Raw genomic sequence first — 57,671 nt, forward strand, 5'->3', positions numbered from 1 at the left:
CTTCTGGTTCAGCACCAGCACGCGGCCCCCTGCCTGCCGGGCTACCTCGGCGGTTGCATCAGGGCTGTTCGCATCAACTACCAGCAGTTCTACCCCTCCAGCTGGGCCCGCACTGGCACTCAAATAGCGGAGCAAAGCCCCAATACCAGCGGCCTCCTTGTAGGTGGGAATAATAATACTGACTAGTTCCGGCGGCATCCGGGTGCAGGGCGTGGGGTTGAACTGAGGATTGAACTGTAAGCAGAGTAACGAAGCCAGGCGCTCAAGGATGCAGCAAGGCTTCCGATTCGCCCCGCGCCTACCCCGGCTTCACCGAGAGAACCGACTGGTTTGGCACCCTGGTACGCACTCTTCATTCACTCTTCACGCCTGTCGTGCGTATGTTGGGGCATCATTCGTTACGGTTTCTCTTATGCACGTGCTCATTGTCGAAGACGAAAAAAGCCTCCACCAGGAGGTACGTCAGTTCCTGCTGCAGTCCCAATACCTTGTCGATTCGGCGTATACCTACGCCGAGGCTTCCGAGAAGATCTTCGTGAATAGCTATGATTTCGTGCTGCTAGACCTGGGCTTGCCCGATGGCGACGGCCTGGACCTGCTGCGCGAAGCCCGCCAGAACGATGCCCAGGAAGCCTCCTTTATCATCCTGACGGCCCGTGGCGCCCTCGACGACCGAATTCGGGGCCTGGACTTGGGAGCCGACGACTACTTGCCCAAACCATTTTCCTTACTTGAACTTCAAAGCCGCATGCAGGCCATCATGCGGCGCAAGTTTGGGCTGAAGCGCCAAGAGCTGGACTTCGGCAACGGCTTTCAGCTTGATGCGACCGGACGCACCCTGCGTTACCAAGGCCAGGACGTGTCCCTAACCAAGAAGGAGTTCGACTTACTCCACTACCTACTCCTGCACAAGAACCGGGTGCTCACGCGCTTGCAACTGGGGGAGCACCTGTGGGGCAACGTGCTGGAAGACGACTCCGACTCTAACTACATTGACGTACACATCAAGAATATCCGCAAGAAACTGGGGCAATTCGCACCCACCGATTTTCTGGAAACGGTGCGCGGTATAGGGTACCGGGTAACTGAAGCGGGCTAACGGCCATGCGCTTAGAAGCCAAGCTCGCCCTGTTTAATGCCTTGTCGAAGCTGCTGCTCGTGCTGCTGGGGGCCGTCGTGATTCCGCCGGTAGTTAGCCGGGTGGCCGTAGCGCATACCGACGAGCGCCTGCACGAAAAGCAGGCCGAGGTCATGCAGCTCATCCGGCGCAACGGCATATCGGCATTCGTGCAAGGCGAGGCCTACGCCGATTATAACATTCTCAAGCAGGAATATATCAGCTTGGGTCCGCTGTCGGCGGCGGCCCGTTCGGAGGCCAGTCCGCGCATCTTCGACGAGCCCCGGCAGGTAGACAATGATATTGAAGACTTCCGCATTCTGAGCTACCACTTCACCATCAAGGGCCGCCCCTACCGTCTGGAAATCGGCTCGTCCTTGGCCACGGTGGAGCTACTGACGGATACGTTGCGCCGCATGGCCTTGTGGGTCCTCGTCATTGGCGCCGCCATCACCATTTTCACCGACGCCGCCTTTGCCCACTACCTACTGCGGCCTCTGCGCCAGCTCATTACCCGCAAGCTACAAGGGGTTCACCACCCTTCCGCCTTTTCCTACACGCCGCTTGATACGGCTACGACCGATTTTCGCCGCCTCGATAACGACCTGAACACGATGATGCGCAAGATTCAGTCGGCCTTCGAGAAAGAGCGGGAATTTATGTCCAATGTGTCGCACGAGTTGCTAACTCCGGTGAGCATTCTGCAGTCGAGGTTCGAGAATATGTTGCAAGACCCGGAGCTTAGCCACGCTCACTCGCTCAAAATTGTGGAGTCGCAGAAGACGCTGTACCGCCTGCGCAACACGGTAAAAACACTACTTCTAATTGCTAACATTGAAAACGAACAGTACCTGCGCGACGAGGCCGTATCGGTGGCTACGGTGCTGGCCGAAGTAACCAACGAGTTGGAAGACCGCCTGACCCAGCGGGAGCTGAAGCTGCTGGAAGACTTGCGCCCCGACTACGTACTGCCCCAGGCTAACCGCACGCTGCTGTTCACGCTACTGTTCAACTTGGTCAGCAATGCTATCAAGTACAACAAATGGGGCGGCAGCATAACCATTACCGGCCGGCCGGAGGGGAGCGGCTACCGCCTGGCCGTAACGGATACGGGCCCGGGTATTGCGCCTGAGCACCTCCCCCACCTGTTCGACCGGTTTCGGCGGTTTCAGGCGGGGGCAGCGGCCCCGGAAGGCTACGGCCTGGGGCTACCCATTGCCAAAACCATTGCCGAGTTTCACAAGGCTGATTTGACGGTAGAATCTGAGGTAGGCAAGGGCACTACGTTTGCGCTGCGGTTTCCCTAGCAATGCAGCGAGTAAGCACGACTATACGGGAAAAGTTTACGTATATGGTTCATATCTCCCACCTCTTTTTTCCTTGTAGTATGAAAAAGCTGCTCGTTCTGCTAAGCTTCTCCCTTGCCACGATGGGCGCCCAGGCCCAGGCTGTTCAACAAAAGACAACCACTACCAGCACGCAATCCTCGGCGGCAGGCACTACCCGGACCACCGCGCGCACCCACAACGTGGCTACCCCCAGTGGCAACTACCACTCTTCAACCCGCACGCAAACCAAAACGACGCCGGCCCCCGCTACCAAAAAAACGGCCACTCGCCGCACTACTGCTACCCAGCGCGTCAGCCAGTAGTAGATTCACCCGGCCTTCATGCGAGGCAAAGTAGATTTGATAACTACCCTTTCTACTCCTCGCAATGAAAAAGCTGTTGCTTGCGGCACTCGTGTTGGCCGCCTTGGTGGTGTTGCTGTGGCGCGGGCACCAGCCTTCTACGCTACCCCACCCTTTGGCATCGGTGCCCATCATCCGAAAGCATGTTCCGGAGCCTCACAAGCATGTTTCGGAGGTGCCCGGTTTTCCCGAACACCAGCCGCTTCACTCCCATCATTCTCCCCGTTACTAAATACCTCACCACAACAAACCGCCCCGGCTACTACTAGTCGGGGCGGTTTGTTGTGGTGAGATGGAGCCACTTATCCGAGGCCCTCCGCCGACTCACCGGGCTCGGGCGTGGCGCTGCCCACGTGGGGCGCTGGCTTAGCAGCAGGCTCGGCCACGGGAGTACTCCGTAGCTGCCAGGAAGTGTTCATGTCGCGCAGGGCATGATGAGCTGTGAGGTCAAACTGGCAGGGCACAATGGAAATGTAGTTGTTCGCTAGGGCCCACTCATCGGTATCGGTACCATTATCCAGGTTCACAAACTCCCCAATCAACCAGTAGTACGGGCGACGGTGAGGGTCGTGGCGCAGATCAAACTCCTCCTGCCATTTCGCGCGGGCCTGCCGACAGATTTTAGCCCCTACAATGGGCGTTTCGGAATTCTTGGGAATGTTGACGTTCAGAGCCGTACCGGCCGGGATACCGTGCTCCAGGGCCTGACGCGTGAGGTGCTCAATCCAGCCCTCGGTGTGGGAGAAATCCGCGTCGTGGCCGTACTCGCACAAGGAAAAGCCAATGGCTGGCAGTCCTTCGATGGCCGCCTCAATGGCCGCCGACATAGTGCCGGAGTACAACACATTCACGGAAGAGTTGGAGCCATGGTTGATGCCTGACACTACCAAATCGGGGTTGCGGTCCTTCAGTACGTAGTGTTTGGCCAGCTTCACGCAATCGGCGGGGGTGCCGCTGCATTCGTAGGCTTCGATACCGGGAAAGATGGTGCTGGCATCGAGGCGCAGGGGATGGCCAATGGTGATGGCGTGGCCCATACCCGACTGCGGGGAATTGGGCGCTACCACGACTACCTCGCCGATACGAGCCATGACGCGGACGAGGGTAGCAATGCCGGGGGCAGTAATGCCGTCGTCGTTGGAGATAAGAATGAGCGGTTTGCGGGCTTCGGCAGACACGGGCAACTAGGCTAGAGGTGAACAGGAAAGGATGGTAAAGGTACGCAACCTACGTGCCGACGGTCAATTACGATTCGATTACGCGTGGGCGCCTCTTCCGAGCGCCTACCTTAACAACCTGTCTTGTGGCTGCGTATGGAGAGGATGCTGAACCGTTTCTTGCCCTTTTTGCCGGCCCTGGCTGCCACCGTGCTAAGTGCTGCTTTCAGCGCCTGCGACTCCCGCAGCGCCACCGATACCGGCTCGCCACCCTTTGTGCCGGAGAATGGGGCCACGGACCCCGCCGCCGTCGAGCCAGGTGCTGCGGCCGTAGCCAAGGTGCCTGGCGTTCCATCTCCCTTGGCGGGCGCCCCCGTTCCCGACTCTCTTCATCTGCTCAGCCCTGGCCAAGCCGGCCGTTTGCGCCTGGGCATGCGGGAAGAGCAGATTAAAAAGGTAGTGCCCGCCAGCTTGCTACGCGCCACTACCTACACCGATAATGGCAAGCAACTGCCCGCCTACGAGATGCGCGACGCCCAGCAACCAACCGCGCCGCCCACCATTCTTCACCTCATTGGCGACTCTAGCGCTGGGTTTCGCCTGCGCCGCATTCGTATCTACGATTCGCAGTACCGCACGGCCGAGGGCATTGGGGTAGGTTCGCCGTTTGGTGCGGCTCGTCAGAACCTTGGCCTCACGCGGGTGCGCCCCACCCCGGCCGGTTTCGCCGCCGTATCGGGGGAGGTCAAGATGGCCTGGGTAATTGACCCTAACTCTCTGCCAGCCAAGCACCCCGAGGAAATGAACTCAGCTGATATTCCGCCCGCGGCTCGCATTACCGGCGTGTTGCTTTACCAGTAAGGTTTCGCCCCGACTTGTTGGGCAACCGCATATTTCTGGTACTTTGCCAACGCAAGCTGCACACTACAGCCCTGTATTCCTTTCTTGTTCTGCCCGGCCTTTCCCTGCTTTGCCTATGGCTTTGTTTGAAAACCGCTACCGCACGCATGATCTTGGCTTGCTCCTGCTACGCGTGGGCATTGGGTTTATGTTCACCTTGCATGGCTACCCCAAGCTCATCGGCGGAATGGAAACCTGGACCCAGGTTGGAGGTGCCATGAAGGTGATAGGCGTGAGCATAGCCCCAGCTTTCTGGGGGTTTTTGGCGGCCGCAGCCGAAGCCGTGGGCGGGCAACTGCTCGCCATTGGCTTGTTTTTCCGCCTTACCTGTGCGCTGCTCCTGGCCACCATGCTCCTAGCCACTCTTCAGCACCTGAGTACCGGAGACGGCTTTGCGGCTTACTCTCACGCCCTGGAATCGGCCTTTTTATTTTTAGGGTTGCTTTTTACGGGTCCTGGTAAGTATAGCGTCGACCAGTTGATCTTCCCGCCGCGTCGCCGGCTGTATTAGCCTACTTATTCATGGCTTGCGGCGGTCCTGACTGGATAGTTAGTAGGACGCTTCCCCTTTTCTGCCTTTTCTTTGTCATCCTTCGCTTTGCGGGGGATGATTTTTTATTGCGGCTCCTGCGTATGCTCTCCTTCCTGCTTTCTACCCTGCTGCTTGCGGCTCCCGCCTCCTCTCCTGACTGGCGCACCCCCTTCGAGAAAGGCAACGGCAATACCACCACTACCTATGCCGAGTGCATTGCCTACTACCAGCGGCTAGACAAAGCTTACCCAGAAATACGAATGCGGGAAATAGGCGGCACGGATGCCGGCCTACCCCTGCACGAGGTGGTAATAGGGCTAGACAAAACCTTTGAGCCGGCCAAGGTGCGGAGCAAGAACCGCCGCATAATTCTGATTCAGAACGGCATCCACCCGGGCGAACCGGAAGGCATTGACGCTGCCATGGCCCTGGCGCGCGACTACGTGCAGAAACCCGAACTGCGGCAGCAGCTGCGGGATATTACGCTGGTTATTATTCCCATTTACAATGTGGATGGCTCCCTGAACCGCAACAGCACCACGCGCGCCAACCAGAACGGGCCGGAGTCGTACGGTTTCCGCGGCAACGCCCGCCACCTCGACCTGAACCGGGACTACGTGAAGCAGGACTCGCGCAATGCCCGCACGTTTGCCGAGCTGCTCACCCGCTGGCGTCCCGATGTGTTTGTGGATACGCACACCTCCGATGGGGCCGACTACCAGTACGCCATGACTCTTATTGCTACGCAGAAAGATAAGCTGCATCCGGCCCTGAGTCAGTACATGACCCAAACGCTGCTTCCCCAGCTCTACGGTGGCATGCAGCAGCGTGCCACCCCCATGACGCCCTACGTGGACTTTGAGGGCCGCACGCCCGACGCCCGGGGCCTCGTGGGTTTTCTGGAGACGCCCCGCTACTCCTCCGGCTATACGGCGCTGTTCAATACTATCGGCTTCATCACCGAAACCCACATGCTGAAAGCCTACACTCCGCGGGTAAAGGCTCAGTATGACTTCCTCGACTTACTGATTCGCGCCGTAGTGCACGACAAAGCCGCTATCGGCCAGGCCCGTGCTGAAGCCGATAGCCAGCTAGCTGCCCAAACTACGTTTCCGCTGGCCTGGAAGCTAGACACCACAGCGGCCGAAACGGTCACGTTTCTGGGGTATGAGGGCCGCCTTACGCCCAGTGAAATCAGCAATAAGCCCCGCCTCTCCTACGACCGCCAGGCTCCCTACTCGCGCCAGATTCCGTACTACAACACCTTCCGGCCTACCCTGGCGGTGCAGCGCCCCCAGGCCTACCTCATCCCCCAGGCTTGGACGGAAGTAGTAGACCGCCTGCGCCGCGCCGGTACCAGCCTGCGCCGCCTCACCCGCGACACGACCCTGACGGGCGAGGTATATTATGTTCAGGACTACAAAACCGGGCCGCGCCCGTACGAGGGGCATTACCTGCACTCCCAAGTGGAACTACGCACGGTGCAGCAACCCACTGCCTTCCATACTGGCGACTACGTAGCCTGGCTAAACCAGCCTACCGCGCGCTACCTTGTAGAAACTCTAGAACCCCAAGCCACCGACTCGTTTTTCTCCTGGGGCTTCTTTGACAGCATTTTGCAGCAGAAAGAGTACTTCTCTGACTACGTGTTTGAGGACGTAGCTGCCGATCTGCTGCGGAAAGACCCCAGCCTGCGGGCGCGTCTGGAAAAGCTGAAACAGCAAAACGCTGCCTTCGCCGCAAGTGGGGCAGCCCAGCTCGATTGGGTGTACCGCCAGTCGGAGTATTATGAAAAGTCCCATCTGCGCTACCCCATCGTGCGTTGGAGTGGGGGCAAGTTGCCCGATGCGGCAGACAAGTAAAGTGCCGCCTATTTTTGCAGCGAGTTGGCGTAGTTCACAATGTAGGCCAGCTCGCGGGGGTCAGTGTAGTTGAGCTTGTTCTGCTTGACGTACTGCTCAATCTGCCGGTTATGGTTGCGAAAATAGGATAGCAAGTCCTTCTTAGGATTGCGCAGAGGGAGCACGTTCCCGTTGGGCATACCCAGGTAGAAATTGTCTTTAACGTCGGTGTAGTAGCCCATGGTGCGGCCGGCACCGTAGGGCGACCCATACCCATAGCCGCCGTAACCAATGGGCCCGTTGTAATTTACGGGTCGCTCAATCAGGCCTTCACGCCGAAGCAAGATGATGGGCCCACCGCTGAGCTGCTCAAAGAAGCCAGGGGTACGGAAGTCACTGTAGTCGTTGTCGCGGTTCCAGCGGTAGGTCCGGAACACGCGCACCAGGGCCGTATCGGGCCGCTCGCGGCGGCGTGGCACGGGCATGCTGTTAAAGAAAGGACTCCCGTAATAGTACCCCTGCCGCATGGAGTAGAAGTCATCGTAGTAGTACTGTTCTCGGCGCCGGTCGTATCGCTCGCCTTGCACAGCAAAGCTCTGCACATTCACGGCCGGCAAAGTGCGCACGGTATTGTCGGCCATAGTCATAGTGAGCATGTCTTCGGAGCGGTGCAGGGCCAGCGGGCCACTGAGAGTGTCGCCGGTAGACAGTAACACGGATGCTTGGTTGAACTGCTGGGTGAAGCCCGTGCCCGTTCGTTGGGCGTGAGCAGCCAAGGACAGCAGGAGCAAGAAGAATGGGCCGAGAAGCTGTTTCATACCACAGGATACGAAGACCAGCGGATTTCGGTAGCAGCTACGGCAGCGGCACAAACTGCCCCTGCCGGAATACCAGCTTGAACGGCCTAAATGGTTTATTGGCGTATGCATCCGCTTTTTCCGGGCCGCCTGCATCGTTCAACGACAACACATGCCGTGCCGGATCAAACGTCATGGTCACGTTGCCGATAGTCAGCTCATTTTTGTTGCTATGGTCCTTGACGCTGAATACCTGATTATCAAAATCAGGTAGTTGCCCTTCAGTTCCAACACGTACGCCGTGTAGCCCACGCAAATACTGCTGCCTCTCTCATTGCCCAGCAGCAGATACATAGTGCGCCCCGGCGCGCTAAGCGGATATATAGCTTCAGGTAATCAGCCGCATCTATCTCTAATGAAACAAGAAGCCCCAGCTGGAAAATTTCCGGCTGGGGCTTCTGTTGTGCTACTCTCCGCCTACAACTCCGAGGTAGCAGCCTCGACATCGGGGTGCGGGGTGCGGTCTTTGTGGAGGATGGTGTGGCCCAGCTTGTCGCGCTTAGTGGTGAGGTAGCGCTCATTGTGCTCGTTGGGCTCTACTTCAATTGCTACCGACTCCACAATCTCTAAGCCGTAGCCTATTAGGCCCGTGCGCTTGCGGGGGTTGTTGGAAAGCAAGCGCATCTTCGAGATACCCAGGTCTCGGATGATTTGGGCGCCTACCCCGTAGTCGCGCTCATCCATACCAAAGCCCAGCTCCAAGTTGGCTTCTACCGTGTCGCGGCCCTGCTCTTGGAGCTTGTAGGCGCGCAGCTTGTTGAGCAGGCCAATGCCCCGGCCCTCCTGGTTCATGTACACAATCACGCCGCGTCCTTCGCGCTCAATCTGCTGCATGGCGCGGTGGAGCTGAGGGCCACAGTCGCAGCGGCAGGAGCCGAAGATGTCGCCCGTAACGCAGGAGCTATGCACGCGCACCAGCACGGGCTCGGGGCCCGAAATATCGCCTTTCACCAGAGCTAAGTGCTGGGCGTTGGTGCTGCGCTGGGTGTAAGCAATCAGGTCGAAGTCGCCGTAGTCGGTGGGCAGCTTCACGGAAATTTCGCGGGTGATGAGGCTTTCCTTTTCGAGGCGGTACTTAATCAGGTCCTGTACCGAAATCAGCTTAAGGTTCCACTTGGTGGCTACCTCCCGCAGCTCGGGTAAGCGGGCCATTTCCCCATCCTCGCGCAGAATTTCTACGAGCACCCCAGCCGGTTCAAACCCCGCCAAACGAGCAAGGTCGATGGCGGCTTCGGTATGGCCCGCCCGACGAAGCACCCCTTCTTTGCGGGCTTTGAGGGGGAAGATATGGCCTGGTTTGCCCAGCTCGTCCGGCTTGGTTTCGGGGTCGATGAGGGCCAGGATGGTTTTAGAACGGTCGGAGGCAGAAATACCGGTTGTCACGCCATTCTTTAGCAGGTCGATGCTAACGGTGAAGGGCGTAGAGTGCAGAGCCGTGTTGCGGCCTACCATCAGCTCCAGCCCCAGCTCTTCGCAGCGCTGCTCAATAAGCGGTGCGCACACCAGGCCGCGGCCGTGAGTAGCCATGAAATTGATTACCTCAGGCGTGGCGCAGCGGGCCGCGCAGATAAAGTCGCCTTCGTTTTCGCGGTCTTCGTCGTCAACGACTACTACCACCTTGCCGGCGCGAATGTCGGCAATGGCGTCTTCAATGGAATCCAGCATGAATAGCGGATGTAACGGAGTAAAAGGATTTCGCGGGGGTGTTCCGGCGGGAACGAATGCGAAGCTGTTGCTACAACCAGCAACGGTGCCGCGAAGTTACGAACACTGCCGTTGACACTAAGGGATTGGATTAATTTGCTTACCCCGCCTCGCTATTTCCGCCATCTTCTGCGCCCTCTTACTCCTTAGCTAGCTCTGTGGCGCGCTGCTGGGCTGCTTTCATGCCCGAAATAATGGTTTCGCTGAGCCCACCGGCGCGAAAAGCTCCCAGCGCCGCTTCGGTGGTACCGCCCTTGGAAGCCACGGCCCCAATTAGCTCGTCGATTGTCTTATCGGAGTTGTTGAGCAGGTGGAAGGCCCCGAGCATGGTTTGTTTCACCAGCAGCCCCGCTACCGACTCGGTGAAGCCTAGCTCCTTACCGGCCTGCATCATGGCTTGCACGATGTAGTAGAAGTAGGCGGGGCCACTGCCACTTACGGCCGTTACGGCGTCGAGCATGGTTTCATCCTCCAAGAAAATTGACCTACCCGTGGCGTTAATCAGGTTTTCTACTTGGTGCAAGCGGCTCCGCTCTACCTCCGGCGAGGCCGAGAAACCAGTGATACCCATGCCCAGCAGGGCCGGCGTATTGGGCATGGCGCGCAGCACCTGGCGGTGATTTAGCTCCCGCTGCAAGCGCGCAATGGGAATACCCGCCATAATAGACAACACAATTTGCCGGGGACGCAACACACTGCGCAGGCCTTCGGCGGCCCGCCAAAAATCTTGGGGCTTCACGGCCAGCAGCACCATGTCGTACTCGCCTACGGCCACCGTAAGCGTGCCGGTGGGCAGGCCGGGCATTAGGGTAGTGAGGCGCTGGCAATGCACGTCGTCGCGGCCCAGCAGTAGCAAGTCGGCGCGGGCTACTAAGTCGTAGTTCAGAAAGGCTTTTGCAAAGGCCTGGCCCATGTTGCCGCAGCCCAAAATGGCAATACGCAGGTTGGAGGTCATGGCGGGGAATTAGGGGAGTAGAAGTAAGCCCATGAGAAGCATCGGCTGGTTAATATGCAGCAGAATTTGCAAAGCGCAGCCATGGTAGTTTCCCAACTCTTGTCAGGAGACTGTGAAAGTCAGCGTACCTACTGCACTTCACGGGCCACTGGCCGGCTCCGCAGCACCGATGCAGCCACTGCTCCGCAGGCGGGCGGGCCGGGTCTATTTACTTTGCTGAAACCGCTGGGTAGGCTCCCACACCGTAGTGCGCACCCCGCGCAGGTAACGCCATAGTCCTAGTAGCAAGGCCGCATTCATGCTGTAGAAATGGGTGATAAAGCGCAGCAGGCGCGAGTGCGTGTCGCGGCGGCGCAGGGCAGCATCGAGCAAGAGCAGCAGCGGTACTCCGAGCTGGCCGGCCAACATCAGCTGGTAAAACCACCCTGCTCCGAGGGCCACCAGCACCACATTGGCCACTACCATCAGAATCAGCAGCAGGGGCGTCAGCCAGCGCAGCACCTTATGCGACCAATACGCAAAGCTTACCCCGCGCCAGGGCGGCCACAGGAGGCGCCGGAAAGCAAGCAGGTTCTGGAAGTTGCCGGCGGAAATGCGGGCTTTGCGCCGAAATTCTTCCGGTAGCCGGTCCGACACGTCCTCGTAGCAGACGGCTTCGAGCTCATTAATAGCTTGGTAGCCATCTTGCAGCACCGCCATGGAAATGAAAAAGTCATCGACCAAGAAAGCGGCCGGAGCCGGATGGTAGCAGGCCCGGCGCACGGCAAAGCACCCGCCAAACGCTCCAATCATGGCCCCCCACACAACACCCTCCTGGTATTTAATGAGGTTCTCGCGCTCTAGGTAGGCTTTTTCCTGACTGGATATGCCCTCCTGGCGGTGCTCCGGGTTTAGAATGTTACCGCCCACCTGCCCAATGGCAGGGTTACGAAAGTGCTTGACAAGCTGAAACAATGTATCCGAGGCGAAAAACACGTTGGCATCGGTGAGAACAAGTACGGGCGCAGTTGCCTCGCGGGCCAACGCCTCCATAATGCCGGGTTTGCCCGTGCGCTCCCCAAACGGCCGAAACCGCAAGCCCGGATAGTCAGCCGCCAGGCGCTCTACCAGCGTGTTAGTTTGGTCCTGGGAGTTATCAGAGCCAATGTAGAAGGTGAGCTTCTCCAGGGGGTACGTAGTGTTGAACGTAGAGCGGATCTTCTCTTCAATGACTTGCTCCTCATTGTACACAGCCAGTAGCACATCAACGGGGGGCAGGTCGGGGCCGTGCGGGGCGTACACGTGCTGGTTTTGGCGGCGCGCACGGGCCAGACGGGATAGTAGCGCCGGAAACAGCACGTAGGTATGAGCCACCAGCCCCAAGCTACCCCACAACACACCCGTTGCTACTGCCTCCACTACCATCATGCGCGCCCGAGCGTGAGAGTGTTGTACAGTTCCAAAAAGCTCTCTACAATGCGGCGGTTGTCGTAGAGGCGCGCAATAGTGCGGGCCGCTTCCTGCCCCACGGCTTCCTGGTTCAGTTCGCCACGATAGTAGCGCCCAATGCGGTCTACCCATTCCAGGGGCTCATCGCAAAGGATAATATCAAAGTTGTCGCGCACATGAATGCCCTCCGACCCCAACCCGGTACTGATGATGCAGGTACCCATGGCCATGCCTTCAATGATTTTGATGCGCATGCCTCCGCCGCTTAGCAGGGGTACTACCATCACCTCATACTGCTGCATAAACACCGCCGCCGACTCCACAAAGCCGTGGATGCACACGTTGCGCAGCTTGAGGTTACGGAAGCGGGCGGGCATTTCCTTGCCCGCAATGTGCAACTCCAAGTCGGGATACTTTTCGGTTACCTGGGGCCACACTTCAGCCAGAAACCAGTCTAGCCCCTCCTGGTTCGGGAGCCAGTCTAGGGAGCCAATCATGTAGAGCGTACGCGGCTTGGGCCGAATGGCCGAATCAGGTTGAAAGCGGCTTAGGTCAACGCCAGCCGGCACAAATACCACAGGCTCTTTGCAGCCCAGTGCCCGCAAGCGGCGCTGGTCGGGCTCGGTAATAGCGGCTACGGCATCAAATTGCGGTAGGGTTTGCTCCTCAAAGCGCTGCAAGCGGCGGGCCAGGTGCCGCAGATAGAAGCGCTTTAGCACGTTGGTTTCGCGCTCCGCCAGCATCTGCCAGATAGTGTACTCCACATTATGAGCCCGCAGCACAACGGGCAACTGCGGGGCCAAGCGCTTGAGCGCGCTTACGTACCAAGAAGCCAGGCTACCTTCAATCTGCGCAGCATCGAACTGGTTTTCGCGTAGCAGCGTGGCTAGTTGCGCTTCCACGGCGGGGCTCACAAAACGCTCAATATTATACGGCAGCTTGCTAGCGAGCAGGTTGCGCAGGGCTTTTACCGGCGAAAGGCGGGTATCTACATCTACCGTAATTAGGCGTACGTTCGGGCCCAGGTGGTCGAGCACGGTAGCGGGCTGGTAGTGCTTGGGCGTGTTTAGGGCCAGCACTGTTACCTGGTGCCCCGCCCGCGCCAGCCCGGCCGTCACGTCGTACACGGCAATGGCTCCCCCATCGGTTGGCGGATACGGAACACGCGGACAAAGCTGGAGGAGGTGCACGGTAGGAAGCGAGAAAAATCGGAGCGGAAAGTGAGCAAAGCTACGCATCCGGCCCGGAAACCGGCTAGCCCATAGTATTCAAAGTAGTAGGAAGAGTACTTTCCAACGAAGCCTAGCAGTTCGCCAGCTAACGCCAGTGGTTACGTGCGCGGGGTGCTCCCAAGGCGGCTAGGCCCCGTTTCCACCATCCGAAATTGGTCGAGCAGGGTAACAATCTGGGCGTCGGTACCGAGGAACAGGAGTACGTCGCCGGGGCTGGGAACCAGATCGGCCGCGGGGCTCACGGTGAACTCACCGCTCTGGTGCTTCAGGCCAATAACGGTGGCGCCGGTGCGGCTGCGGATGTTCAGCTCCCGGATGCTACGCCCCTGCCATTCGGCCCGCAGCTCCGTGGTGCTCAACTCCTCCAGGCGCAGCTTATTCGGACCCAAACCCGAAATCATATCCAGAAAACGGATTACCTCTGGGCGCATAATGAGATTAGCCATGTGCGAGCCGCCTATTTCATCGGGCATCACTACAGAATCGGCACCGGCGCGGAGCAGCTTGGTTTCTGAGGTTTTGAGGCTAGCCCGCGCAATAATAGTGATGGAAGGGCTCAGCTCACGGGCCGTAAGGGCCACGAACACGTTGTCGGCATCCTTCGGAAGGGCCGTGATGATGGCCCGGGCCCGGCTTACACCCGCGGCCCGTAAGGTGTCGTCAAGGGTAGCATCTCCGAACACGGCCGGAATTGTGGCCCCGGTGTCTTCGCCATCGGCGCGTACTAAGGCTTCGTTCTGCTCCACTACCACCACGTCGGCGCCGCTGGCGCGCAGCTCGTGGTAGGCTTTGCGCCCGTTGCGCCCAAAGCCGCACACAATCACGTGGTTCTCGAAGCGGCGAATTTCCTGGTCGTTTCTGAGCATGGCGAACATATTGCGCAGGCCCCCGTCGAAGATGTAGGTGGTGAGCACCGACAGCAGGTAAGCCAGCATCAAGAGGTTGAAGAAGATATACAACGACACAAACAACCGCCCCGCCGGCGACATGGGGTGCAGTTCCCCAAAGCCGACCGTAGAAACGGTTATCATGGTCATGTAGAAGGCATCTACTAACGTGAATTTTTCAATCCACATGAAGCCAACAATGCCCACGGCAAAGCTCACCGTAGTCAGGGCTAAGGCGCCCACGAAGCGGCTCAGGTTGAAGCGGAGCCAGATGTCGCGCAGGTAGCGCAGGGCGGCTGGTTGGGGCCGGCGAGGGGAGGTCATAGGGTAATCGGGCCTGAGGTGGGCCAAGTCGCAACAAGGTACAGCAAAGGGCGCACGCCTAAAATAGAAGACTGCCACTTCCTGAGGCAGGCCACCCCTACTCTCCTACCCGCACCCTCTTACCCGAAAATCAGATTACATACTAGCCCGCGGAATAACGGTCCCAAGCATGCTGGCCAATTGGTTGTCCATTTGTTTGAGCAACCGAATGGTTTGCAGGTGCTCCATCATCGTTGCATCGTCGAGGGGGTGGCGCAGGGCATCCAGGCGCGTAGCTAACTCCCGCTCCACGTTGATTTTGTTGAGGCGCAGGATAGCGTTGTCGCAGGCGGTTTGCAGCAGGTCAAGCTCCCGGGGCACGTAAATCTGGTGGGTGGTCCAGTTGGGGCTCAACTCGTACTTTTCCGTCGCCAGCTCCGCCACTAGGGCCCGAATATCGGAGCGGCCGTGCTGAATGAGGGTGCGCACTTCCGGCCAGCGCCCCTGCTCCAATTCTTCCTGGCACAGGTGCAGCAAATCAGCATAGAGGCCGGTTTTGAAGGGCGTATCGTCCAGTTGTTGCAGGAGGTACTGCGCTACGCTTACATCGGGAGCCAGGGGTTGGGGCGAGTAGAGCAGTAGCAGCCGCACTACTTCCCGCTCGCACTGTTCCAGCACATCGGGTACCGGCTCCAAGTCTTCCTTCGGGGCCGTGAGGACGTCGCCCCCGGCCAAATCCTCCGGCATGGCCCCGTACATGAGGGCCTCAGCTTCTTCCTCCGGGCTCATGGGCCGCGGGGCCGGGCGTGCGTTGCCGCTGGCGGACGTGCCAGTAGCGGCACTACTACCGCCACCGCTGGCGTTGCTACCGGAAGCTTTGCCCGTAGACGTCCGAACAATCTTGTTGTACTCCGAAATCAGGACCTGCTCATCAATGCCGAACGCCTGGGAGGTTTGCTGCAAAAACACCTGCCGCTTAATTGGGTCGGGCACCTTGCCAATGCTTTGCAGCACGTCGCGGATGGCCTCCGCCTTCTTCACTGGATCTTGGGCTGCTTCGCGGCTTACCAGGTCAGTTTTAAACTGAATGAAATCCTGGCTGGCATTGTCGAGGTGTTCCTTGAAGCGTTGGTCGCCTACTTTGCGGATGTAGCTGTCTGGGTCGTCGCCGTCGGGAAACAGGACGACGCGCACGTTCAGCCCCCCTTCCAGCAGCATATCAATCCCGCGGAGAGAGGCCCGAATGCCCGCCGCATCACCATCGTAGAGCACCGTTACGTTGTCGGTGTAGCGCTTGATGAGGCGGATTTGCCCGTCCGTCAGTGATGTACCGGACGAAGCCACTACGTTCTTGATGCCGCCCTGGTGCAGACTGAGCACGTCCAGGTAGCCTTCTACTAGGTAGCACAGCTCCTCGGCCCGAATAGCCTGCCGCCCCTGGTAAAGACCATACAGCACATCGGACTTATGGTAAATCTCCGACTCAGGCGAGTTGAGGTATTTCGCCGTTTTGTCGTTGGGCTTGAGCGTACGCGCCCCGAAGCCAATAACGCGGCCTGATACGTTGTGGATGGGAAACATCACGCGGCCCCGGAAACGGTCGTACCGACGGCCGGTGTCGTGGCCTTGGTCATCCTCGCGGGCAACAACAAGGCCGGTTTTTTCCAGGTATTTCCGTTCGTACCCCTGCTTTTCCCCCGCCTTTAGCAAGTCGTCCCACTGGTCGAGGGAGTAGCCCAGCTCGAAGGTTTTGATTGTTGCCTGGTTCAGCCCCCGCTGACGCAGGTAGCTCAGGCCAATGCTTTGCCCTTCGTCGGTGTTGAGCAGCAGGCGGTGGTAGTGGTCCTTGGCCCAGTTGGAAACGATAAACTGGGAGTCCTTTTCGTTTTGGGCTAACTGCTGCTCAGGTGTCTTTTCTTCCTCCTGAACATCAATGCCGTATTTTTTGGCCAGGTACTTCAGGGCTTCCACGTAGCTGGTACCCTCAATATCCATAATGAACTGGACTACCCCGCCGGCCTTGCCGCAGCCAAAGCACTTATAAAGGCCTTTAGAAGGCGCTACCGAGAAGCTCGGCGACTTTTCGTGATGAAAAGGGCAGCAGGCCCACATGTTTTGTCCCTTGCGCTTCAGCTGCACAAAGTCACCAACTACCTCCACAATATCGGCGTGGTGGATAATCTGATCAACGGTTTCCTTCGGGATGCGGGCCATACAGCCACAAAGGTAGGGAGAAGTGCGCCTGTCTTCCCGGTGTCACTTCTAAAGTCAGCACGGGTTTGCTATGGCAATTTGCGGTAGGCTAGTATTAGCGTCGTTTGGTAAGCTCAGGATGACGGGCTCATGTAGGCAGTTAAAATACCCCGTGCGCCAATGGCTAGGCAAGCTTCACAGCCCATTTAGGACTTACCCGAGCAGGCTTAGTAGTTATGGCTGGCGGTGGTTTCGGGAATGATGACCACATAGTCGTAGCCCAGAATGGCGGCTTGCAACTCCTGGTCTGCAACGGGCAGCCCTTTGTAGAGCAGGGCGCGGCGCATTGGCCGCAGATCAAACACTTGCCAGGCGGCACCAGCGGGAGTAGCGGCCATAAACGGCTTGAGCATGGCGTCGTCGGCAGCAGAATAGGCGGTGGCGTTCTTGCTGAAGTCTACCGGGTTCTGACCTGTCACCTTCTGGCCCTGCTTACCCATCACCAAGATGTGCAGCGTTTTCTGGTCGTGGGCGTCGGCCAGGTTTACGGCCAGGTTGCCCACGTCGTAGATGTCGCCCCAGATGCTGCGGCCCCGGCCCAGGTGGTTGGCCCCGAACTTGAAGAGCATGGGCGGCAAGGCTTGCCCAGCCTGCTGGTAGGGCTGCAACTCGGCCAGCAGGTTGCGTTTCATCAGGTTGATGCGCAGTTGGTGGCCGCCGGACTTGCCGGAAGCATTAATGCGGAAGATGTTTACGCTAGCTTCCAAGTCTTGTAGCAGTTGGCGTACCCCTGCTGGCTCCGTACTGGTCATTTTTCGCAAACTGTCGAGCAGGGTAGGGCGCATACCGTTGATGGTGATGCTGCCGTAGTTGCCGGCCACCAGGGCCGCCCGGTCGTGGGCTTGGATGGCGGCGGCTTGCTTGCGCAGAAACGTGCGCGTCGTGGGGCGTTTCACTTGGTCAGCCATCAGCATTAGAGAGCGGCCCGTGGCGGCAAAGCCTAACTGCTCTACGCCCACCAGCTTCGTATTCTGGGCCCGTAAGGCCCGCGCCAACTCGAACTCCTCGGCCCAGCTATAAAATGACAAGCTCATGGGGAACTGCTGCAAATAGGCCGTTGGCAAATCCGGCTGGGCCGCCAAGCGGGTTAGGTCCTGAGCTTGGTACTTATCTATTTCAGCTACGTACACTTTGGGCTTCAACACCTGCGCCACCGCCTGCGCGAAAGGCGGAATTTGGGCCATGCCGTGGTCTTCGCCCAGCAGCACCAGGGTGCTTTTCCGGATGTCCTGTTGCAACTTGTCCCAACCGGGGCCACTGCACTGGGCGCCGGTTTGGGTAAGAGTGAACTGATTTTGGCGCAGCAGCCGCGCGAAGGCCGTATCGGTAGGCGTTTGGGCCTGGACCTGGCTAGCAAGCACGCTGGCTACTGTTGCCAATGCTACCTGCCACAGCCGGCTGAAGGTAGAACGGGGAGCAATAGTGGCGGCGCGAAAAGGCGGTTTCATCGGGCAGTTCTTTTTGGGAGTGGAGAAGATCTGGCACGAAGAAATTGCAGAGCTTTAGGGACTGGAAGTTTATTCGACCAAAGCGCGGCCCCACACCACCAAAGCCGGAACTGGTCTGCCGTTTCTTCGTATGCCCGAACCTGCGTCATCGGCCACTTTTGGCTGGAAAAGCCTGAGCCCGCGCACCACCACGGTGCTGCTACAGCTACTACTATGGGTAGTACTGGGAGTCTTTTACATCGCCTGGAATAAGCGCCCCAACTTCTCCTTCGAGGGGCCCATGTGGCCGCTGGTGGCCCTGCAAATGGGCTTTTCGGTGTTACTCTTCAACGGGTTGGTCTACCTGATCATTCCGCGGTGGCTGCTGCAAGGGCGCACGTGGCGGGCCCTGGCCGCGGGCGTGGCCGTGCTGTATGCCTTTGAGGTTTGGATGTATGTAGGTTCCCGTCTGGCCCAAACCTACCTGCCGCTTTCTGCCGTGATGCACCGCACCTTGCAGCAGTTTTACGTGGCAGATTTTTGGTCGGGCTTACTTAGCCCCGCCGAGCAGATCAGCACCTTTTTCGGGATGCTGGCCATTGTGCTGTTCCCAGTGCTCATTAGTTTCCTGACTTACGCACTGGTCATTGACCGCCGCCGCCTGGCCCTGGAGCGCGACCATCTACACCTAGAACTGGGCTACCTGAAGTCGCAGATCAATCCGCAGTTTTTGTTTAATACCCTCGGCAGCCTCCAAACCATGACCCGCACCCGCGACGACCGCGCCGGCGACGTGGTACTACACCTGGCTGACCTCATGCGCTACACCCTCTACGAGACTGATACAGAGCGTGTGCTTTTGAGCCGGGAACTGGAGTTTCTGGAAGACTACTTGGCCCTGGAACGCCTGCGCCGCCCCCAAACCGTCATCATTGCCCACACCGTGGTGGGCACCGTGGCCGAGCAGTACGTGGCGCCTTTACTACTACATCCGTTTTTGGAGCGCCTCTTTGCCGGCCTCGATGCCGCCCCGCATGCCGTGGCCGATGTTCGTAGCCAGGTACTAGTAGGGGCCGATGCAGTTACCCTCGTGTTGGAACGCACTGCGCAGGAGCCCATACCCCTCACCTACCGCTCCGACGCAGCCATTGGGGCCGCGCTGCGCCGCCTCGCCCTGCAATACCCCGATCTACATACCGCGGACCTGACGGAGACCGAACATCGAGTTCTGGTCAAGCTTCAGATCCGCCTCTAATCTTGGCTTATGGCAGTGTTAGGCTCTCGTATTCAAGGCTACTTTTCCACGCTACCGGGGCGGGTAATTAAGCATCTGTTCTGGTGGGCGCTTTTTATCGGCTTTGCGTATTCCGTATTCAGCAACTGGCAGGAGAAGCCTGTTGTCACTTGGGGCTTTGTGCTCAAAGACACAATAGCCACCATCAGCAGCTACTATTTCTTTTCCTTAGTGCTGCTCCCGCGCTTTCTGCTGCGCCGCCGCTGGCTGCTCACGGCCGTAGGCATTGTGGCTATTTATTACTTCTGGGCAACGCTCTGCTACCTGTGCTTCTCGGTGTTCGACCACTACGGACTGGTTTCGGAGAATGCCCACAGCTACATGCACCGCTTTCTGGATGGCAACCTGTGGGAGGGCATCTTCTCGTGGCGTAGCGTGAGCATGGGCCTGAACGATTTTTCCGTCACGGTTATTCCGCCCATTTTGCTCCGCTTCATCCGGTTTCTGCTGAGTAGCGGCAACCAAAGCCTACGCTTGCAGCGCGAAAACCTGAACCTGGAAGTCAACTTTCTCAAAGCCCAGGTAAACCCGCACTTTCTCTTCAATACGCTCAACAACATCTACACCATGGTGGTGAAGCAGGATGAGCGCGCCCCCGACATGGTGGAGCACCTCTCCCACCTGATGCACTACACGGTGTATGAGTCGGATGCCGCGCTGGTGCCCCTGACCAAGGAAATTGGCTTTCTAGAAGCGTATTTAGAGCTGGAACGCCTGCGCTACGGGCAGAAAGTTACCATCACCTACCACAAGGCCGGGCCCTTGCAGAAGTACCGCATTACGCCGCTGCTATTTTTCCCCTTCGTAGAGAATGCCTTCAAGCACGGGGTAGATAGTACCCTAGATGCCTCCTGGGTAAGTATTGCCCTGACGGTAGCCGAGGGCCAGCTACAGTTTGAAGTCAGCAACAGCTATAGCCCCACGGCACCCCGGCGCGAGTTTGGCGGCGTAGGCATTGCCAATGTGCAAAAGCGGCTAGCGCTCCACTACGCTCCCCACGAGTACCGCCTCACCATCATCCACGACCCAGAAACCTATATCCATCGCGTGGCCCTTACTATTCGGTTGGCTCCGCTGGCCCTCACTCCTACCACCCGCCCCGCGCCTTCTTTCGCCACCCTTGCTTCTACCCCATGATTAACTGTGTAATAATTGACGACGAGCCCTTCGCCCGCGAACTACTGGAGGGGTACATAACCCGCATTCCGTCCTTGCACTTGCTGGCCAGCTGCGAACATGTATTTGATGCCCTGGAGGTGCTCCAGCAACAGCAAGTTGACCTCATCTTCTCGGATATCAACATGCCCCAAGTCAACGGCATAGAGTTTATCCGCTCCCTGCATAACCCGCCCTACGTGATATTCGTGACGGCCTACCCCAATTATGCCCTGGAAGGCTTTGAGCTGGATGCCTTGGATTATATCGTGAAACCCGTGTCGTTTCCGCGTTTTTTGAAGGCCGTCAACAAGGCCCTCACCATTATCAATGGCCGCCCCGCGGTTCAGGCACCGCCCGCGCCCGAGTACCTGTTTGTGAAGGAAGGCAACTCCTTACAGCGGGTGCTCTTCGATGAAATCTACTACATCGAAGGCATGAAAGACTACATCAAAATCATCCTTAAGGACCGCATCATCGTCACGTATCTGCGCATGAACCGCATTGAGGACCAGCTCCCCGCCGACCGTTTTACGCGCATCCAGAAGTCCTACATTGTGAAGATGGACGCCATTAAAGCCATCAGCGGCAACGAAGCCGAACTCTACGACCTGCGCGAAAAGCTGCCCATCGGCAAGCAACACAAGGAAGCACTGCTCGCCCGCTTCGGGCTGAACTAAGCTCCCCACAACCGCAAGTTCTGCAGGCCCCACCATCGGTAGCCCACCCGATGCAGCCAGGTTCGGCCCGGCAGACGAAGAGGATATCCACCCTGTACAACTTCCGCCCCGTTTCCGGGTTATCTTTGTGCTTTGCATCCTGCATTTCCTGACTGACTATAATGGCGACCATAACTAAAGAAGACGTCCTCAAGGCCCTGAGCTACGTGGAGGAGCCCGACTTGGGCAAAGACCTCGTAACCCTCAACATGATTGAGGACGTGGCCATTGACGGCCAAAAGGTTTCGTTCACGGTAGTACTCACTACCCCGGCTTGCCCCCTAAAGCAACTCATCCACGATGCATGCGTGCGGGCCATCCACACCATGGTTGATAAGGACGCGGAGGTGAGCATCAACATGACCTCGCGCGTGACTACTATGCGCCAAAACCGCGACCTGCTGCCCGGCGTGAAAAACATCATTGCCATTGCCTCGGGCAAAGGCGGCGTGGGCAAGAGCACCGTCACGGCCAACCTAGCTATTGCCCTGGCCCGCTCCGGCGCCAAGGTAGGCCTAGTAGATGCCGACATCAGCGGCCCCAGCATGCCCCTCATGTTTGGGGTGGAAGATGCTCGTCCGCACGTGTACCAGGGCCCCGATGGGCGGAACCTCATCCAGCCCATTGAAGCTCACGGCGTCAAGATTATGAGCATTGGCTTCCTGGCACCGGCCGAATCAGCCATTGTGTGGCGGGGCCCCATGGCATCATCAGCTTTGAAGCAGTTCATCACGGAGGTAGACTGGGGAGAGCTAGACTACCTGCTCCTTGATATGCCTCCCGGAACCTCCGACATTCACCTGACTATGGTGCAGACGGTGCCCGTAACCGGCTCCCTCATCGTGACGACGCCTCAGAAAGTAGCGCTGGCCGATGCCGAAAAGGGCTTGCAGATGTTCCGCCTGCCCCAAATTAACGTGCCCGTGCTGGGTGTGGTAGAAAACATGGCGTGGTTTACACCGGCCGAGTTGCCTGAGAACAAGTACTTCATCTTCGGGGAAGGCGGCGGCCAGCAGCTAGCCGAAAAGCACGGGGTGCCCCTGCTGGGCCACATTCCGCTGGTGCAGAGCATCCGCGAAAACGGCGACAAGGGCACGCCCGCTATCTTGCAGGGAGGCACGCCCGCAGCGGCTGTATTTGAGCAACTAGCGGAGGAGCTGGCACGCCAGGTAAGCATCCGCAACGCGGTAGCACCCCGCACCCAAGTGGTGGAAATGCAATAATGCCGGGAGGTGAGCTAGGGCTACGGCCACCGGGCACCAAGCTCCTCCGTACCTAGTCAGCAACTTTACCGGCACATTTCGTGTTGCCTGCATACGCCTCAAAAGCGTTACCTTTGAAGAAGTACTCCGCTGCTGCTTGCTGCAGTTCCCATTGGCAAGGCAGCTCAATCTCAGATTCATGACGCATTCCGCCGCCGTAGAACACCATCCGCTCCTGCCCCGCATTGAGCAGGCCCTGGACACCATCCGGCCTTATCTAGCCGCCGACGGTGGCAACGTGCGCGTGCTCGACATCACCACCGACATGGTGTTGCAACTGGAGCTATTGGGCGCTTGTGGCACCTGCCCCATGTCGCCAATGACCCTAAAAGCGGGGGTAGAAGAATCGGTGAAAAAAGCCGTGCCTGAAATTCGCGCCGTGGAGGCCATCAACTCTACTCCCATGGATGAGCAGCCCGCTGGCCAGACTGGCCGCCCCGTGCAGCCCAACCCCGTACCGACCCCGCAGTTTTAGTAGGTAGAGGGTATAAACACCATGCCCCGCTCTCGTTGGTAAACCGACGAGAGCGGGGCATGGTGTTTAATGGGCTGTGAGGCGCGTCAAATACCTCATTAATGAATGAGTAGTTAACTACTTGCCCTCTATTTATTTTATCAAACCATTAGTAAGATTCTTTTACAAAGCGCCGCGCTTGTCATGAATAACCATAAAAATGAAAACACTATCAACTAGTCTAATTAAGCTATCTACTTGAATAATATATTCATCATTAGTACCTCCAGATAATGGGTGCTTAGATGTTAGTAGAAGCCTATTTGATTTGATGACGCTAGAAAAATCACTTCTATCTAGGTAGAAAACACTATCCTGAAGCGAGTACTTCCCTTGGTATGCGGTTGAAGCACCAATACTACTTCCGCTAAACCATTCAAACGTACCATCCTGCTTGAATGCTAAATAACAACTAGAAGTACCAGAATCATAAATACCACGAATTATTTCTGGACTAGTACTTATTTCTTCTTTGCTGCTGCAGCTTGAAAGAATAAATACAGTAAAAGCAATAATCGAATTTCTTAACATATCAATTTATACTTATCTGGTGCTTCCAATATAGCTAAAACATTGCTAGTTGTACTCCGTGTGAAAGGGCCTAGCTCAAGCTACTAGCTTACTCAGATTCTACCTGATCTGTAGCGGAATCATCGTCGAGCCGTAACATGTAGCAGACTGGCCTACCTTTGCCTCTTCTTCCACCACCCTACTCCTTATGGCTAACCCGAACGACCCGAGCCTGCATTCTTGGATTGACATTGCCCCTACCAGCGACTTCCCGATTCAGAATCTCCCCTTCGGGGTCTTCGAGACGGAACTGCGCGGGCCTCGCTTGGGAGTAGCCATTGGCGACTACGTGCTGGATTTGTACGCCGTAGCTCAGTTCGGCTTTTTCGAGGATTTGGAGCTGGGGCCGAAGATGCCCAAAATTTTTCGGCGCCGCTCCCTCAACCAATTTATTGCCTTGGGGCGCCCAGCCTGGCGTGCCGTGCGCCAGCGCGTATCGGAACTGCTGCGCCACGATAACGGCGCTTTGCGCTCCGATGAGGTAATGCGCGAGTGCCTCCTCCGCCAAAGCGAGGTGCGAATGCTACGCCCCGTGAAGCCGCACAACTACACCGATTTCTACAGCAGCATTGAGCATGCTACCAATGTGGGCATGATGTTCCGGGACCCTGCCAACGCGCTGCTACCCAACTGGCGGCATATTCCCATCGGGTACCACGGCCGCGCAAGCAGCATCGTGGTCAGTGGCACCCCTGTTCAGCGGCCCAATGGGCAGCGCAAAGCACCCGATGCTGCTGCACCCACCTTCGGTCCTTCTCAACAGCTCGACTTTGAGCTGGAAATGGCTTTTGTGGTAGGACGCGGTACCCAGCTAGGCGACACAGTGCCAGTGCAAAATGCCGAGGACTACATCTTCGGACTAGTCTTATTCAATGACTGGAGTGCCCGCGACATTCAGAGCTGGGAGTATGTGCCGCTGGGTCCGTTTTTGGGCAAGAGCTTTGGCAGCAGCGTATCGCCGTGGGTGGTAACGCTAGATGCCTTGGAGCCCTTCCGGGTGGCAGGACCAGTACAGGAGCCGGAGCCCCTACTCTACCTCCGCCAGCTCGATAAGCACAACTTTGATATTACCTTGGAGGTAGCCATTCAGCCCGAAGCGGGCGCGGAAACTACCGTGTCGCGCTCCAACTTTGGGTTGATGTACTGGAGCATGGCTCAGCAATTGGCTCACCAAGCTTCCAACGGCTGCAACTTGGAGGTAGGCGACCTGTACGCCTCTGGTACCATCTCTGGCCCCACTCCCGATTCATTAGGCTCTATGCTGGAGCTGGCTTGGCGCGGCACCCGCCCACTCCCGCTGGAGGACGGCACCGAACGCACTTTCCTACTGGATGGCGATACTGTAACCATGCGCGGCTTCTGCGAGAAGGACGGAATACGCATCGGGTTTGGGGAAGTAACCGGTAAAGTACTACCCGCAACTCAGCTCTAGCAGCTACGACCAATAAACGGCTTAGGCCGAGCAGGGCAATTCAATTAGTAGGGCGTAGCAGCCTCTCTAGCTAAATTGCCCTGCTCGGCCTTACTTTTTCTCAACAAGTAGCAGGCGCCTGTTTATCCGTTGATATAGGCTACTTGCAGTTGGCCTTGCTGATACCGGACCTTGGTGATGGAGCCATAGTCAACGTCGAAGCGGAAGGCTTGGGACAGAGGCAGGCCGAGGCAGTAGCAAATAAGGCTGCGAATAACAGCGGAATGGCTCACGATTAATAAGGGCACCTGGGGCGCAGCCGAGGCCAGCACGTCCGTCAGAAACTCGGTGGCGCGGTCTTGGAGGCCCTGGAAGGTTTCGCCATCGGGGGCGGGTAGGTTCACAAAGTCAGCCTTCCATTGCTCCCGCTCGGGGGCGGGCACTGCGGCCCAAGGCAGCAACTCCCAGCGGCCAAAGTTGTACTCCATCAACCGGCTGTCTAGGCGTACAGACTGCGGCGCCAAAGCTTCGGCGAGTTGCTGACACCGGCGCAATGGGCTGGCGTGCACGGCCACCGGGCCTGCATCTAGCACCGACGCCAACCGAGCCCGCACCGAGGCGGCGTCCTCCGGGTAAGTAGCCGCCACCGCCACATCCGAACGGCCATAGCAGATACCGGGCGCGGTGGCTACGGGGGTATGCCGAATCAGATAAATATCCATGCGAGTAACGGGAAAAGAAGCCAAGCACTTTGGCGTAGCCGAGTGCTTGGCGGCGGGCAGTTGCCCAACAAAGGTAGGGCTGATTCCGGGGCATTTGCGTAATCAGGCTTCTACCCTTGTACCCTTGTTTCGGCGGGTTCCACGTGTTTGCAAGAATGGTCCTTCCTTTTGCGCATGCTTACTACGTATTTACTACTAGCAACCCAGTGCAAATACGTATTTCCGGTGCAAAAATCTGGTTTTAGCAACCTTGACTAAGAAGGGCCGGTACTATTTTATGCTGATGTATTGCATTTCCATGAAGCGCATCCTGCCCTGGCAGGAATACATCCTACTCACACATCCACCCGAACTTTAATACTAGGTACTATGCTAGCAATGGATTACCGAGGCCCCAAGCGGGTCCGAGCCGTTCAAAAACCAATGCCCGAAATCAAGCATCCACAAGATGCCATTGTTCGGGTGTTGCGCACCTGCATCTGCGGTTCCGACCTGCACCTGTACAATGGCAATGTGCCCGATACCCGCGTGGGCTCCACTTTCGGCCATGAGTTTGTGGGTGAAGTTGTTGAAGTTGGCTCGGAGGTAACAAAGGTAAAAACTGGCGACCGAGTGCTAGTACCGTTTAATATTGCCTGCGGCGAGTGTCACTTCTGCCGTCAGGGCATGTTTGGCAACTGCCACGAGTCGAACACGGAGGCCACGGCCGTAGGAGCTATTTTCGGCTACTCACACACCGCTGGCGGGTTCGATGGTGGGCAGGCCGAATATGCTCGCGTGCCGTATGCCAACGTGGGCCCTACCATTATTCCAGCCGACATGGACTTGGATGATGCAGTGCTGCTGACCGACGTGGTACCCACTGGGTATCAAGCCGCCGAAATGGCTGGTATTCAGAAGGGTGACACCGTAGTAGTATTTGGGGCCGGCCCCATTGGGATTATGGCCGCTCGTTGTGCCTGGCTGTTTGGCGCTGGCCGTGTTATCATCATCGACCAGGAAGATTACCGCTTGGAGTTTGCGCGCAACTACTCGTACTGCGAGGCATACAACTTCAAGGAGATGAACGACCCGGTGGTGTTCATCAAGAAGATAACGGACTGGATTGGTGCTGACTGCGTAATTGACGCCGTTGGAGCGGAAGCCGCTGGTAATACCATGCAGACCATTACGGGGCGCAAACTACTGCTACAGGCAGGTTCGGCTACGGCACTGCACTGGGCTATTAACTCCGTAAAGAAAGGTGGCGTTGTGTCGATTGTAGGCGTATACGGTCCTACCGACAACCTTGTACCCATTGGCAACGTGCTGAACAAGGGCCTTACCATCCGGGCCAACCAGTCTTCGGTGAAGCGCTTGCTTCCGCGCCTGATTGACCACGTGCAGAACGGCGTACTCAACCCCAAAGGCTTGATTACCCACCGCCTGCCCCTGGAGGAAGTAGCCGATGGCTACCGTATGTTCTCCGCCAAGCTGGACAACTGCATTAAAACCGTGTTGCTTCCTCCCACCGCTAACCAGTAACACCGCCCAACCATGGAAAACACAACAATCGACCCTACGCAGATTAAAGGTTGGGGTATAGACGCTGACCCCAAGAACGACCCGACCTACCCCATGCGGGACCGGATGAACGTAGGGGAAGACCCCGATAACAAGCACCGCCCCGATTCCTTGCAGCCCGTTGATACGGAAGTACTGCGCTCCATTGAGCGGCCCAACGTATCCGCCGTGTTCGGCACGCCAGCTCCCCCCCGCGGAGTAAGCGGTCTGATTCGCCGGGCGGCGTTTAAGTACAGCGAGAACCGCTACCGCCACTGGCTGCCCCTAGTACTAGCCGACCGCGTAAGTGTGGTAGAAGGCATAGTAGATGACTTAGCCCACGGCAAAGTGCCCAATATCTGGGCCGAAAAAGGGTATGACGTAGAGTGGAAGTATAACCGCACAGCCTTCATCACTAAGATGGCCGTAATTGGGTTGGCAACTGCGGGCGTTGTAGCCCTGCTCAGCTCGGGTGGTAAGAAAAAGAAGAAGCACGTAAAGAAAGATTACTTGAGCCGGTTCTAGTTCGAGTTTTCTTAACTGCGCGTAAGCAGAGAAGAAGGTAAGCATCGCCTCATCTTCCCTCCAAAAAGCACAACGGCCCCCAGCTAGTAGCTGGGGGCCGTTGTGCTTTTTGGAGGCTGCGCTATTTACGGCCACTAATAATTTCATCTACCACCAATGGGTCGAGTAGCGTCGTCGTGTCGCCCAGGTTGGTAGTGTCTCCCTCCGCTACTTTGCGCAGGATGCGGCGCATGATTTTGCCAGAACGTGTTTTGGGGAGGCCCGATACCAATTGAATCTTATCGGGCTTGGCAATACGCCCTATTTCAGCCACAATGGTTTCGATAATGCTGGCCTCTATCCGCTGGCGCTCTACTTCCGCCTCGGGCACGCCTTCAGGGCAAATCACGTAGGCGTAGATGCCCTGGCCCTTCACATCGTGCGGGAACCCCACCACGGCTGATTCTACCACGTGGCTGTTCTGGTTGATGGCGTTTTCAATTTCCGCCGTGCCGAAGCGGTGGCCCGATACGTTAATCACATCATCAACGCGCCCAATAATGCGGTAGAGCCCGTTTTCGTCGCGGCGGGCACCGTCGCCGGTGAAGTAGTAGCCGGGGTAGGGCGCAAAGTACGTTTGGCGGGCGCGCTCATGGTCTCCGTAAGTTGTGCGAATAATGCCCGGCCAGCTCTGCTTAATGGCCAGATACCCTTCCTGGTCGTTGCCTTCGATTTCGGAGCCATCTTGATTGAGCAGGACGGGTAGTACCCCTGGCAGTGGCAAGCCAGCACGAGCGGGCACCGAGGGCGTAATACCTGCCAGCGCCGAAATCATGACCCCACCGGTTTCCGTCTGCCACCACGTATCGACAATGGGGCAGCGCTCCTTGCCGATGTGCGTGTAGTACCAGTGCCACGCTTCCTCATTGATGGGCTCTCCCACCGACCCCAGCACCCGCAAAGAGTCAAGGGAGTAGGCCAGCACGTGGTTAATATCGTGGGCCATGAGGCTGCGAATAGCCGTGGGGGCGGTGTAGAACACCGTAACTGAGTGCTTATCAATCACCTCCCAAAACCGGCCGGGGCTGGGGTAGGTGGGCACGCCCTCAAACATAAGCGAAGTAGCGCCCGCCAGCAACGGCCCATAGAGCAGGTAGGTATGGCCCGTCACCCACCCAATATCGGCCGTACACCAATAAATGTCGTTTTCCTCGATTTGGAACACGTTGCGGAAGGTGTAATCGGCCCACACCATGTAGCCAGCAGTGGTGTGCACTACCCCTTTGGGCTTGCCGGTGCTGCCAGAGGTATACAAAATGAAGAGCGGATCCTCGGCGCCCATTTCTTCGGCCGGGCAGGTTTTGGCCACGCCCTCGGCTTCTTCGTGGTACCACACGTCGCGGCCCTCCTGCATGTGCACGGGCCAGCCTAGGTGTTCGGTTACAATCACGCGGCGCACGCTGGGGCAGCTTTCCAAAGCCTCGTCTACCACGCGCTTTACTGGAATTTGCTTGGCCCCGCGGTTTAAGCCATCGGACGTGAGCACCACGGTTGCTTGGGCATCATTAACGCGGTCGGCAATAGCATTGGCCGAGAAGCCCGCGAAAATAACGGAATGAATGGCGCCAATGCGGGCGCAGGCCAGCACGGCAATAGCCAACTGTGGAATCATGGGCATATAGATGCACACCCGGTCGCCCTTCTCTACTCCGTTGTTGTGCAGCACATTCGCAAAGCGGCACACTTCCTGGTGCAGTTCGCGGTAGGTCAGGCGCAGGTGGCGGGTATGCGGGTCGTTGGGCTCGTACACAATGGCGAGCTTATTACCCCGGGTGCTGAGGTGGCGGTCCAGGCAGTTCTCCGTGATGTTGAGGCGGGCGCCCTGAAACCAATCATTATGGCCAGCAGCCATATCGGAGTTCATCACCGAGTCCCATTTGCGGCGCCACGTAAAGGGCTCCGCTACTTCCGCCCAAAATTGCTCGGGGGTTTCGGTGCTGCGGCGGTACGCCTCATGGTACTCTTCCAGGCTGCGGATGCGGGCATGTTCAGGCATGGGTGGTTAGTCGGTTAAGGGTTGTAGATTGAGTTCGGGAGGCTTGGAAAAATTAAGCGGGGGTAGCCAGTAGCTCTTTCACCGTTAGCATCAGCTGGCGGGTGCTGAAGGGCTTGGGCATGTACACGTCGGCCCCTACCTCATAGCCCTTCTGAATGTCGGCCTCCTTGCTTTTGGCCGAGAGGAAGATAACGCGGGCGCTGGCGCGGTCGGGACGCTGGCGCAGATGGCGGCACACCTGGTAGCCATCCACATCGGGCATCATTACATCCAGGAGCACTACGTCGAAAGCGGTGCGGTCTACGGCCTCCAGGGCCTCGGTACCGTTACGGGCAATGCTAACCTGGTAGCCGTTTTTGCGCATCAGAAATTCGAGCGACATAACTATGTTGGGCTCGTCATCGACAATGAGAATGTGGGGTGTCGTCGGCATGACGGTAAAGAGCTAAGCAGTTTTCGGAAAGGCGGGGAGTGTATGGCGGAAGAAACAGAGCGGAAGAAAATACTACAAGTGACTATGAGGAGGTTGTAGAGGTAGCAGCGCCTACCGGCAACTCAAATGAAAACCGCGCTCCTTGCTCCGGCGCGCTTTCCACCCAAATGCGGCCGGCATGCAGCTCCACGATTTTCTTGGTAATGGCTAGGCCAAGGCCGGAGCCTTCCGGCTTGCGCATAGTTTGGTTGCGGGCCTGAAAAAATTTGTCGAAGATGAGCTGGTGAAATTCCGGGTCAATGCCTTTGCCATTGTCCTGCACCGTGATGCGCAGCGTATCGGTGGCAGCCCCCACTACCACCGCAATGCGGCCCAACCCATCGGGGCGGCACGACTTGATGGCGTTACTCAGGAGGTTTACCAGCACCTGCATCAGTCGGTCCCGGTCGCCGGATAAGGGCGGCAGGCCGGGCGGCACCGCCACATCCAGGTAGATGTGCTTGTCGCGCAGGAGTTGCCCCACGGCGTCGAGGGCATCGGTAATGACGTCGGCCACGTCTACGGGGGCCTTTTCCAGGGTGGCCTTACCCGATTCGTACTTTTCCAAGTCCAGCACCAGCGTAATCAGTCGGCTAAGCCGTTCCGACTCCTTGGTGATGGTAACGAGAAACCGGTGGCGCTCTTCCTCCTCCATGTCGGGGTTGTCGGTTAAGATTTCGGAAAGAGCACGGATACTGGTGAGGGGAGTGCGCAATTCGTGGGTAACCGTATACAGAAATTCGTCTTTGTGCTGATCGAGCTCCTGTAGCTGGTCGTAAGCGGCTTGCAATTCGCCCGTGAGGCGCTGCAGTTGGCGCTGCTGCTTCTGTAGCTGGCGGTTGGCTTCCAACAGTTGTTGGCTTTCTTTTAGGATGCCTACCACGTTGTCGAAGCTGATGTCCTCCACTCCTACCGACGAGCGAAGGAGCAGCCGCGCCGAGGCTGGGCCGATAGAACCCGCCAGCAGCTTTTCGGCGTAGGCTAGCAGGCGCGGGTCGGCCTGGATAGGCGTAACACCTTCCGTGATGTGGGCATCGGGAAACCGCTCTTGGAAAGCATGCAGGGCCTGGTTTGCGCGCTTTTTGCCTAAGAAGCCGGTGAGCAAGGCTCGTAAATCTGGCAGCGGCGCGGCCCCCTGCCAACTGGCAGGCCCCTCAAACAAACTACCCGACCGAAATACGTCTACAAACACATCGGCCTGGTGTTCCTCCAAGGCAGAGGGCGCCCGCAGCAACGACACGCCCACGTACAGCCCCACGTTGAAAAACCAGCTCCAAAACAGGCCGTGCGAGAGGTAGTCGAGGCCTTCTAGTCCGAACAGCGCGAAGGGCCGCAGTTCGCTTCGCCCAAACAAGCCATCGGTAAGGACGGAGCTTGGCAGCAACTCGGGCCCTACCATAGTGGGCAGCACCAAAGTAAAAAACCACACCACAAAGCCCGCCAAGATGCCCGCCGTGGCGCCGCGCTGGGTGCCGCCCTTCCAGTAAAGCCCTCCCACTACCACCGGCACAAATTGTGCTACCGCCGCAAACGACACCAGCCCAATATTTACTAGGGGTAGCAGGTGGCCAACCTCGGCGTAATAGCCATAGGCCAGTAGCAGCACCAGCACCACGGCTAAGCGCCGACTATGCAGGGCTACTTGGCCTAGATAAGCAAACCAGTTGGGCCCCTCGCCCCGGGCAGCCGGCACGCGCACCAGCAAGGGCATGAGCAAATGGTTGCTCATCATCACGCTGAGGGCAATGGTTTCGACGATAATCATGGACGAAGCAGCCGACAGTCCGCCGAGGTAGATCAGCAGGGCCAGCCACGGCTGCCCGGCCTGCAAGGGCAAGGCCAGCACAAACGTATCAGCATCAAAGTGCGCATCCCCATCAAGCAAGCGCCCCCCAAAAGCCAGGGGCAGCACAAACAGGTTAATGATGATGAGATAGAGCGGGAACAGCCACATGGCCTTGCGCAAGTGGTCCTCGTTTACGTTTTCTACTACCGACACCTGAAACTGCCGCGGCAACAGCAGAATTGCGGCCATACTGAGGATCAGCAAAGTAAACCATTGCCCCCCGCTGGTGCCGGCCCCCTGTAGCGTAAACAGTTGGCTTAATTGAGGAACCGCAGCGGCACGCTCAAACACGTCGGCGAAGCCATCAAATAAGCCATAGGTCACAAACAAGCCGGCCGCCAGAAAGGCCACCAGCTTCACCAGGCTTTCCAGGGCCACGGCCAGCACCATACCCTCGTGGCGCTCAGTAGCTTCAATGGAGCGAACCCCAAAGATGATGGTAAAAAACGCCAGGGCTACCGTCGTCACGAAGGCCGACGACACGGCCACGCCGCCGCTGGCCAACAAGGTTTCGCCGCCCCCCGTGAGGATGTCGAAGGAGGCGGCAATGGCCTTGATTTGCAGGGAGATGTAGGGAACCACGCCTAGCACGCACACGACCGTTACGAGGGCGCCAAGCCAGGCGCTTTTGCCGTAGCGAGCGGAAATAAAATCGGCAATGGACGTGAGGCGCTGCAACCGGCAGACACGAATAATCTTACGCAGTACCAGCCAGGCAGCCGGGGCCATGAGCGTAGGCCCCAGGTAGATACCAATGAACTCCAAACCAAAGTGGGCTGCCCGTCCTACCGAGCCGTAGTACGTCCAGGCGGTGCAGTATACTGCCATGCTCAGCGCGTACACGTACGGATTGCTCACTAGGCTCCGCCGCGCTGCGGAGCGGCGCTCCGCAGCGTAAGCTACCGCGAACAGAAGCGCGAGGTAGCCGAAGGAAAAGCCAATGACAAGCAGGGTGTTCAACGCGTAAACAGGAATGAAGTGGGTTATAGATTAGTTGGGCGAAGGCAGTTCCGTTGCTTTTTGGCTATTTATCATCGCCCCGCCGGACTAGCCAGCCCGTGAGCAACACCAGCAGCCCCCACGTGAGCAGCACGTACAAGTACAGCACCGGGATTCCCCCTACCCGGCCGTGGTGGTCAAAGACAGCCAGCAGAGGAAAGTTGAGCAGCACCGCAAACAGCACCGCCACAAACAGCAGTTGCTGGCCACGTCGTTGCTCTGGCCGCTCCTGAGGGGAGATGGGAGGCATAAGAAGGCGGTAAAAGCAGATGAATAAACTTCTAACGGGTTGGCCGGATCCGTGAAAAGCGAGGCACTGTTCGCACAAAATCCGCCGAACCAAGGGCCCGACGGATTTTGCAGTTACAGAACGCGTCGGGTAGTGCCTCAGTCCATGATGCGCACATTGCGCACGTCACGCATGTAGGCAATGCCAATAAAGAAGCAAATCAGCGCCACAATGGTTGGGTATGCCAGGCCAATGAGGCTGCTGTACTCTTTGGCAAACGTGCCTTCGGGCTGGGTTGTGGCCCACACCCCAATCCAAGTGGCTACCAGCGGCACAAAGCCCCCAAATACCCCGTTGCCGATGTGATAGGGAACGGATAGAGACGTGTAGCGAACTTTGGTTGGGAACATTTCTACCAAGTAAGCAGCAATAGGACCGTACACCATAGTCACGAAGAGCACTAAGCAAAACGTGAGGCCAATCATGGCGGGAATGTTAGGCGTCAGGGCCTTCATTACGGCAGGAACGGCTTTACCAGCAGCGTCTACCGTAGCGGGCGTGATTTCCGTGAGGGGGCCAGCAAATGCTTTCAGACCGTGGAACAATGGGATGGTAAACAAGGCACCGCAAATCATACCCGTCATGATGATGCGCTTACGGCCAATGCGGTCGGAGAGGCCACCAAAGTAAACGAACAGGGGCGTAGCCAGCAGCATGGCAACCACCAGAATAGTGCTGGAGTCAACTAGGTCCATCTTCAAGGTATTATTCATGAATGAATAAGCCTGAAACTGGCTGGTGTAGAAGATTACACCCTGCCCCATGGTAGCACCGAACAGGGCAATAAGCACCAGGCGGCGGTTTACGGGGTTCATGAACGAGTCGCGCAGGGGGTTGGTGCTGGTAGTGCCCGTTGCCTTGGCCTTAGCAAACAGAGGCGACTCATGCAGCTTGCGGCGGATGTAGTACGAAGCAATTACCAACAGACCCGAGAGCAGGAACGGAATGCGCCAGCCCCACTCCTTGAAGGCTTCCTCGCCCATGATCTTGCGGGTCAGGACAATCACGGAAATACTCAGGATCAACCCGCCAGTAGCCGTAATTTGGATGTAGCTGGTGAAGTAGCCCCGTTTGCTATCGGGGGCGTGTTCGGCCACGTAGGTAGCGGCTCCGCCATACTCCCCCCCCAGCGCCAATCCTTGCAGCAGGCGAAGCACTACTACAATGAGCGGCGCCGCAATGCCAATACTATCGTAGCCGGGAATGAGGCCCGTTACGAAGGTAGCACCGCCCATGATGAGCAGCGTCACGAGGAAGGTGTACTTGCGGCCAATCATGTCGCCGAGGCGGCCAAAGAACAGCGCGCCAAACGGCCGCACCACAAACCCGGCCCCAAACACAGCCAGCGCACCCAAAAGGGAATCTTCCAGCTTACCCTGATGCCCAAATAGCACAGGACCAATAATGGTAGCCAGGGAGCCAAAGATGTAAAAGTCGTACCACTCAATTACGGTGCCCACCGAGGAGGCGGTAATCACCTGCCAAATCTTGCTGGTCGAAACGGTGTTGTTGTCGTGGGACACGGCGTCGTCGACCGACGGGGCGCCGCCCATGGGCGCGGCACCGGCGTAGGCGTCGCGCTGGGGTAGGTTCTGGTGCATGCGTGGTGGGATTTTGGTGTAGTGGAATAAAGGGGAACGAAAGGGAGCTACCGGGTTAGCAGGCTGGCAGTAGCGGTAGCTCTCTCTGAAGCTTACAAGAAAATCTGCGTTTGCAGCGTGATTTCGGGCTTGTAGTCCACGCTATTTACTACTCCGGTGGTGGCATTGAAGCCAGAGTAGTCGGGGCGGGCACGGTAGTTCAGGGTTACTTTTGCATTGTGGCCGTCGATGAGCACGTTGACCCCGGCGTCATACACGTTTACCCCTTTTGTTTCGCCCCCGCTGGTATGCAGGCCCTCATAGCTGCTGTGCAGGTAGGCCACATAGGGCTGCAGGCGAGCCTTAGGTCCGAAAATCTTTTGCGGCAGCAGGAAACCGGCCTGCCCGTAGAAAGAGCCTCCCGTGCCCGACTGCGGTACGGCATTGCCGCGGGTAGCTGAGGTGCCGTAGCCAGGGTTTTCGGGGCCCACGAAGCGCACATGATTCGGGCCCATATTGTAGTTGTAATATACTCCGTACAGCGTTAGGGCCGTGCGAGAAGCCGTATCGAGTGGCACGTCGTAGAACGCGTCTACGCCAAACATCTTCATGCTGTGCTTCTGGGTAGCAATACCCGCAAACTGGTCGGCGGTAGTGGGAAACGCACTAACCGACACCACGCTAGACGTAGGCCGCGAATACATAGCGTCCTTGTTGTAAAGGAAGCCGGCGCCTACTGCAAATACCCGCTTGGTACCCAAGTAGGTACCCGTATAGTATGGTAGCAGGTTGGCTTCGGGCTCCAAGAAGTTGTAGCTCACGTAACCTTGGTACACGTGGCTAGTGTTCTGCGGATTATACGCTGCTATACCAGTGCCCGTGTTGATGGTGCTACTACCTGCGCCGCTATTTACGCCCAGGCTGAGCGGCGTGCTGGTCTGGTTGGTCAGGAATGCGTCGCTCACGGAAAAGCGGTAATCCAACTTACCTACGCGGCCCTTCGCATACACCCCCAGCCAGCGCGCAAACTGGTCGCTCTGCTCAATGGTAGGGAAGTTAGTCAGCGGCAAGTCCATGGTTAGGATGCTGGTCGTACTAGCACTAGTGAGGCGCGAAATGCCATTGAAATAGTGCAAGCCCCCGCCTAAGCTCAGGTACTTGTTTACTTTATACTCCGTCACAGCCTCGTGAATGAAGAACTGTGGCTTCTTGCCGTCCGTGGTGGGCGCTACCCCCCCACTCACAGCATTTTGGTTGTTGATACCTAAGTGGGTATAAATCAGAAAGCGAGGATTTAGTTGGGCCAGCAAAACCATGCGCGAGCGGCGCAACCCAAAGTCAATCTGTCCTCTCTGCGGTTTATTGGGGGCCCGTAGCGTCCCCGTATTGTTTTCAGTGTAGCGCGTATATACCTGGTGCCAGGTCATGAAACGCAGATACTTAGAGCCATCGGGCGAGAGGTTCACCTTCATCCCCGCACCGTAGGGCGCCGACTTGGCGGGCGCAGGTGGGGCGGGTGGCGGAGCAGGTGCGGCAGGCGGCGGAGCAGGCTGTTGGCCAGCGGGTGGAGGTTGCACCTGGGCCGTAGCACCGGCTGCTGTCAGCAGCGCGCTCATTGCCAATGCATAGCGAGTTGTTCGCATAGAGTTTGGTGAGGGTTGGGTTGGGGTGGGTCGGGTCTGCTAGTTGGTACTGAAGAGTACCGAACTGCTGATCCCAAGTAGGAAAATCCCAACGCAGAAGCCGCACAAACGCTATAGTTTCGCTAACTACTATAGCTTTACCCTTGCCGGAACCGTTCCCAGCGTATCATCATGTACTTGTCGCCCAACTCCGTGACGATGAGACCAGCTTCTTTTAGATTTTCCGGCTTTAGAAAAAAATCAGTAAGCTCCTTCTGGTTCAGTATCTTATACGTAGGATGATATTCCGTCTGCCGGGGCGCCTTCACGCCATATTTCTTTACCCAGTTCATCACTGAGACATGGCTGACGCCGAGTAGGCGCTCAATCTCACGGTAGCTTACTCCCTCCACAAACAGTTGCAGAGCTTTTATCACATAGTAGGAGTTAATTTCCTTACCGGCCTTAGCAACGGAGAAGTGATACCCACAGTTCTTGCACTTGTACCGCTGCCTACCGCCCACAATGCCGCTTTTGGTAGCTTCTGTCGATTCGCATTTGGGGCAGTGAAGTTGAGACATAGTATGTGAGTGAGTGGTTACTTATTAAGCTATAGCTATTTAGTAAAGATATATTATTTTAGCAAGTATTACTCCCAATTTGGATTCCGCTACGGACTTTGCACTGGCTGCCAAAGCAACATCTTCACCTCGCGCTTTTTGCTTAAGCCTGTATATACGACTACCCCACTGCCTTGGATTGCGCCTACGGACAGTTATGTTGCTAAGGCTATAGTTTGCACCCGATACCCAGCGCCTACCCTGCCGAAAAGCCCCGTCATCTGAGCGTCATGCTCTCCCCTTGCACGCTTGCTTACTGCGCAAGTACGCTACAGAGCTTTGCCATGGGTAAGGTCTAGATCGTAGAGTACGTTCAGCCGAAATCCATTGTTGATTTCAAACACGGGCCGCTGGGAAGCCGGTTCGGGGGTAGCGTGCTGGCTGATTTGGAAGAGGTAGTTCAACTCCACTTTTGCGTTGCTGGTGAACTGGTAGCCGAGCCCTCCCGATAGGCGGTTCTGGTTAAAGACATTGTTGCCCACATTGCGGCCAAACCCCATAAATAGCTCATCGAAGGCATTTACATACCACTCCCCGTCATCAACTGCCGCGCCCTTCAATGGATACTGCCCCGACAACTGGTAGCGGATGCGGTTCTGGTAGGCCCACTCCTGCACGCGGCCCTGCCCTTCTCGCGCCCGGGTACCTAGCCAGCGCTGCTCCAGCCGAATGCGGTGGGTAAGACTTACCCGGCCAAGTTTATCGGCCAAGGAAATGTCTTCGTACAGGCGGTGCTCAGGCTCGGGCCGGTTGGGTACGGTGGGGTATTCGCCGTAGCGGTGGGTTTGGAAGTACGTGTAGCCACCTGAAGCCTCCACCCGTTGCGACAGGGTGTGCACTACGCCTAGGCGGGCCAACTGCTGCTGGGGAGCCCGCACCCAGTTCATGCGCCGCCACTGGTACTCTGTGTGCACGGCCCATTTTTCCGTTACTCGGTGGTCTCCGGAATACACAAACCAGCCAAGAGTATTGCGGTCAGTGAGGCGAGGGGTTTGACTGTACGCGCTAGACGTCAGCGCGCAGCAACAGAGTAGCAGGAGTTTTTTCTTCATCAGGAATGCCTTGAATGCATGCAAAGGCACTCCCCTGAATGTACGCCCCTCAGCCCGTTGAGTTGGCAAAGCGCGGCAATTACAGGGCGCAGAGAGTAGTCAGAACGGCATCAACCGCCAGCCCCAACCGGCGCATATCCAACCGGGCTAGGGTGTCAGTAGGCTCGTGGTAGCTTTTATTGCGGTAGAAAGCCGTATCGGTGAGCAGCAGGGCGGGGTAGCCAAAATGCCAGTAATTGAGATGATCCGAGAAGTCGATGCCTGGCAGCCAAGCCGGCGCTTTAAACCGCTTTACGGGCAGGGTAGCCGCGGCTTGGTAGCGCCGGGCAAACTGGCGCCCAAAGCGGCCATTGCCGAATTTCTGCGCTACCGTCACGTAGTTGCCGCGGCTGCCGAACAGCAATTTCAACGGCCCCAAGGGGTAGTCTTGGGTGCCCTTTCGGTCATCGTAGTAGCCCAGCATTTCCAAGGCTATCATACCGCGCACGGGCACTGCGGCCGCGTGCAGGGACTGGGCGTGCACGTAGCTGCCCATCTGCTGAGTGCGAAAAAAGGGCGGTTCCTCCAGGGTGTAGGCTACTACATCAATACGACAAAGCAATTGTTTTTGCTGGCCCAGCAGGCGCGCCAGCTCCAGTAGGGCCGCCACTCCGCTACCATTATCATCGGCGCCAGGCTGCTCCCCGCATACATCGTAGTGCGCTCCCACAACAACGCGCGGGCCACCTGCAGGGCCGAAGCTACCAAGGATATTGCGGTACGTGCGGCCATTGACTGTATAAGGCTGCTCTGTAGGTTGGGCGCCGGCAGCCCCTAACTGCGCCTTGATATAGGCAGCTGCCTGGTTAAGGCTAGCTTCGTGAAGGTAATTGCGCGGCTCGGGGGTGGTAGTAAGAGCTAGCAGGTCGCGACGTAAGCGGACGGTATCGGCCGTTTGTGCTGAGCTGAATAAAGGTAGTAGTAGCGCTAGGAAGAGGAGACGCACCATTGGAAAACAATAGGGATATATGGTCCCAAGATAGTAGAGCACTACTTTTGGTTGCCTCGGCATCTACTTTCTTTCTCTTCGCCTATCCCACCCCTGCATGTCCGTCCCTACCCCATTCCGCCGCGTCGTTCCTTCCGACTTGAAAGCCAGCGACTGGCACGCCTTCATGGTGGGGGCCGTAGCTCCCCGGCCCGTAGCTTTTGTAAGTACCCAGGATGCCGAAGGCAGCGTAAACCTCAGCCCCTTCAGCTTCTTTAACTGCTTTGGGTCCAACCCACCCATACTGGTGTTCTCGCCCGCCAACCGCGTGCGCGACAACTCCCGCAAGCATACCCTGGACAACGTGCGCGAGGTGGCAGAATGTGTTATCCATATCTGCGACTACGCCATGGTAGAGCAGATGTCACTGGCCAGCACGGAGTACGCCAAGGGCATCAACGAGTTTACGAAGGCGGGCTTCACGGCGGTGGCTAGTGAGCAAGTACGCCCGCCGCGCGTGCTGGAAGCCCCGGCTGCCTTTGAGTGCGTGGTGGAGCAAGTACTTGAGTTGGGCACCAACAACGGGGCCGGCAACCTAGTGATTTGCCGGGTAGTGCTGGCTCACTTCCGCGAAGACATCATCCTTCCCTCGGGCGTGGGCATCGACCCGCAGCAGCTTGATGCTATTGCGCGCCTCGGCGGCGACTGGTACACCCGGGCCTCGGGCGCCAGCCTGTTTGAGGTACCCAAGCCCAACCGCAACCTGGGTATTGGTATTGACCAGCTGCCCGAACATATCCGCACCTCTGATATTCTGACGGGTAACAACCTGGGCCGGCTAGCCAATATTGAGCAGCACGCTATACCCACTCCCGAAGAAGCGCAAGCTTTCAGGAAGGAGCCCTTGATAGCCTACACGCTCAACAAAACCGCTGGCACTCCGGAGCAGCACCGGGCGCTAATGCGGCTGGGCAAGCAGTTGCTGGAGGAAGGCCGGCTGCTAGATTCTTGGAAGGTGCTACTGCTGGCCGATGCGCTATAGCCCCTACTAAGTGCGCAAGCAGCTATAGCCACCTGCGCTACCTTTTTCCTGTTCTTGAATCTGCTCGTAGCTCTAACGGCTACATCACACAATTGCCCTGCCATATCTCACCGGAGAGCTGTCTATCGGTAGAGATTCGGCAGGGCAACCTGTTTGTTGGGGAAACCACGACTAATTCCGCACGGCAATCATCAGCGCTAGTTCTTTGTAGCGCATGTTGAATTTCTTGGCAATGCTGGCGTTAGTGAGAGACCCTTTGTATACGTACACGCCCGAGCGGAAATGCTCATTAGTAAACAGCACTTCATTGATACCGCCGTGCTGGCTGATTTCCTGCAAAATGGGCGTAAAAATGTTGCTCAGCGCATTGGTGGCAGTACGGGGCACCCGCGACGCAATATTGGGCACGCAGTAGTGAATCACGTCGTACTTGCGGAATACCGGCTTGCTATGGCTGGTCATTTCGCTGGTTTCAAAGCAGCCACCCTGGTCAATACTGACGTCGATAATTACGGAGCCAGGCGCCATCTGCGACACCACCTCCTCCGACACCATAAAGGGAATCCGGCCTTCCTCGGCATTCAGGGCCCCAATTACCACGTCTGCGCGTCGAATTTGCTGGCTGAGCGCATAGGTATCGAGGGTGCTGGTATAGAGCTGCGGGGTGCACAGGTTCATCTTGAGACGGCGCAGCTTGTAGAGGTGGTTGTCAAACACCTTTACTTCGGCCCCGAGGCCCGTAGCGGCGCGGGCAGCATACTCGGCCACGGTGCCCGCACCCAAAATAACCACTTGCGACGGCGGCACGCCCGTAATTCCTCCCAGGATAATGCCTTTACCCTCGTTAGAGCGGGCTAAGTACTCGGCCGCAATCAGCATAACGGTAGAGCCAGCAATTTCCGACATGGCCCGCACCACCGGCCGCGCACCCGACGGGTCTTTAATCAGCTCAAAGCTGATGGCATTGATTTTTTTGCGTGTCAGCGCCGTGATGTACTCACTCGTGAGAGAGCCAAACTGCAGGGCCGAAATCAGGGTCTGCCCGGCCCGCATAAACTCAATCTCATCGTAGGTAGGCGGCGCTACCTTCAGGATGATATCGGCTTGGTACACCTCCTTCTGCGAGTAGGCAATGGTAGCGCCAGCCTCCGAGTAATTGTGGTCGGAGTACTTGCTGGGCTCACCGGCGCCGCTTTCCATAAGAATTTCGTGCCCGCCTTCTACTAGGTGCTTTACGGCCTCCGGCGTTAGGCAGAGCCGGTTTTCCTGCAAGGAAGTTTCGCGGGGCAGCCCGATGTACAGCTTGCGCTTGCGCGTTTCCACGGCCAGCATGGATTCCTGGGTGAAGTAGGCGCGGCTCGTAGCCAGCGACTCGAATCCGGGGGGTACTGCTTCGGGCATTCTATTGTCAATTATTACGTAACACGTCGGAATCAAGCATGAACCACGGCCGGCTGCATTGGTAAGCTTCTGGCCGTCAAATTGTTCAGCATTAATTACTAATTGTTAGCTCCCTCGATGAGGGTCCGGTGGCGTGGAGAGTGATGAGCAGCCGCTCTGGCGGGAGCAGGGTTTCAATGCGGCTGGGCCACTCTATTAGGCAAAGATAGCCAGAATCGAAGTACTCCAACGCGCCAATGCCTTCTGCTTCACGCGGGTCATTGAGGCGGTAGAAGTCGAAATGGTAAATTGGCTGGTTCTGGGCGTCGCGGTATTCGTTGACGAGGCTAAAGGTGGGGCTGCTCACCTCATCCGCGACGCCCAGGCTCTGGCATAGCGCTTTAATGAACGTGGTTTTGCCAGCCCCCATTTCGCCTTCAAAGCAAATGATGGAGTGCCCCTGAATAGCGGCGCGAACTTGGACAGCGGCTTCTGGCAAGGCTGCCAGCGCAGGTATGAGAACAGTTTGAACAGCCATGTGATAACCTAGAGCCGGACTTCACTGGTTGGCTCTAGAACTACAAATTTGGCTATTCTGCGCCAGATATACGCGGGTTGCCTGCTTTCAAGCGCAAATAGCCTTGGTTCCCTACTGTAACGCAACGTCTGCTGCGTCTACTATCCCACTTCTAGCCAAGCTCCGGCGCACAAACCACCTACCAGCTGGTTAGCTGTTTTGGCGAGTTCTAACGTAGGCCTGAACTCACACTTGCGCGAGTCCTCTATCTTTGACCGACGCTAATCAACACCAACCATGCAAGTTTCCCGAATGGCCGGTAGCCTCATTGGCTCCGAAATCATCAAAATCGGCAACGAAGTCAACGATATGATTCGCAAGGGGGAGCAGATCTGCAACCTCACCATTGGCGACTTCGACCCGTCTATTTTCCCCATTCCCGCCGGGTTGCAAACGGAAATCACCCGGGCCTACGAGGCCGGGCATACCAACTACCCACCCGCTAACGGTATGGCTTCGTTGCGCGATGCTGCGGCGGCTTTTACCAAAGAACGGCTGGGCCTGGAGTATTCGGCCAACGACTACTTGGTAGCTGGTGGCTCGCGCCCGCTCATCTACGCTACCTACCTCGCGCTGGTAGACCCCGGCGACAAAGTGGTATTTCCGGTGCCAAGCTGGAACAACAACCACTACTGCCACCTTTCCTCAGCCGAGGCTGTGATGGTGGAAACGCGGCCGGAAAACAACTTCATGCCTACTGCTGAGGAGGTAGCTCCCCACTTGGCGGGCGCTACGCTGCTGGCTTTGTGCTCCCCGCTCAATCCTACAGGCACTGTTTTCAGCAAAGAAGGCCTAGAGGCCATCTGCGACTTGGTACTGGCGGAGAACAGGCGTCGGCAGCCGGGCGAAAAGCCTCTCTACCTGCTGTACGACCAGATTTACTGGCTGCTCACCTTCGGCGCTACCGAGCACTACGACCCGGTGAACCTACGGCCCGAGCTACGCGAGTACACCATTTACATTGATGGCATTTCCAAGTGCTTGGCCGCTACCGGCGTCCGGGTAGGTTATGCGTTCGGGCCGGCTACCGTTATCGACAAGATGAAGGCCATTTTGGGCCACGTAGGTGCCTGGGCACCCAAGGCCGAGCAAGTGGCCACGGCCAAGTACCTGCCCGAGACGACTGAGGTTGACAGTTTTCTAGGGGCGTTCAAGGAGAAGGTACAAGCCAGCCTGCAAACCTTGCATGAAGGCCTGCAAACCATGAGAGCCGATGGCCTCCCTGTGGATTCTATGATTCCAATGGGCGCCATCTACCTCACGGCCAAACTGGATGTGCTGGGCAAAACCACTCCAGCGGGTCAGGTCCTGAGCACCACCAAAGAGCTGACCTCCTACCTCATTAGCGAGGCCCGTTTGGCGCTGGTTCCGTTCAGCGCATTCGGCACAGACGGTACCGCACCGTGGTTCCGCATGTCGGTAGGCGGGGCGTCGCTGGAGTCTATTGAGGCTGCTCTACCACGCCTACGTGCTGCACTAAGCGCACTAGTATAGTCCCTTCTTACCGTCGGGGTTTAACAAAGGCCCTGGGCTTGAAGCAGAAATATTGGTTCTGTTTCGAGCTCAGGGCCTTTGCTGTAATAGTACCCCCCAATCATTTCAGAAAATATATTAGGCCCTACGCTAATCTTTTTATCTTTCGGGCTACCGAACTGCTCACTGACGCGCTCTACGAGGCCGTTTGCTCCACAACCGCCTACTGCACGATGTTGCTGTCTTCTAACTCATCGTGAATATGTCTTTACCAGTGCCCGGCCCTGCAAGTCGGTTTTTACTAACAGTTAGTGCCACGCTGATTTCCTTCGTGGTTTATGCTCAAACCCAGCCCGCGGCTGTACAGGGAAGTGTGCGCGCAGGGACGGGCCCGGCCTTGGAATACGTCACCATTACGCTACACCGTGCCACCGATTCGGTGGCGGTCAAAACGGAATTTAGTGATGCCTCGGGCGCGTACCAGATCATGGCAGCGCCAGGCCGCTACCTGTTATCGGGCGCGCAGTTGGGATATGGCCGGGCGTGGTCAGGGCCCTTTGATTTATCGGCGGCAGGCCTAGTACTCCCCGTTCTTCAACTAATGCCCAGCGCCGCTACCGCTCTAGGCGGCGTAACAGTAACCGGGACAAAAGCCCAGTTCGAGCGCCTCGCCGACCGCACCGTGGTGAATGTGGAAGATACCCCGCTTAGTGCAGGCAATACCACTTTGGATGTTTTGAACCGGGCCCCTGGGCTCACTATAGACGCCAACGATAACCTGAGCCTGCGGGGAAAGTCGGGCCTGCTGGTGCTGATTGATGGCAAGCGCCAGCCCATGACGGGTACCGAATTGGTCAACTACCTACGTTCCTTACCCGCCGAGCAAGTCCACAATATCGAGCTGATCACTAACCCGCCCGCCAAGTACGACGCCCAGGGCGGGGCCGGCATCATTGCCATCAACCTTAAGAAAGACCAGCGCCAGGGTACCAACGGCACCGTCAATGCCAGCTACGGCCGCGGACGATATGGCAAGTTTACCTCGGGCCTAAGCCTCAACCATCGCCACAAGGGCCTCAACGTGTTTGGAACCTATGCCTACGCCGACCGGCAAGGCTTTCAGGAGCTTGATTTTTACCGCACATTCTACCAAGACAATGCGGTAGCGAGAACCAGCATCCAAAACAACGACAGCCGCACCCACTTGCAGTCCCACACCTGGCGGGCCGGCCTGGATTATAACGTATCGGCGCGCACGCAGGTAGGTCTAGTCGTTAGCGGGTTAGATAGCCGCTACCCGTTTAATGGCCCAAGTACCACACAGGTATTTGATGCCCAAGGCATTCTTAGCACTCGTTTTGCGTCTCAAAACTACCGGGTGCTGCGCACTCCCAACCAGACCGCCAGCATATCGGTGCGCCATTCGCTCCCGGCCGACTCTAGCGGCACGCCCGAGCTATCGGCCGATGTTGACTATGCCCGCTACCCCACCACCCGAACCCTACAGTTGCTAAGCATTTTCGAGCTGCCGGCGCGCACGCCCATCTTGCTGACGGGAGACCAGGAAGGCCGCTTGACTATTGGGTCGGCGCGCGCGGACTTTGTGCGACCCCTCCCCCACAGTTTGCGATTGGATGCTGGCCTTAAGGCGAGCCAGGTGACGTCGGATAATGACGTGCTATTTGAGAATACAGTGGACGGGGAAACCACTATCGACGTCAACAAAACCAACCAGTTTCATTACAAGGAAACTATTGCGGCCGGCTATTTCAGCCTAACACGCACCCGCCCGAACCTTACTATCACAGCGGGTCTACGGGGAGAAAATACCACTACTACCGGGCAGCAGCAAGTAGGCAACCAGCGCTTCAAACGGCAGTATTTCCAGCTATTCCCGAACATAAGCCTCACCCGGACCTTAAGCGAGCAGCAGGCATTGGCCTTCTCGTTCAGCCGCCGCCTCGACCGCCCCACGTATAACCAGCTGAACCCCTTCCGCTCCTACATAGACGCTACCTCCTACCGCACCGGCAACCCTACCTTGTACCCCCAAACCAGCTACGTAGCGGAGCTGACGCATACCTTAAAGCAGAAGTTCGTGACTGGCGTGAGCTATACCCGCACCAACCGGCCTATTCTGAACGTATCTCTGCTGGACATGGAGGGCATTGTAGCAGCTACGGACGTCAATCTTCGCACGCAGCATTACTACGCGGCTACCCTCACGGCCCCGTTTGAACTCGCCAAGTGGTGCAAGCTGTACACCAACGCCGAGGTGTTTTACATCTACTTCGAGGGCACTTTAGCTGATGGTAGCACTCCGCCGCAAGGACGCCCCGGCGCCATCTTCACCTCCAACGCCAGCTTTACGCTGGGTAAGGGCTGGAGCGCCGACCTGAACGGCAACTACCACACCCCCGAGTGGTATGCCTTCCAGCGGGTTCGGTCGTTTGGGCAGGCTAGTGCGGGCGTACAGAAAGCAGTGGGCTCCCATGCTACGCTTCGCCTCAACGTAGCAGATATCTTCTATACCACTCCGCTGCGGGCAACGTCTACCTACGCATCTCTGCGGGAAACCTTCCGCACTGCACAGGATTCACGCTTTGCTACGGTGGCGTACACCTACCGCTTCGGCAACGAAAAAGTTGCGGCGGCTCGCAAACGCTCTGGTGCTGCCGAGGACGAGAAACGCCGGGCTTCCTCAGTGCAGTAGTGCCATAGTACTGCCCTGCTGGTAGGCAAGTCAGGAGATGCGTTTTGCCTAAAAACGCTTTGAAGAGTGTCTTCCACTATGGAAGGTAATAGTAGAGTATTCTTGAAGTAACCGCTCTTTTACTGCCCCAGCAACTTCAATGATACATCATACACCTCTGTGCTATATCATCTTTCATGCTTTCCAGCATTATCTTCTATTCTCTGGACAAGGCCATTCGCCAGTACCGCAAGCTGGCGCAGGCCAACATTGACCGGGCGGGTATTGCCATTACCATTGACCAGTGGCTGGTGCTGCGGGTAATTCAGGAAAACGATGACCTGACCCAAAGCGACATTGGCGACCGTGTCTTCAAGGATCAAGCCTCGGTGGCCCGCATAATCCGGTTGCTGCTGGATCAAAGGCTGCTAACGGCAGAGCCTCTACCCCACGATGGGCGGCGCACCCGCCTGCGGGTGTCGTTGCTGGGGCAGCAGACGCTGGATGCCGTGCAACCCGTCGTACTTCAAAACCGCAGCATTGCCTTGGAAGGCCTCTCGGAGGCGGATATACGCTTGGTACGCGACCTGCTTGAACGCATTTACCAGAACTGCCTCCCACCTGCCTGAATTACGCAGGAGCACGAGAAAACTAGAGTTAGTAAAGTTTATACGTAGTAGGTTTTGAATATACGAAACTCTTCGTATGTTTGTCTACGAACACATTCGTACTTACTCTCTCCATTCGGGAGCGGGCTGGCCACCCGCCTCCGACGGCATCGTATTCCCCACTTCTTACTTGCTCTTGCGTATGGAAACCCTCATCAATGGGCTATTCCGGTGGCCCGCTATGTTCTTATGCCTGCTTTTTATAGCTCCTGCCTGGGCCCAAAGCACTGCTAGCCTAACCGGAGCCGTGCAGGAAAGCACTGGCAAACCCATTGAATTCGCTACCATCATCGTGCACCGGGCCGCCGATTCTGCAGTAGTTAAAACTGAGTTTAGCGACGCAACTGGCGCCTTTAGGTTTGAGGCGCTACCCGCCGGGCGCTACCTGGTTTCAGCCTCTCAACTGGGATTTGCACGGACTTGGGCCGGGCCACTGGAAATTAGCAGCAGCACGTCGCTCCCCGCTCTAAAGCTAGCTCCTAGCGGTGCTACGGCCCTGAAAGAAGTGACCGTAGTGGGGCAGAAGCCCATTTACCAACGTGAAGCTGACCGCACCATAGTGAACGTGGAAAATAGCACGCTAGCGGCTGGCAACACCACGCTAGACGTGCTCAGCCGCGCCCCTGGGGTAACGATAGATGGCAACGATAACGTAGCTCTCCGTGGTAAACAGGGCCTGCTGGTGCTGATAGATGGCAAGCGCCAGCCCATGACGGGTACCGAACTAGCCGACTATCTGCGCGCCCTACCTGCCGATCAGGTTAAGAACATTGAGCTGATCACTAACCCGCCTGCGAAGTACGACGCCCAGGGCGGGGCCGGCATCATTGCCATCAACCTCAAGAAAGACCAGCGCCAGGGCACCAACGGCACCGTCAATGCCAGCTACGGCCGCGGCTATTACAACAAGTTCAATGGAAGCCTGTCGATGAATCATCGCCACGACAAGCTTAACTTATTTGGCAGTTATTCCTATGCCAACCGCGGTGGCTTAGGCAAGCTGGATATCCACCGGGACTTTTACCGAACAGAGGGTGCTGAGCGAGTATTTGTGGGTAGCAGCGACCAAGTAAACCGCCTCTATCCCACTACTCGCTCGCACGGTTGGAAGGCCGGAGTGGATTATACTCTTACCGACCACACGGTGGTAGGAGCCGTAGTGAGTGGTTTGGCGGCGCGAAACCCTCGGCTACCTGGCACGAATAGGACTACCCTGTACGACGCGACCGGAGCATTAGATGACCAGTACACGGCCCAGGTAAACCGCAGTTTCCGCTCGCCCAACGCCACTGCTAACCTCAATGTGCGTCATACATTTGCCCCCGACTCCAACGGCACCCGCGAGCTAACGGCCGACGTCGACTACGCCCATTACGGCACGCAGCGCCTCCAGGACCTCACGACTACGTACCTATTATCGGGACGGCCTACTACGTTGCTTTACAGCAACCAGAACGGCGACCTTGCCATTCAATCGGTGAAGGCGGACTACGTGCAGCCACTGGCAAGACAGGCACGCCTGGAAGTTGGGGCCAAGGCCAGCCGTGTGAATTCCGACAACGATGTGCAGTTTGAGAACACCGAAAACGGCGTGCGCACTGTAGATGTCAACCAGTCGAACCGATTTATGTACGACGAGCGGATTACGGCGGCTTACGTGAATTTCAACCAGACTCTAGGCAAGCTAAACCTGCAAGCTGGCCTGCGAGGTGAACAAACCCGTGCTACGGGCCATCAGGTAGTAGGCGATGCACGCTTTATCCGTCGTTACGCCCAGCTATTCCCCAGCGCCGCCCTAAAGCAAACCTTCAATGATCAGCACGAGGTAGCAGTATCGTTGAGTCGGCGCATCGACCGGCCTTCGTATCAGCAGCTAAACCCTTTTCGCATCATCGTAGATCCTACCACGTTTGAAGCGGGCAACCCCGGTTTACGCCCACAAACCAGCTACAACGTAGAGCTGACCCACACTTTCAAGCAGAAGTTTTCCACTGGCGTAAGCTATAGCGTTACTCGCAACCCACTCATTGGTGTGGTGCAGCCCGAAACGGATAGCACTGTTGTGGCCACCACCGTAAACCTAGGCCAGCAGCACTACTACGCCCTTACGCTGACAGCTCCCGTGGAGCTTGCAAAGTGGTGGACGGTGTACAACAATGGCGTATTTTACTACAACCGCTTCACCGGCAACCTAGCCGGTACGGCCCTGAACCGGGGGCGCTTGGCCTTCACACTGACTAGTAACAGCACTTTCACATTTGGGAAAGGCTGGAGCGCCGAGCTAAACGGCAGTTATCAGTCGCGGGAGCAATACGGCTTCTTGGATGTGCGGCCCAACGGACAGCTTGCCTTAGGAATTCAGAAACTGGTGTGGAATCAAAAGGGCACGCTCAAGCTCAACGCTACCGATATTCTGTATACCAACAAGGTTCGGGCAATTTCCTCGTACAATAACTATGTGGAACGCTTCTATCAGCGCGGCGACGTACGCATTGTTACGCTGGCGTTTTCCTACCGCTTCGGCAACGACAAAGTAGCTCCTGCCCGCCGAACCGGGGGCGCCGAGGAAGAGAAACGCCGCGCAAATTAGCCTACCCGCTACTAAAACCCTGCGGGCAACTGTACCACTATCAACCCGGCTGCATAGTTGAGCACAGGCATAGCTTGCTGCGGTTACCACCCAAAGCATCCTTCGCGCCACCAACTTCTTATTCGGGCGGTAGTGTACCTTGCACCCATGCCCGATTATCGTTTACGCGTGTTTCAGTCTGTAGCCCGGCACTCGAGCTTTACCAAGGCGGCCCAGGAGCTTTTTATCACGCAGCCTGCCGTTACCAAACACGTCCGGGAGTTGGAGCGCACCTATGAGCAACGCCTGTTTGAGCGCCGTGGTAACCGCATCAGCCTTACCCCCGCCGGCCAAGCTCTTCTCACCCACGCCGACGCAGTAGCAACTCTAGACCAGCAATTAAGCGAAACCCTGCACGGCTTACGCAACGATGGTGGTGGACGCCTACGCCTGGGAGCCAGCACGACCCTAGCCCAGTACATCATTCCGCGGCTGCTTCCTGGCTTTCAGGCCCGCTACTCCCACGTTACGTTGACCTTACTCAACGGCAACTCCGAACAGGTGGCAGAAGCGCTGCTGCGCGGACAGTTGGACCTGGGTTTTGTGGAAGGGCGCAGCAAAAGCCGCGACTTACACTACGAGTTACTACTAGAGGATGAGCTAGTAGTAGTGCGCCAAGCCCGGACAGGTACCCCCGCGCCCATGCCATTAGCTGACGTGCTGCGCCACCCACTGGTGTTGCGCGAGCGAGGCTCGGGCACGCTAGAAGTTCTTGAGCATGCTCTGCGCGCCCACCAGCTCAAACTAAGCGACCTAGAGGTATCGTTTTACTTTAACAGTACGGAGGCTATTAAAACCTACCTGGAGGTAGCACCCGAAGCCGTAGGATTTGTGTCGCGGCAAGCCTTGCAAAAAGAAGTAGCGGCGGGTCTGCTGGAAATCGTGCCCGTTCCGGAGCTAATTCTGACTCGGCAGTTTGAGGCAGTTTGGCTGCAAGGAGAGCCTTTATCGGGAGCGGCCGACCGTTTCTTACAGTACGCCAAGCATCAATACCGCACACTTAGGTAAAACTGCTGGCTGGTCTAGGTGCTATTGAATAGATGAGTCAAAAATCCTGGCCCAACGAACTGACAGGCCGGGTAATCACCCTAACCGCATAACTTCTGGTAATAGCAGATAACAATTATTGGTTATCTGGACGATGGGCGCAGGTGTACTTTTGGGCACCCTATTTCATTCGCCCATCGTGAGTTCTACCAAGCTTCAAGCTTCTCAGGAAAAACTGCCTGCTAACGGTTTTCTACAGTGTTTTTACACTGCTCATTCTGTATTTGGCTACCCCATTACGCTCCGGCAGGCTGTGTTCTTTGTCTTGCTGGGCTTCTGCCTTACCCCGTGGGTTTCGCCGCCCCTGGCTCTGGCCCTTGGGTTGGTATTGGCTCAAACGGTAGGCAACCCGTTCAGCAACTACACCCGCCGTCTTACGCAGCGGCTGTTGCAGTTTTCAGTAGTGGGACTGGGCTTCGGTATGAACGCGCATTCGGCGGTAGCGGCCGGTAAAGAAGGGCTGCTCTTCACGCTTGCCTCCATATTCGGCACGCTGGTGCTGGGCTATGGTGTAGGTAAGTGGCTGGGTCTGGGGCGCACAGTCGTGCACTTAATTTCCTGCGGCACTGCCATCTGCGGCGGTTCGGCTATTGCGGCCGTGGGGCCAGTTTTGCGCGCCCAGGACACGGAAATGTCGGCGGCGCTAGGCACGGTGTTCGTGCTCAATGCCATTGCCTTGTTCATTTTCCCGCCTATTGGCTACGCCCTGCAACTAACACAAACACAATTTGGCTTGTGGTGCGCCATTGCCATTCATGATACCTCCTCGGTGGTGGGTGCCGCTACGGCCTACGGCCACCAGGCCCTCGAAGTAGCCACCACCGTGAAGCTAGCCCGTGCCCTCTGGATTGTACCAGTAGCGCTGGGCACCGCCGTACTTTTTCGGCAACGGGGAGTGAAGATACAGGTTCCTTACTTCATCGTTGGATTCGTGGGAGCTATGTTGCTCAATACGTTTGTACGGGAGGTTCACTCGTTCGGGCCCCTACTCGTTGCTCTAGCCAAGGAAGGGCTTACCGTAACGCTTTTCTGCATAGGAACAGGCTTATCAGCCACAGTGATAAAAGCGGTGGGAATCCGCCCCTACCTACTAGGTATGCTGCTCTGGGCGGCCGTTGCTACGGCCTCACTGTATATGATTCGGCACGTTGTATGACGTTTGTCTTTCTAACAGCCAAGTTTGTGTGTTTCCCGGGCCCTTGAGGGCATTCACTCGGCCTCTAACAGAATAGGTATCCATGAGTTGCGTGCGCGGTTCTTTACGTCAACCACAACAAAAAAGGCTGGTCAGTTGACCAGCCTTTTTCGTGCGAAGCTACGTTTTGGCTACTACCCTTTCGGGCTCAGCACTACGTAAGGAATAATGCATTCCTCCAGCGAAATGCCGCCGTGCTGGAACGTGTCCTTGTAGTAGTTCACGTAGTAGTTGTAATTGTTGGGGTAGGCGAAGAAGTAGTCGCCCACAGTAAAGACGTAAGCGGTGCTCACGTTCTCGCGGGGTAGGAATACCCGCTCCGGCTTACGCACCGTAAACACGTCGCGCGAATCGTCGAAGCCCAAGTTTTTGCCGTGCTTATAGCGCAGGTTCGTGTTTGTATTCCGGTCGCCCACAATTTTGTACGGGCGCTTCACCCGAATTGTGCCGTGGTCGGTGGTGATGATAAGCTTGCCCTTGCGCTCGGCAATCTGCTGCAACATTTCATACAGCGGGGAGTGCAGGAACCAGGAACGGGTGATGCTACGGTACGCCGACTCATCGGCGGCCAGTTCCCGAATCATGGCCATGTCGGTGCGGGCGTGGGAGAGCATGTCCACAAAGTTGTAGACAATGACGTTCAACTTGAAGTTATTGTGCAAGTTGGCCATTTTGCCCAGCAGGTCTTTACCCGCTTGTAGGTTGGTTACCTTATTGTAGCTGTACTTGGCTTTCTGCCCGGCTTTCTGGAACATGATTTCCATGAACTCGGCCTCGTGCAGGTTTTTGCCTTCATCGTCGTCATCCCATACCCACAGGTTGGGGTACTTTTTCTGAATGTCGCCGGGCATCATGCCCGAGAAGATGGCGTTGCGGGCGTAGGCAGTAGTAGTCGGCAGAATACTGTAGTAAGTCTCCTCGGAGTCTACAGTAAACAACTCAGCAATGATAGGCTCCAGTACCTTCCACTGGTCGTAGCGCAGGTTGTCGATGAGCACGAAGTAAACGGGCGTGTCGCCGGTGTCTTTCAGCATCGGAAACACTCGCTCCTTAAACAGCTGGTGCGACATTAGCGGGGCCTCTTCGTCGCCGTTTACCCAGTCCTCGTAGTTCTCCGTAATGAAGCGGCCGAAGTAGGTATTGGCTTCGTCTTTCTGCATGTTGAAGACGTCGGCCATGCTCTTGCCTTCCGTCTCGTTGATTTCCAGCTCCCAGTACACCAACTTTTTATACACTTCAGCCCACTCCGAAGCCGTAAGGCGGTCGGAGAGTTGCATGCCCAGTTGGCGGAAGTCGCGCTGGTAGCCGGAATTGGTTTTTTCGGACACGAGGCGCTTGTTGTCCAGCACCTTCTTCACCGCCAACAAAATCTGGTTGGGGTTAACGGGCTTGATGAGGTAGTCGGCAATTTTAGAGCCGATGGCTTCCTCCATGATGTGCTCTTCCTCGCTCTTGGTAATCATGACCACAGGCACGGTAGGCCGGATGGTTTTGATTTCGGTGAGGGTTTCGAGGCCCGTAAGGCCGGGCATATTTTCATCCAGAAACACGATGTCGTACGTCTGCTCCTGAATCTGCTCAATAGCATCGGCGCCAGAGTTAACGCCCGTCACGTCGTAGCCTTTGTCTTTGAGGAAGAGAATGTGTGGTTTCAGGAGGTCGATTTCGTCGTCGGCCCAGAGGATGCTGTATTGTTGCATGGATGGGGAATGTGAGATGGTACCCGGCACATAGGCGCTGGGCGTCATGAAACGAGCTTTATCAGTTGTGCCCGCCGCTGATAGACTCCAGAGAGCCCAAACAGCTTAAACAGGTTGCAACTAAAGTTTCGTAAGTAGCTTTACTCCCAATCCCAGGTTTTTGGTTTAAAAATTCTTGTTCCCCTATACTCGGGGCAGCAACTCGGCGGTAAAGTAGCCGAAAATTGTTGAGTGTTGCGTGGAGCGCACGTTTGGGGCTCCTACGCAAGAAGATAAACCACGCTCCTCCGAATACGTTCACCGATGCGCAGAGCGTAAGCTCGGCGCTACCCTCCTATGAACAAAAAGAAAATCTTCAACGACCCGGTGTACGGCTTCGTCACGATTCCCACCGAGCTGTTGTTCGACCTGATTGAGCACTCCTATTTTCAGCGCCTACGCCGCATTCAGCAGCTTGGACTCACCTTATTTGTGTACCCTGGGGCCCTGCATACGCGCTTTCACCACGCCCTGGGCGCCATGCACCTGATGACCCTGGCCCTGCGCACGCTCAAAGACAAGGGCATCAAAATTTCGGCAAAGGAAGGCGAGGCCGCTATGGCCGCCATTCTCCTGCACGATATTGGCCATGGCCCCCTCTCCCACGCCCTAGAGCGCAGCATCTTCCACGAGGTGCACCACGAAGAACTAAGTTTGCACCTGATGCGCAAGCTCAATGCCGAGCACCATGGCGCTCTTGATCTGGCCATTCAGATTTTTGAGGGAACCTATACGCGGCCTTTTTTCCACCAACTGGTCAGCAGCCAGCTGGACATGGACCGCCTCGACTACCTCAACCGCGACTCGTTTTACACCGGCGTGCAGGAAGGCCGCCCCGGCGCCGACCGCCTTATTAAGATGCTGACGGTAGTGGACGAGAGGCTGGTGCTGGAGGAAAAGGCCGTATACAGCATCGAGAATTTCCTGGTAAGCCGCCGCCTGATGTACTGGCAGGTGTACCTGCACAAAACCGTAACTAGCGCCGAGCAGATGGTTATCCGGATAATGCAGCGGGCCCGCGACTTGGTGCGGGCGGGGCACCACGTACCAGCTTCCCCGGCCCTGCACTTCTTTCTTTCCCGCACCGTCACGCAGAAAGAGTTTGAGCAGGACGACCAAATCCTGCGCCGCTTCACTCGCCTCGACGATACGGATGTGTGGAGCGCCGTGAAGCTCTGGGCCGACCACCCCGACAAGGTACTAAACTACCTAGCACAAAGCCTATTAGACCGCCATCTGTTCAAAATCACGTTGCAAACGGAGCCTTTCGATGAAGAGTTCAAGCTGGGCATTGTGGAGCTGATTGCCGACCATTTTCGTTTGTCGTCAGAAGATGCGGCGCAGCTCATGCTCACCGGTCGCATCAGCAACAATGCCTACGACGCGGGCGGGCAAGACTCTATTGATGTGCTGACCAAGCGGGGCCGGGTGGTAAATGTGGCTGAGGCATCCGACCTGCCCAACATAAAAGCCCTAAGCCAACGCGTTGAAAAGCATTACATCTGCTACCCAAAGGAGATCCTCTAAACCGTTGTTAATAGCTGACAGCTAGACACTAGCCTGATTTTTCTACTCAGGGCGCTGCATGCCGCCTACTCAGCACCAAGTACCAACCCCTAATTTTCTCTACTTTTGCCCGATGGAATTTACCGTAGGCCAGATAGCAGAAGTACTGCACGGAGCAGTAGAAGGAGACGCCACCCAGCGCATCGACCGGCTGGCGAAAATTGAAGAGGCCCAAGCAGGCTCCCTCTCCTTTTTGGCAAACCTGAAATACGAACACCATTTGTACAGTACGGGCGCCTCGGCCGTCATTGTAAGCCGCACGCTAGAGCTGAAGCAGCCCGTTGCCACGGCCCTCATCCGGGTCGATGACCCCTACTCCAGCTTCACCACGCTACTGGAATTCTACCAGCAGGCCACGCGTACCGGCAAGCGCGGCGTAGAGGAACCCGCTTATATGGGCACTACCTCCCGCATTGGCGAAAACCACTACCGCGGGGCCTTTTCCTACATTGGCGAGAACTGCGAAATAGGGCAAGACGTCGTCATTTTTCCCCACGTGTTCATCGGCGACCGAGTGAAGATTGGGGATGGCACCATTTTATACGCCGGCGCAAAAATCTATGCCGAGACCGTTATTGGGAGCCGCTGCACTATTCACGCCGGGGCCGTGATTGGCTCCGATGGCTTTGGTTTTGCGCCCCAGCCCGATGGCTCTTACCGCACTATTCCGCAAATTGGCAACGTGGTGCTGGAAGATAATGTGAGCGTCGGGGCCAACGCGACCATCGACTGCGCTACCATGGGCTCCACTATTATTCGGGAGGGTGCCAAGGTGGATAACCTCGTGCAGATAGCTCATAATGTGGAGATTGGCCGACACACCGTAGTAGCGTCCCAGAGCGGCATTTCTGGCTCCACCAAAATTGGTGATTTCTGCGTGCTGGCTGGTCAAACCGGTATTGCGGGCCACTTAAACCTGGCCAACCGCACCACAGTCACTGCCCAGTCGGGCGTGGGCAAGTCCATTAAGCACGAAGGCGTACTGCTGCAAGGCTCGCCCGCCTTCAACCTGCGCGACAGTTTACGGTCCAACGCCATTTTTCGTCACCTTCCCGACCTGGAGCGCCGCCTAACTCAACTAGAACGCACCTCGCAGACGCCAGAAAAGTCCTAGCTTTGTGACCAAGACGTTTGAAGGCAGAAGCTGGAAGCTAGAAGGCAACCGTATAACTTCTGGCTTCCAGCTTCTGCTTTTTTACTTCTCTTCGCCGCAACTTCTAGCTCCTAGCTTCTGGCTTCTAGCTTCTTTAGATGAACGATAAGCAACACACCATCAAGGCCCCCGTCACCGTGAGTGGCATTGGTCTTCACACGGGCGCACAGGCTACCATGACGTTCTGCCCGGCCCCCATCAACCACGGCTACAAGTTCCAGCGCGTGGATTTGCCCGGCCAGCCCATTGTGGATGCCGACGTGGATAATGTGGTAGATCTCTCCCGTGGCACCACCATTGAGCAGAACGGAGCCCGTGTCAACACGGTGGAGCACACGCTGGCTGCTTTAGTAGGCTTGCAGATCGATAACGTGCTGATTCAGTTGGATGGCCCCGAGCCGCCCATTATGGATGGCAGCAGCTACGAGTTCATCAAACCCCTGCACGAGGTAGGCCTTGAGGAGCAGAATGCCCTGCGCAACTACTTCGAGATTCCCGACGAAATTCGGTACGTGGACAACGCCCGGGCGGTAGAAATTGCCGGCCTGCCGCTGAATAACTACCGCCTCACGGTGATGGTGGACTATAATTCCCCCGTTCTGGGCTCCCAGCACGCTTCACTCACCGATATTTCTCAGTTTGAAAGCGAAATTGCCTCGTCGCGCACGTTTTGCTTTTTGCACGAACTCGAAGCGCTCTACAAACAAAACCTCATCAAAGGCGGCGACCTTAGCAATGCCATTGTGGTAGTAGACCGCGTGGTAAGCGAGGAAGAGCTAAGCGACCTGGCCGAAATGCTGGGCAAGCCGAAAGTGGCGGTTAAGAAAGAGGGCATCCTTAACAACGTGGACCTACGCCACAAGAACGAGCCCGCGCGCCACAAACTCCTGGACCTGGTGGGTGACTTGGCGCTGGTAGGCCGCCCCTTGAAAGGGCAGATTCTGGCCGCCCGGCCGGGCCACGCCGCCAACGTTGCCTTTGCCAAGCGCATCAAGAAAAAGATGCAGGAGGCCGATAGCAGCCCCATTCCT

General features: G+C 57.1%; 50 protein-coding genes (2 of these 50 running past the window's edge). 25 read left to right on the top strand and 25 right to left on the bottom strand.

What is annotated here, in order from left to right; all coding sequences use genetic code 11:
- Positions 1-198, bottom strand: partial view of a TIGR04283 family arsenosugar biosynthesis glycosyltransferase gene (locus tag CHB83_RS01740; RefSeq protein ID WP_089331462.1) — the 5' end (the start) only. It extends 504 nt beyond the left edge of the window; 198 of the gene's 702 nt are visible here — the first part of the coding sequence; the start codon lies at positions 196-198; the stop codon falls past the left edge of the window.
- Between the two features lie 214 nt (positions 199-412).
- On the opposite strand from CHB83_RS01740, the gene CHB83_RS01745 reads away from it, so the two are divergent.
- The 4 genes from CHB83_RS01745 (at position 413) to CHB83_RS01760 (ending at position 3,039) form a co-directional block, all read left to right on the top strand.
- The gene (locus CHB83_RS01745; protein ID WP_045689305.1) at positions 413-1,099 is read left to right on the top strand and encodes a response regulator transcription factor; all 687 of its coding nucleotides are present in this window, start codon (positions 413-415) and stop codon (positions 1,097-1,099) included.
- A gap of 5 nt (positions 1,100-1,104) precedes the next feature.
- Positions 1,105-2,424, top strand: coding sequence for a sensor histidine kinase (locus CHB83_RS01750; protein WP_089331463.1), 1,320 nt, complete (start codon positions 1,105-1,107; stop codon positions 2,422-2,424).
- An 80-nt stretch (positions 2,425-2,504) separates the two neighbouring features.
- The gene (locus CHB83_RS01755; RefSeq protein WP_089331464.1) at positions 2,505-2,768 is read left to right on the top strand and encodes a hypothetical protein; all 264 of its coding nucleotides are present in this window, start codon (positions 2,505-2,507) and stop codon (positions 2,766-2,768) included.
- 64 nt (positions 2,769-2,832) lie between these two features.
- Positions 2,833-3,039 carry a hypothetical protein gene (locus CHB83_RS01760; protein ID WP_045689302.1) on the top strand — a complete coding sequence of 69 codons (207 nt, stop codon included), beginning with the start codon at positions 2,833-2,835 and terminating at the stop codon, positions 3,037-3,039.
- A 70-nt stretch (positions 3,040-3,109) separates the two neighbouring features.
- On the opposite strand, the gene surE is transcribed toward CHB83_RS01760, so the two are convergent.
- A complete protein-coding gene (gene surE / locus CHB83_RS01765; RefSeq protein WP_045689301.1) occupies positions 3,110-3,991 on the bottom strand; it encodes a 5'/3'-nucleotidase SurE in 882 nt (293 codons plus the stop codon).
- 138 nt (positions 3,992-4,129) lie between these two features.
- Between surE and CHB83_RS01770 the strand changes: the two genes are divergently transcribed.
- The 3 genes from CHB83_RS01770 (at position 4,130) to CHB83_RS01780 (ending at position 7,258) form a co-directional block, all read left to right on the top strand.
- On the top strand, positions 4,130-4,825 hold the full coding sequence (locus CHB83_RS01770) for a hypothetical protein (protein ID WP_089331465.1): 696 nt from the start codon (positions 4,130-4,132) through the stop codon (positions 4,823-4,825).
- A 115-nt stretch (positions 4,826-4,940) separates the two neighbouring features.
- The gene (locus CHB83_RS01775; protein ID WP_089331466.1) at positions 4,941-5,375 is read left to right on the top strand and encodes a DoxX family protein; all 435 of its coding nucleotides are present in this window, start codon (positions 4,941-4,943) and stop codon (positions 5,373-5,375) included.
- 122 nt (positions 5,376-5,497) lie between these two features.
- Positions 5,498-7,258 (top strand): M14 family zinc carboxypeptidase, encoded by a 1,761-nt coding sequence (locus CHB83_RS01780; RefSeq protein WP_179225428.1) that lies wholly within the window; start codon positions 5,498-5,500, stop codon positions 7,256-7,258.
- An 8-nt stretch (positions 7,259-7,266) separates the two neighbouring features.
- On the opposite strand, the gene CHB83_RS01785 is transcribed toward CHB83_RS01780, so the two are convergent.
- The 9 genes from CHB83_RS01785 to CHB83_RS01825 form a co-directional block, all read right to left on the bottom strand.
- Positions 7,267-8,055, bottom strand: coding sequence for a hypothetical protein (locus tag CHB83_RS01785; protein WP_089331468.1), 789 nt, complete (start codon positions 8,053-8,055; stop codon positions 7,267-7,269).
- Positions 8,056-8,092: 37 nt separating this feature from the next.
- Positions 8,093-8,350 (bottom strand): hypothetical protein, encoded by a 258-nt coding sequence (locus tag CHB83_RS01790; protein ID WP_045689296.1) that lies wholly within the window; start codon positions 8,348-8,350, stop codon positions 8,093-8,095.
- A gap of 161 nt (positions 8,351-8,511) precedes the next feature.
- Positions 8,512-9,759, bottom strand: coding sequence for a bifunctional 3,4-dihydroxy-2-butanone-4-phosphate synthase/GTP cyclohydrolase II (locus CHB83_RS01795; protein ID WP_089331469.1), 1,248 nt, complete (start codon positions 9,757-9,759; stop codon positions 8,512-8,514).
- A 178-nt stretch (positions 9,760-9,937) separates the two neighbouring features.
- Positions 9,938-10,741, bottom strand: a complete 804-nt coding sequence (gene proC, locus CHB83_RS01800) for a pyrroline-5-carboxylate reductase (protein WP_045689311.1) — start codon at positions 10,739-10,741, stop codon at positions 9,938-9,940.
- 216 nt (positions 10,742-10,957) lie between these two features.
- On the bottom strand, positions 10,958-12,160 hold the full coding sequence (locus CHB83_RS01805; RefSeq protein WP_179225429.1) for a glycosyltransferase: 1,203 nt from the start codon (positions 12,158-12,160) through the stop codon (positions 10,958-10,960).
- Positions 12,157-13,371 (bottom strand): glycosyltransferase family 4 protein, encoded by a 1,215-nt coding sequence (locus CHB83_RS01810; RefSeq protein WP_179225430.1) that lies wholly within the window; start codon positions 13,369-13,371, stop codon positions 12,157-12,159. The genes CHB83_RS01805 and CHB83_RS01810 overlap by 4 nt, the downstream gene beginning before the upstream one ends.
- A 140-nt stretch (positions 13,372-13,511) precedes the next feature.
- The gene (locus tag CHB83_RS01815; protein WP_089331472.1) at positions 13,512-14,624 is read right to left on the bottom strand and encodes a potassium channel family protein; all 1,113 of its coding nucleotides are present in this window, start codon (positions 14,622-14,624) and stop codon (positions 13,512-13,514) included.
- Positions 14,625-14,759: 135 nt separating this feature from the next.
- Positions 14,760-16,817 carry a DNA primase gene (dnaG, locus tag CHB83_RS01820; protein ID WP_045689293.1) on the bottom strand — a complete coding sequence of 686 codons (2,058 nt, stop codon included), beginning with the start codon at positions 16,815-16,817 and terminating at the stop codon, positions 14,760-14,762.
- Between the two features lie 206 nt (positions 16,818-17,023).
- A complete protein-coding gene (locus CHB83_RS01825; RefSeq protein ID WP_089331473.1) occupies positions 17,024-18,304 on the bottom strand; it encodes a hypothetical protein in 1,281 nt (426 codons plus the stop codon).
- Positions 18,305-18,434: 130 nt separating this feature from the next.
- Between CHB83_RS01825 and CHB83_RS01830 the strand changes: the two genes are divergently transcribed.
- The 5 genes from CHB83_RS01830 (at position 18,435) to CHB83_RS01850 (ending at position 23,188) form a co-directional block, all read left to right on the top strand.
- Positions 18,435-19,538 carry a sensor histidine kinase gene (locus CHB83_RS01830; protein ID WP_089331474.1) on the top strand — a complete coding sequence of 368 codons (1,104 nt, stop codon included), beginning with the start codon at positions 18,435-18,437 and terminating at the stop codon, positions 19,536-19,538.
- Between the two features lie 9 nt (positions 19,539-19,547).
- Positions 19,548-20,714, top strand: a complete 1,167-nt coding sequence (locus tag CHB83_RS01835; protein ID WP_089331475.1) for a sensor histidine kinase — start codon at positions 19,548-19,550, stop codon at positions 20,712-20,714.
- Positions 20,711-21,412, top strand: coding sequence for a LytR/AlgR family response regulator transcription factor (locus tag CHB83_RS01840; protein WP_089331476.1), 702 nt, complete (start codon positions 20,711-20,713; stop codon positions 21,410-21,412). The genes CHB83_RS01835 and CHB83_RS01840 overlap by 4 nt, the downstream gene beginning before the upstream one ends.
- Before the next feature lie 161 nt (positions 21,413-21,573).
- On the top strand, positions 21,574-22,674 hold the full coding sequence (locus CHB83_RS01845) for an Mrp/NBP35 family ATP-binding protein (protein ID WP_089331477.1): 1,101 nt from the start codon (positions 21,574-21,576) through the stop codon (positions 22,672-22,674).
- Positions 22,675-22,852: 178 nt separating this feature from the next.
- Positions 22,853-23,188: a NifU family protein gene (locus CHB83_RS01850; RefSeq protein ID WP_045689291.1), complete on the top strand. Its 336-nt coding sequence runs from the start codon at positions 22,853-22,855 to the stop codon at positions 23,186-23,188.
- Positions 23,189-23,350: 162 nt separating this feature from the next.
- Here the strand turns inward: CHB83_RS01850 and CHB83_RS23455 are convergent, their stop codons facing one another.
- Entirely contained in the window at positions 23,351-23,758 is a 408-nt protein-coding gene (locus tag CHB83_RS23455) for a hypothetical protein (protein WP_143436965.1), read from the bottom strand.
- 187 nt (positions 23,759-23,945) lie between these two features.
- Here CHB83_RS23455 and fahA point away from each other — a divergent pair, with 187 nt between their 5' ends.
- The gene (gene fahA / locus CHB83_RS01855; RefSeq protein ID WP_179225431.1) at positions 23,946-25,229 is read left to right on the top strand and encodes a fumarylacetoacetase; all 1,284 of its coding nucleotides are present in this window, start codon (positions 23,946-23,948) and stop codon (positions 25,227-25,229) included.
- Positions 25,230-25,351: 122 nt separating this feature from the next.
- Here the strand turns inward: fahA and cobC are convergent, their stop codons facing one another.
- The gene (gene cobC / locus CHB83_RS01860; RefSeq protein WP_045688083.1) at positions 25,352-25,930 is read right to left on the bottom strand and encodes an alpha-ribazole phosphatase family protein; all 579 of its coding nucleotides are present in this window, start codon (positions 25,928-25,930) and stop codon (positions 25,352-25,354) included.
- Between the two features lie 369 nt (positions 25,931-26,299).
- Here cobC and CHB83_RS01865 point away from each other — a divergent pair, with 369 nt between their 5' ends.
- The gene (locus CHB83_RS01865; protein ID WP_045688084.1) at positions 26,300-27,454 is read left to right on the top strand and encodes a zinc-dependent alcohol dehydrogenase; all 1,155 of its coding nucleotides are present in this window, start codon (positions 26,300-26,302) and stop codon (positions 27,452-27,454) included.
- Between the two features lie 12 nt (positions 27,455-27,466).
- Positions 27,467-27,997: a hypothetical protein gene (locus CHB83_RS01870; RefSeq protein WP_089331478.1), complete on the top strand. Its 531-nt coding sequence runs from the start codon at positions 27,467-27,469 to the stop codon at positions 27,995-27,997.
- Between the two features lie 121 nt (positions 27,998-28,118).
- Here CHB83_RS01870 and acs read toward each other — a convergent pair whose 3' ends face one another.
- The 9 genes from acs to CHB83_RS01915 form a co-directional block, all read right to left on the bottom strand.
- Entirely contained in the window at positions 28,119-30,032 is a 1,914-nt protein-coding gene (gene acs, locus CHB83_RS01875; protein WP_055562414.1) for an acetate--CoA ligase, read from the bottom strand.
- A 52-nt stretch (positions 30,033-30,084) separates the two neighbouring features.
- Positions 30,085-30,465 carry a response regulator transcription factor gene (locus CHB83_RS01880; RefSeq protein WP_045688086.1) on the bottom strand — a complete coding sequence of 127 codons (381 nt, stop codon included), beginning with the start codon at positions 30,463-30,465 and terminating at the stop codon, positions 30,085-30,087.
- 82 nt (positions 30,466-30,547) lie between these two features.
- Positions 30,548-33,310 carry a sensor histidine kinase gene (locus CHB83_RS01885; protein WP_089331479.1) on the bottom strand — a complete coding sequence of 921 codons (2,763 nt, stop codon included), beginning with the start codon at positions 33,308-33,310 and terminating at the stop codon, positions 30,548-30,550.
- Between the two features lie 64 nt (positions 33,311-33,374).
- Entirely contained in the window at positions 33,375-33,599 is a 225-nt protein-coding gene (locus tag CHB83_RS01890; RefSeq protein ID WP_045688087.1) for a hypothetical protein, read from the bottom strand.
- A 137-nt stretch (positions 33,600-33,736) separates the two neighbouring features.
- Entirely contained in the window at positions 33,737-35,191 is a 1,455-nt protein-coding gene (locus CHB83_RS01895) for an MFS transporter (RefSeq protein WP_045688104.1), read from the bottom strand.
- A 140-nt stretch (positions 35,192-35,331) separates the two neighbouring features.
- Positions 35,332-36,861, bottom strand: coding sequence for a hypothetical protein (locus tag CHB83_RS01900; protein WP_245855250.1), 1,530 nt, complete (start codon positions 36,859-36,861; stop codon positions 35,332-35,334).
- A gap of 137 nt (positions 36,862-36,998) precedes the next feature.
- Positions 36,999-37,421, bottom strand: coding sequence for an IS1/IS1595 family N-terminal zinc-binding domain-containing protein (locus CHB83_RS01905; protein WP_045688089.1), 423 nt, complete (start codon positions 37,419-37,421; stop codon positions 36,999-37,001).
- 308 nt (positions 37,422-37,729) lie between these two features.
- Positions 37,730-38,512, bottom strand: a complete 783-nt coding sequence (locus CHB83_RS01910) for a DUF2490 domain-containing protein (protein ID WP_045688090.1) — start codon at positions 38,510-38,512, stop codon at positions 37,730-37,732.
- A gap of 79 nt (positions 38,513-38,591) precedes the next feature.
- A complete protein-coding gene (locus tag CHB83_RS01915) occupies positions 38,592-39,500 on the bottom strand; it encodes a M28 family peptidase (RefSeq protein WP_089331480.1) in 909 nt (302 codons plus the stop codon).
- Between the two features lie 97 nt (positions 39,501-39,597).
- Between CHB83_RS01915 and CHB83_RS01920 the strand changes: the two genes are divergently transcribed.
- Complete coding sequence (locus CHB83_RS01920) at positions 39,598-40,521, top strand: flavin reductase family protein (protein ID WP_089331481.1); 924 nt, start codon at positions 39,598-39,600, stop codon at positions 40,519-40,521.
- 171 nt (positions 40,522-40,692) lie between these two features.
- Here CHB83_RS01920 and CHB83_RS01925 read toward each other — a convergent pair whose 3' ends face one another.
- Together CHB83_RS01925 and tsaE are read right to left on the bottom strand one after the other, a co-directional pair.
- Positions 40,693-41,922 carry an alanine dehydrogenase gene (locus tag CHB83_RS01925; protein WP_045688093.1) on the bottom strand — a complete coding sequence of 410 codons (1,230 nt, stop codon included), beginning with the start codon at positions 41,920-41,922 and terminating at the stop codon, positions 40,693-40,695.
- Positions 41,923-42,013: 91 nt separating this feature from the next.
- Positions 42,014-42,439, bottom strand: coding sequence for a tRNA (adenosine(37)-N6)-threonylcarbamoyltransferase complex ATPase subunit type 1 TsaE (gene tsaE, locus CHB83_RS01930; protein WP_045688094.1), 426 nt, complete (start codon positions 42,437-42,439; stop codon positions 42,014-42,016).
- A 276-nt stretch (positions 42,440-42,715) separates the two neighbouring features.
- Between tsaE and CHB83_RS01935 the strand changes: the two genes are divergently transcribed.
- From CHB83_RS01935 to CHB83_RS01960, 6 genes are all read left to right on the top strand, one after another.
- The gene (locus CHB83_RS01935) at positions 42,716-43,972 is read left to right on the top strand and encodes a pyridoxal phosphate-dependent aminotransferase (protein WP_089331482.1); all 1,257 of its coding nucleotides are present in this window, start codon (positions 42,716-42,718) and stop codon (positions 43,970-43,972) included.
- Positions 43,973-44,213: 241 nt separating this feature from the next.
- Positions 44,214-46,664 carry an outer membrane beta-barrel protein gene (locus CHB83_RS01940; protein WP_089331483.1) on the top strand — a complete coding sequence of 817 codons (2,451 nt, stop codon included), beginning with the start codon at positions 44,214-44,216 and terminating at the stop codon, positions 46,662-46,664.
- Between the two features lie 176 nt (positions 46,665-46,840).
- Positions 46,841-47,272 (top strand): MarR family winged helix-turn-helix transcriptional regulator, encoded by a 432-nt coding sequence (locus CHB83_RS01945; protein ID WP_089331484.1) that lies wholly within the window; start codon positions 46,841-46,843, stop codon positions 47,270-47,272.
- A 76-nt stretch (positions 47,273-47,348) separates the two neighbouring features.
- Positions 47,349-49,901: an outer membrane beta-barrel protein gene (locus tag CHB83_RS01950; protein ID WP_245855251.1), complete on the top strand. Its 2,553-nt coding sequence runs from the start codon at positions 47,349-47,351 to the stop codon at positions 49,899-49,901.
- Positions 49,902-50,048: 147 nt separating this feature from the next.
- The gene (locus CHB83_RS01955; protein WP_089331485.1) at positions 50,049-50,948 is read left to right on the top strand and encodes a LysR family transcriptional regulator; all 900 of its coding nucleotides are present in this window, start codon (positions 50,049-50,051) and stop codon (positions 50,946-50,948) included.
- Between the two features lie 178 nt (positions 50,949-51,126).
- Positions 51,127-52,143, top strand: a complete 1,017-nt coding sequence (locus CHB83_RS01960; protein ID WP_245855252.1) for a YeiH family protein — start codon at positions 51,127-51,129, stop codon at positions 52,141-52,143.
- Positions 52,144-52,316: 173 nt separating this feature from the next.
- On the opposite strand, the gene porX is transcribed toward CHB83_RS01960, so the two are convergent.
- On the bottom strand, positions 52,317-53,882 hold the full coding sequence (porX, locus tag CHB83_RS01965) for a T9SS response regulator signal transducer PorX (protein WP_055562424.1): 1,566 nt from the start codon (positions 53,880-53,882) through the stop codon (positions 52,317-52,319).
- Positions 53,883-54,218: 336 nt separating this feature from the next.
- On the opposite strand from porX, the gene CHB83_RS01970 reads away from it, so the two are divergent.
- The 3 genes from CHB83_RS01970 to CHB83_RS01980 all read left to right on the top strand — a co-directional run.
- Positions 54,219-55,448, top strand: a complete 1,230-nt coding sequence (locus tag CHB83_RS01970) for an HD domain-containing protein (protein ID WP_045688098.1) — start codon at positions 54,219-54,221, stop codon at positions 55,446-55,448.
- Between the two features lie 112 nt (positions 55,449-55,560).
- Positions 55,561-56,601 carry a UDP-3-O-(3-hydroxymyristoyl)glucosamine N-acyltransferase gene (lpxD, locus tag CHB83_RS01975; protein ID WP_045688099.1) on the top strand — a complete coding sequence of 347 codons (1,041 nt, stop codon included), beginning with the start codon at positions 55,561-55,563 and terminating at the stop codon, positions 56,599-56,601.
- A 137-nt stretch (positions 56,602-56,738) separates the two neighbouring features.
- Positions 56,739-57,671, top strand: partial view of a bifunctional UDP-3-O-[3-hydroxymyristoyl] N-acetylglucosamine deacetylase/3-hydroxyacyl-ACP dehydratase gene (locus tag CHB83_RS01980; protein ID WP_045688100.1) — the 5' portion only. It continues 462 nt past the right edge of the window; 933 of the gene's 1,395 nt are visible here — the first part of the coding sequence; its start codon is at positions 56,739-56,741; its stop codon lies off the right edge, out of view.

The organism is Hymenobacter mucosus, from assembly GCF_900188255.1.
GTDB classification, from domain to species: Bacteria; Bacteroidota; Bacteroidia; order Cytophagales; family Hymenobacteraceae; genus Hymenobacter; species Hymenobacter mucosus.

Excerpts from the sequence above, each read along its gene's own strand:
- CHB83_RS01870 (WP_089331478.1), top strand. The coding sequence starts at position 27,467 with ATGGAAAACACAACAATCGACCCTACGCAGATTAAAGGTTGGGGTATA.
- CHB83_RS01825 (WP_089331473.1), bottom strand. The coding sequence starts at position 18,304 with ATGAAACCGCCTTTTCGCGCCGCCACTATTGCTCCCCGTTCTACCTTC.
- lpxD (WP_045688099.1), top strand. The coding sequence starts at position 55,561 with ATGGAATTTACCGTAGGCCAGATAGCAGAAGTACTGCACGGAGCAGTA.
- CHB83_RS01775 (WP_089331466.1), top strand. The coding sequence starts at position 4,941 with ATGGCTTTGTTTGAAAACCGCTACCGCACGCATGATCTTGGCTTGCTC.
- CHB83_RS01955 (WP_089331485.1), top strand. The coding sequence starts at position 50,049 with ATGCCCGATTATCGTTTACGCGTGTTTCAGTCTGTAGCCCGGCACTCG.
- CHB83_RS01835 (WP_089331475.1), top strand. The coding sequence starts at position 19,548 with ATGGCAGTGTTAGGCTCTCGTATTCAAGGCTACTTTTCCACGCTACCG.
- CHB83_RS01805 (WP_179225429.1), bottom strand. The coding sequence starts at position 12,160 with ATGATGGTAGTGGAGGCAGTAGCAACGGGTGTGTTGTGGGGTAGCTTG.
- cobC (WP_045688083.1), bottom strand. The coding sequence starts at position 25,930 with ATGGATATTTATCTGATTCGGCATACCCCCGTAGCCACCGCGCCCGGT.
- CHB83_RS01845 (WP_089331477.1), top strand. The coding sequence starts at position 21,574 with ATGGCGACCATAACTAAAGAAGACGTCCTCAAGGCCCTGAGCTACGTG.
- CHB83_RS01970 (WP_045688098.1), top strand. The coding sequence starts at position 54,219 with ATGAACAAAAAGAAAATCTTCAACGACCCGGTGTACGGCTTCGTCACG.
- CHB83_RS01895 (WP_045688104.1), bottom strand. The coding sequence starts at position 35,191 with ATGGGCGGCGCCCCGTCGGTCGACGACGCCGTGTCCCACGACAACAAC.
- CHB83_RS01865 (WP_045688084.1), top strand. The coding sequence starts at position 26,300 with ATGCTAGCAATGGATTACCGAGGCCCCAAGCGGGTCCGAGCCGTTCAA.
- CHB83_RS01935 (WP_089331482.1), top strand. The coding sequence starts at position 42,716 with ATGCAAGTTTCCCGAATGGCCGGTAGCCTCATTGGCTCCGAAATCATC.
- CHB83_RS01910 (WP_045688090.1), bottom strand. The coding sequence starts at position 38,512 with ATGAAGAAAAAACTCCTGCTACTCTGTTGCTGCGCGCTGACGTCTAGC.
- CHB83_RS01940 (WP_089331483.1), top strand. The coding sequence starts at position 44,214 with ATGTCTTTACCAGTGCCCGGCCCTGCAAGTCGGTTTTTACTAACAGTT.
- acs (WP_055562414.1), bottom strand. The coding sequence starts at position 30,032 with ATGCCTGAACATGCCCGCATCCGCAGCCTGGAAGAGTACCATGAGGCG.
- CHB83_RS01890 (WP_045688087.1), bottom strand. The coding sequence starts at position 33,599 with ATGCCTCCCATCTCCCCTCAGGAGCGGCCAGAGCAACGACGTGGCCAG.
- fahA (WP_179225431.1), top strand. The coding sequence starts at position 23,946 with ATGGCTAACCCGAACGACCCGAGCCTGCATTCTTGGATTGACATTGCC.
- dnaG (WP_045689293.1), bottom strand. The coding sequence starts at position 16,817 with ATGGCCCGCATCCCGAAGGAAACCGTTGATCAGATTATCCACCACGCC.
- CHB83_RS01750 (WP_089331463.1), top strand. The coding sequence starts at position 1,105 with ATGCGCTTAGAAGCCAAGCTCGCCCTGTTTAATGCCTTGTCGAAGCTG.
- porX (WP_055562424.1), bottom strand. The coding sequence starts at position 53,882 with ATGCAACAATACAGCATCCTCTGGGCCGACGACGAAATCGACCTCCTG.
- CHB83_RS01755 (WP_089331464.1), top strand. The coding sequence starts at position 2,505 with ATGAAAAAGCTGCTCGTTCTGCTAAGCTTCTCCCTTGCCACGATGGGC.
- CHB83_RS01795 (WP_089331469.1), bottom strand. The coding sequence starts at position 9,759 with ATGCTGGATTCCATTGAAGACGCCATTGCCGACATTCGCGCCGGCAAG.
- CHB83_RS01880 (WP_045688086.1), bottom strand. The coding sequence starts at position 30,465 with ATGCCGACGACACCCCACATTCTCATTGTCGATGACGAGCCCAACATA.
- CHB83_RS01815 (WP_089331472.1), bottom strand. The coding sequence starts at position 14,624 with ATGACCTCCCCTCGCCGGCCCCAACCAGCCGCCCTGCGCTACCTGCGC.
- CHB83_RS01905 (WP_045688089.1), bottom strand. The coding sequence starts at position 37,421 with ATGTCTCAACTTCACTGCCCCAAATGCGAATCGACAGAAGCTACCAAA.
- CHB83_RS01920 (WP_089331481.1), top strand. The coding sequence starts at position 39,598 with ATGTCCGTCCCTACCCCATTCCGCCGCGTCGTTCCTTCCGACTTGAAA.
- CHB83_RS01915 (WP_089331480.1), bottom strand. The coding sequence starts at position 39,500 with ATGGTGCGTCTCCTCTTCCTAGCGCTACTACTACCTTTATTCAGCTCA.
- CHB83_RS01950 (WP_245855251.1), top strand. The coding sequence starts at position 47,349 with ATGTTTGTCTACGAACACATTCGTACTTACTCTCTCCATTCGGGAGCG.
- tsaE (WP_045688094.1), bottom strand. The coding sequence starts at position 42,439 with ATGGCTGTTCAAACTGTTCTCATACCTGCGCTGGCAGCCTTGCCAGAA.
- CHB83_RS01945 (WP_089331484.1), top strand. The coding sequence starts at position 46,841 with ATGCTTTCCAGCATTATCTTCTATTCTCTGGACAAGGCCATTCGCCAG.
- CHB83_RS01850 (WP_045689291.1), top strand. The coding sequence starts at position 22,853 with ATGACGCATTCCGCCGCCGTAGAACACCATCCGCTCCTGCCCCGCATT.
- CHB83_RS01745 (WP_045689305.1), top strand. The coding sequence starts at position 413 with ATGCACGTGCTCATTGTCGAAGACGAAAAAAGCCTCCACCAGGAGGTA.
- CHB83_RS01780 (WP_179225428.1), top strand. The coding sequence starts at position 5,498 with ATGCTCTCCTTCCTGCTTTCTACCCTGCTGCTTGCGGCTCCCGCCTCC.
- CHB83_RS01770 (WP_089331465.1), top strand. The coding sequence starts at position 4,130 with ATGCTGAACCGTTTCTTGCCCTTTTTGCCGGCCCTGGCTGCCACCGTG.
- CHB83_RS01925 (WP_045688093.1), bottom strand. The coding sequence starts at position 41,922 with ATGCCCGAAGCAGTACCCCCCGGATTCGAGTCGCTGGCTACGAGCCGC.
- CHB83_RS01785 (WP_089331468.1), bottom strand. The coding sequence starts at position 8,055 with ATGAAACAGCTTCTCGGCCCATTCTTCTTGCTCCTGCTGTCCTTGGCT.
- CHB83_RS01900 (WP_245855250.1), bottom strand. The coding sequence starts at position 36,861 with ATGCGAACAACTCGCTATGCATTGGCAATGAGCGCGCTGCTGACAGCA.
- CHB83_RS23455 (WP_143436965.1), bottom strand. The coding sequence starts at position 23,758 with ATGTTAAGAAATTCGATTATTGCTTTTACTGTATTTATTCTTTCAAGC.
- CHB83_RS01840 (WP_089331476.1), top strand. The coding sequence starts at position 20,711 with ATGATTAACTGTGTAATAATTGACGACGAGCCCTTCGCCCGCGAACTA.
- CHB83_RS01830 (WP_089331474.1), top strand. The coding sequence starts at position 18,435 with ATGCCCGAACCTGCGTCATCGGCCACTTTTGGCTGGAAAAGCCTGAGC.
- CHB83_RS01760 (WP_045689302.1), top strand. The coding sequence starts at position 2,833 with ATGAAAAAGCTGTTGCTTGCGGCACTCGTGTTGGCCGCCTTGGTGGTG.